General features: G+C 59.6%; 40 protein-coding genes, 2 tRNA genes and 1 rRNA gene (1 of these 43 running past the window's edge). 22 read left to right on the top strand and 21 right to left on the bottom strand.

The genetic code is table 11. The features are described from left to right. From PLH32_07755 to PLH32_07700, 12 genes are all read left to right on the top strand, one after another. Nucleotides 1-388, top strand: the end of a protein-coding gene (locus PLH32_07755; GenBank protein ID HQJ64490.1) for a BatD family protein. It extends 1,454 nt beyond the left edge of the window; only the last 388 of its 1,842 coding nucleotides appear in the window; its start codon lies off the left edge, out of view; it ends in the stop codon at nucleotides 386-388. A 3-nt stretch (nucleotides 389-391) separates the two neighbouring features. Further along, nucleotides 392-1,144 (top strand): tetratricopeptide repeat protein, encoded by a 753-nt coding sequence (locus PLH32_07750; GenBank protein HQJ64489.1) that lies wholly within the window; start codon nucleotides 392-394, stop codon nucleotides 1,142-1,144. 247 nt (nucleotides 1,145-1,391) lie between these two features. Continuing rightward, on the top strand, nucleotides 1,392-2,768 hold the full coding sequence (locus tag PLH32_07745) for a hypothetical protein (GenBank protein HQJ64488.1): 1,377 nt from the start codon (nucleotides 1,392-1,394) through the stop codon (nucleotides 2,766-2,768). Nucleotides 2,769-2,826: 58 nt separating this feature from the next. Next, nucleotides 2,827-4,173 carry a hypothetical protein gene (locus PLH32_07740; protein ID HQJ64487.1) on the top strand — a complete coding sequence of 449 codons (1,347 nt, stop codon included), beginning with the start codon at nucleotides 2,827-2,829 and terminating at the stop codon, nucleotides 4,171-4,173. 143 nt (nucleotides 4,174-4,316) lie between these two features. After that, the gene (locus tag PLH32_07735) at nucleotides 4,317-5,117 is read left to right on the top strand and encodes an energy transducer TonB (protein HQJ64486.1); all 801 of its coding nucleotides are present in this window, start codon (nucleotides 4,317-4,319) and stop codon (nucleotides 5,115-5,117) included. A 61-nt stretch (nucleotides 5,118-5,178) separates the two neighbouring features. Further along, complete coding sequence (locus PLH32_07730) at nucleotides 5,179-5,766, top strand: hypothetical protein (GenBank protein HQJ64485.1); 588 nt, start codon at nucleotides 5,179-5,181, stop codon at nucleotides 5,764-5,766. A gap of 81 nt (nucleotides 5,767-5,847) precedes the next feature. Continuing rightward, entirely contained in the window at nucleotides 5,848-6,789 is a 942-nt protein-coding gene (locus tag PLH32_07725) for a hypothetical protein (GenBank protein ID HQJ64484.1), read from the top strand. 50 nt (nucleotides 6,790-6,839) lie between these two features. Beyond that, a complete protein-coding gene (locus PLH32_07720; protein HQJ64483.1) occupies nucleotides 6,840-7,373 on the top strand; it encodes a hypothetical protein in 534 nt (177 codons plus the stop codon). Between the two features lie 76 nt (nucleotides 7,374-7,449). Further along, nucleotides 7,450-9,918 carry a penicillin acylase family protein gene (locus PLH32_07715; GenBank protein ID HQJ64482.1) on the top strand — a complete coding sequence of 823 codons (2,469 nt, stop codon included), beginning with the start codon at nucleotides 7,450-7,452 and terminating at the stop codon, nucleotides 9,916-9,918. Nucleotides 9,919-9,941: 23 nt separating this feature from the next. Then, the gene (locus tag PLH32_07710; protein HQJ64481.1) at nucleotides 9,942-10,943 is read left to right on the top strand and encodes a hypothetical protein; all 1,002 of its coding nucleotides are present in this window, start codon (nucleotides 9,942-9,944) and stop codon (nucleotides 10,941-10,943) included. Continuing rightward, the gene (locus tag PLH32_07705) at nucleotides 10,936-13,245 is read left to right on the top strand and encodes a TonB-dependent receptor (protein HQJ64480.1); all 2,310 of its coding nucleotides are present in this window, start codon (nucleotides 10,936-10,938) and stop codon (nucleotides 13,243-13,245) included. Before PLH32_07710 ends, PLH32_07705 begins: the two co-directional genes overlap by 8 nt. 11 nt (nucleotides 13,246-13,256) lie before the next feature. Then, nucleotides 13,257-13,655, top strand: a complete 399-nt coding sequence (locus PLH32_07700) for a thioesterase family protein (GenBank protein ID HQJ64479.1) — start codon at nucleotides 13,257-13,259, stop codon at nucleotides 13,653-13,655. Nucleotides 13,656-13,713: 58 nt separating this feature from the next. On the opposite strand, the gene PLH32_07695 is transcribed toward PLH32_07700, so the two are convergent. From PLH32_07695 to PLH32_07680, 4 genes are all read right to left on the bottom strand, one after another. Next, complete coding sequence (locus PLH32_07695; GenBank protein HQJ64478.1) at nucleotides 13,714-15,834, bottom strand: cellulase family glycosylhydrolase; 2,121 nt, start codon at nucleotides 15,832-15,834, stop codon at nucleotides 13,714-13,716. A gap of 53 nt (nucleotides 15,835-15,887) precedes the next feature. After that, nucleotides 15,888-18,218, bottom strand: coding sequence for a DUF3160 domain-containing protein (locus PLH32_07690; protein ID HQJ64477.1), 2,331 nt, complete (start codon nucleotides 18,216-18,218; stop codon nucleotides 15,888-15,890). A gap of 441 nt (nucleotides 18,219-18,659) precedes the next feature. After that, nucleotides 18,660-18,732: transfer RNA gene (locus tag PLH32_07685), tRNA-Asn, on the bottom strand. 135 nt (nucleotides 18,733-18,867) lie between these two features. After that, nucleotides 18,868-20,175: a thymidine phosphorylase gene (locus PLH32_07680; GenBank protein ID HQJ64476.1), complete on the bottom strand. Its 1,308-nt coding sequence runs from the start codon at nucleotides 20,173-20,175 to the stop codon at nucleotides 18,868-18,870. A 218-nt stretch (nucleotides 20,176-20,393) separates the two neighbouring features. Here PLH32_07680 and PLH32_07675 point away from each other — a divergent pair, with 218 nt between their 5' ends. Then, nucleotides 20,394-22,778, top strand: coding sequence for a YCF48-related protein (locus tag PLH32_07675; GenBank protein ID HQJ64475.1), 2,385 nt, complete (start codon nucleotides 20,394-20,396; stop codon nucleotides 22,776-22,778). Beyond that, nucleotides 22,775-23,572 (top strand): monofunctional biosynthetic peptidoglycan transglycosylase, encoded by a 798-nt coding sequence (mtgA, locus tag PLH32_07670; protein ID HQJ64474.1) that lies wholly within the window; start codon nucleotides 22,775-22,777, stop codon nucleotides 23,570-23,572. The genes PLH32_07675 and mtgA overlap by 4 nt, the downstream gene beginning before the upstream one ends. Before the next feature lie 81 nt (nucleotides 23,573-23,653). Here the strand turns inward: mtgA and PLH32_07665 are convergent, their stop codons facing one another. The 8 genes from PLH32_07665 to PLH32_07630 form a co-directional block, all read right to left on the bottom strand. Continuing rightward, nucleotides 23,654-27,085: a FlgD immunoglobulin-like domain containing protein gene (locus PLH32_07665; GenBank protein HQJ64473.1), complete on the bottom strand. Its 3,432-nt coding sequence runs from the start codon at nucleotides 27,083-27,085 to the stop codon at nucleotides 23,654-23,656. A gap of 475 nt (nucleotides 27,086-27,560) precedes the next feature. Continuing rightward, nucleotides 27,561-28,613 carry a C40 family peptidase gene (locus tag PLH32_07660; GenBank protein HQJ64472.1) on the bottom strand — a complete coding sequence of 351 codons (1,053 nt, stop codon included), beginning with the start codon at nucleotides 28,611-28,613 and terminating at the stop codon, nucleotides 27,561-27,563. 91 nt (nucleotides 28,614-28,704) lie between these two features. After that, nucleotides 28,705-29,316, bottom strand: coding sequence for an L-threonylcarbamoyladenylate synthase (locus PLH32_07655; protein ID HQJ64471.1), 612 nt, complete (start codon nucleotides 29,314-29,316; stop codon nucleotides 28,705-28,707). 27 nt (nucleotides 29,317-29,343) lie between these two features. Then, nucleotides 29,344-30,771: an L-seryl-tRNA(Sec) selenium transferase gene (selA, locus tag PLH32_07650; GenBank protein HQJ64470.1), complete on the bottom strand. Its 1,428-nt coding sequence runs from the start codon at nucleotides 30,769-30,771 to the stop codon at nucleotides 29,344-29,346. A 1-nt stretch (nucleotide 30,772) separates the two neighbouring features. After that, a complete protein-coding gene (locus tag PLH32_07645) occupies nucleotides 30,773-31,975 on the bottom strand; it encodes an MFS transporter (protein HQJ64469.1) in 1,203 nt (400 codons plus the stop codon). Between the two features lie 16 nt (nucleotides 31,976-31,991). Next, nucleotides 31,992-32,477: a hypothetical protein gene (locus PLH32_07640; GenBank protein HQJ64468.1), complete on the bottom strand. Its 486-nt coding sequence runs from the start codon at nucleotides 32,475-32,477 to the stop codon at nucleotides 31,992-31,994. Nucleotides 32,478-32,667: 190 nt separating this feature from the next. Next, nucleotides 32,668-35,157, bottom strand: coding sequence for a carboxypeptidase regulatory-like domain-containing protein (locus PLH32_07635; protein ID HQJ64467.1), 2,490 nt, complete (start codon nucleotides 35,155-35,157; stop codon nucleotides 32,668-32,670). Nucleotides 35,158-35,261: 104 nt separating this feature from the next. After that, nucleotides 35,262-36,254 carry a hypothetical protein gene (locus tag PLH32_07630; protein ID HQJ64466.1) on the bottom strand — a complete coding sequence of 331 codons (993 nt, stop codon included), beginning with the start codon at nucleotides 36,252-36,254 and terminating at the stop codon, nucleotides 35,262-35,264. A gap of 315 nt (nucleotides 36,255-36,569) precedes the next feature. On the opposite strand from PLH32_07630, the gene PLH32_07625 reads away from it, so the two are divergent. Further along, nucleotides 36,570-38,102: an aldehyde dehydrogenase family protein gene (locus PLH32_07625; protein ID HQJ64465.1), complete on the top strand. Its 1,533-nt coding sequence runs from the start codon at nucleotides 36,570-36,572 to the stop codon at nucleotides 38,100-38,102. Nucleotides 38,103-38,178: 76 nt separating this feature from the next. Here the strand turns inward: PLH32_07625 and PLH32_07620 are convergent, their stop codons facing one another. Then, nucleotides 38,179-38,787 carry a glutathione peroxidase gene (locus PLH32_07620; GenBank protein HQJ64464.1) on the bottom strand — a complete coding sequence of 203 codons (609 nt, stop codon included), beginning with the start codon at nucleotides 38,785-38,787 and terminating at the stop codon, nucleotides 38,179-38,181. Between the two features lie 248 nt (nucleotides 38,788-39,035). On the opposite strand from PLH32_07620, the gene PLH32_07615 reads away from it, so the two are divergent. Then, nucleotides 39,036-39,773, top strand: coding sequence for a thioesterase (locus PLH32_07615; GenBank protein ID HQJ64463.1), 738 nt, complete (start codon nucleotides 39,036-39,038; stop codon nucleotides 39,771-39,773). Nucleotides 39,774-39,867: 94 nt separating this feature from the next. Here PLH32_07615 and PLH32_07610 read toward each other — a convergent pair whose 3' ends face one another. The 8 genes from PLH32_07610 to PLH32_07575 form a co-directional block, all read right to left on the bottom strand. Continuing rightward, complete coding sequence (locus tag PLH32_07610; protein HQJ64462.1) at nucleotides 39,868-41,658, bottom strand: MFS transporter; 1,791 nt, start codon at nucleotides 41,656-41,658, stop codon at nucleotides 39,868-39,870. A gap of 27 nt (nucleotides 41,659-41,685) precedes the next feature. After that, entirely contained in the window at nucleotides 41,686-42,810 is a 1,125-nt protein-coding gene (locus tag PLH32_07605) for an aminoglycoside phosphotransferase family protein (GenBank protein ID HQJ64461.1), read from the bottom strand. A gap of 174 nt (nucleotides 42,811-42,984) precedes the next feature. Next, entirely contained in the window at nucleotides 42,985-43,971 is a 987-nt protein-coding gene (gene mgrA, locus PLH32_07600; protein HQJ64460.1) for an L-glyceraldehyde 3-phosphate reductase, read from the bottom strand. Between the two features lie 24 nt (nucleotides 43,972-43,995). Then, the gene (locus PLH32_07595) at nucleotides 43,996-44,391 is read right to left on the bottom strand and encodes a hypothetical protein (GenBank protein HQJ64459.1); all 396 of its coding nucleotides are present in this window, start codon (nucleotides 44,389-44,391) and stop codon (nucleotides 43,996-43,998) included. A 7-nt stretch (nucleotides 44,392-44,398) separates the two neighbouring features. Next, entirely contained in the window at nucleotides 44,399-46,885 is a 2,487-nt protein-coding gene (locus PLH32_07590) for an ATP-dependent helicase (protein HQJ64458.1), read from the bottom strand. After that, nucleotides 46,861-47,586, bottom strand: a complete 726-nt coding sequence (locus PLH32_07585; protein ID HQJ64457.1) for a hypothetical protein — start codon at nucleotides 47,584-47,586, stop codon at nucleotides 46,861-46,863. The genes PLH32_07590 and PLH32_07585 overlap by 25 nt, the downstream gene beginning before the upstream one ends. 15 nt (nucleotides 47,587-47,601) lie before the next feature. Then, on the bottom strand, nucleotides 47,602-49,302 hold the full coding sequence (locus tag PLH32_07580; protein ID HQJ64456.1) for an MFS transporter: 1,701 nt from the start codon (nucleotides 49,300-49,302) through the stop codon (nucleotides 47,602-47,604). Between the two features lie 134 nt (nucleotides 49,303-49,436). Further along, a tRNA-Leu gene (locus PLH32_07575) sits at nucleotides 49,437-49,520 on the bottom strand. A 212-nt stretch (nucleotides 49,521-49,732) separates the two neighbouring features. Between PLH32_07575 and PLH32_07570 the strand changes: the two genes are divergently transcribed. From PLH32_07570 to PLH32_07545, 6 genes are all read left to right on the top strand, one after another. Further along, a complete protein-coding gene (locus PLH32_07570) occupies nucleotides 49,733-50,602 on the top strand; it encodes a FlgD immunoglobulin-like domain containing protein (GenBank protein HQJ64455.1) in 870 nt (289 codons plus the stop codon). Nucleotides 50,603-50,665: 63 nt separating this feature from the next. Next, entirely contained in the window at nucleotides 50,666-52,093 is a 1,428-nt protein-coding gene (locus PLH32_07565) for a hypothetical protein (GenBank protein ID HQJ64454.1), read from the top strand. Nucleotides 52,094-52,108: 15 nt separating this feature from the next. After that, nucleotides 52,109-54,370 carry a C25 family cysteine peptidase gene (locus PLH32_07560; protein HQJ64453.1) on the top strand — a complete coding sequence of 754 codons (2,262 nt, stop codon included), beginning with the start codon at nucleotides 52,109-52,111 and terminating at the stop codon, nucleotides 54,368-54,370. A gap of 290 nt (nucleotides 54,371-54,660) precedes the next feature. Further along, a complete protein-coding gene (gene smpB, locus PLH32_07555) occupies nucleotides 54,661-55,131 on the top strand; it encodes an SsrA-binding protein SmpB (protein ID HQJ64452.1) in 471 nt (156 codons plus the stop codon). A gap of 19 nt (nucleotides 55,132-55,150) precedes the next feature. Next, entirely contained in the window at nucleotides 55,151-56,437 is a 1,287-nt protein-coding gene (tyrS, locus tag PLH32_07550; protein HQJ64451.1) for a tyrosine--tRNA ligase, read from the top strand. 325 nt (nucleotides 56,438-56,762) lie between these two features. Further along, nucleotides 56,763-57,671 (top strand): 16S ribosomal RNA (locus PLH32_07545); the annotation flags it as partial.

The following is a 57,671-nucleotide window of genomic DNA, read 5'->3' as shown; positions in this document are numbered from 1 at the left end:
CTGGCGCCGTCATCTCGACAAGCTCAGCGGCAACGTCGCCTATGCCCGCAGTCGCCGCGCCAATCGCATGGCCATGAAGCGGCTGAGCCGGGCCGAAGGGCTGCTGCAAGTGGAGAAGCAGAAGGAGTACTTTGCCGAGATCGCGCGGGCGCTGCTGGGTTTTGCCGCAGACAAACTCGATCTCTCCGAAGCCGGGATGGTCACCAGCGAGCTCGAGAGCCGGCTGAAACAGCGCAATGTGCCCGAGGCGACCATCCAGCAGTATCTGCAGTTGCTCAAGGTCTGCGATTATCAGCGTTTCGCCCCGTCTGATGTCACGATGACGCAGATGCAGGGGATTTACCGCGAGGCGAAAGAGGCCATTATCAATCTGGAAAAGGCGATCTAGCCCATGTACAAGCACATCATGATATTCCTGCTGCTGGCCGGAGCGGCTCTTGCCAATCCTATTGCCCTGCAGTATTACCAGCAGGGAAATGCGGCTATGCAAAAGAGCGCCTATGACGAGGCGATCAAAGCCTACGAGGCCGCCCTGGGAACCGGCTACGAGTGCGCCGAGCTCTACTACAACCTCGGCAATGCGTTTTTCCGCCGCCAGGAGCTCGGCAAGGCCATTTTGAACTATGAGCGCGCCCGGGCCCTCAAGCCGGCTGATCCGGATATCGCCTTTAACCTCGATCTGGCGCAGCTACGGGTCGTGGATAAGATCGCCGCGCCGCCGCCCTTTTTTGCCGGCAAGCTGTGGTCGGGGATCAAGCACCTGCTGAGTGTCGGGCAGTGGGGCGTGCTGGCGGTTGTAGTATTCAATCTGCTGCTCGCGACTGTGATCATCCGGCTGCTCGTTGGGCAGGGTGGAGTGCGCACAGCGGCCGGATACCTGTTTCTCCCCCTGCTGGTGTTCTTTTTGCTAGCCGGCTCACTTTTCTGGGCCACCTCCAGCGAGGCCCGGAACCTGCGCTACGGCATCATCATGCTTCCGAAGGTAAGTGTCCTCAGTGCCCCTGCCAGCGATGCCACCCAGGTCTTCGATTTGCATGAAGGGACCAAGGTGCGGGTGGCGGACCGTTCCGGGGCCTATGTCAAGGTCATCCTGCTGGACGGCAAGGTCGGCTGGTTGACGCGGGATGGGGTGGAGGAGATATAGACTCCGGCACTGGTCCAGTCTTGGCTTTCCGAACTTGTGAACGATGAGATTGATGTTAAGAATTCTCGTCTTTACCGCTCCTGCTGATTCCTCTTCCTAAAGGGAACATTTTAATAAAAAATCCGTTACATACTATGCAATGAATGTGAAGGCCAGAAGTGAAGAAAACTCTTTGCATTTGGCTCTTTGTAGTGTTACATTACCATGCAAAATGATTCATCCCAGTGCCTTGTTGTCAGGAGGGCCTATGAAAAGTGTTCTTATGAAAATGGTATTTGCCGGCATCTTCATCCTTGCTTTGGGGCTGGCGTTGCCCGGCTGTTACACCCAACTGGCCCGGGCACCGGAGCGTGCAGTCAACGATGATGAAGGCTACCAGACCGAGGAGCCGCAAGAGTCGGATTATGCCTACGATGATGAGTCCAACTATGACGAGGATCGGCCGGATACCACCATCATCATCCACCGCGGCGGAGACCGTAATGTCTATGTCAGAGATTGGGTGCCGACGGTATACATTGATGCGTGGTGGTACCAACCTTACTGGTATTACCACAGCTCCAGCTGGTGGCGCTGGCACCATCGCTGGGACCCCTGGTATGGCTACTACGATTACTGGGGTGACCCCTGGTACTGGCCTTCGTTCAGCTTTTATGGCGGCTGGGGATTTTATGACCCCTGGTACAGCTACGGATGGGGGTACTACGACAGACCCTGGTATGGCGGCTATCATGGCTACTGGGGCTGGAACGGTCATTATTGGGGGGACGACCATCAATACCGCAATTGGGAACGCCGGCCTTTTGGTATCGGCAATCGCCCGGGCGGGAGCTACAGCCGCGTTCCCGTGAATACGGGCGACCAGGGAGCCAACCATGACATGCGCCGTCCTCCGAGCACCGAGCGGACGCGACGCACCGGAGAATCAGGCGGCTCCAGCCGGGGCGGTGTTACCGAGGAGTGGAACAAACCCGATACGCGCCGCGAGCCGGTCCGCCGCGACGGCAGCGCCGGCACCGTAACCCGCCCCACGGCGGGCAGCGATCAATCGACCCCCTCCGGCGAGATCCGGCGTAAACCGGCCGACCGCTCGGAAGGCAGCACAAAGGAAAGTGGCAGCCAGAGCGGCACGGTGGAGAGAAGAACACCGGCACGGCGGTCGAGCGGCGACAGCTCCTCGCAACCCGAGGTGAAGCGCACGCCCTCCCGGCCGGAGCAGTCCCCCCCCATCGAACGGCGCGGATCGGAGCAGAAATCGACCACGCGCAAGCGGAATACGGCCAGCAGCTATGACGGGCGGCTCTACCAGCGCAGCGGCGAATCCCGCCGTTCCTCTGAGGGCATGGTTTCCCGCCGCGAAACCGGCGGCTCCGAACGCAGCATCTATACGCGCCGCAGCAGTTCTTCGAGCGAACGCCGTTCGGAAAGCCGTTCCTCTTCCAGATCGAGCAGCGGCTATTCCCGCAGCAGCAGCGGCAGCTATTCAGCACCGGCCTCCCGCAGTTCCAGCAGCGGCAGCTATTCGGCTCCTGCGCCCCGCAGTTCCAGCAGCAGCGGCAGCTCTTCGCGAAGCAGCTCTTCCGGCAGCAGTTCCTCCAGGGGCAGCTCTTCGCACCGGCGCTGATCGGTCCAGCGTGCCAAGGCCCTGAATTCGGATTAATGAACCCATTTGGAGATCTGTCATGAGGAAATACAGTCAAGGCGTGATGAGAACGGTATTGTTGGCGGGTTTGCTCCTGACAGCCGCTGCCTGGGCCCAGGACAGGGTGCTTACGGAGGATTTTTTCGGTATGGGTAATGAACTGGGCGTCGGCGCCCGCGCCATAGGCCTGGGCGGCGCTTACATCGGTGTTGCCGATGATTATTCCGGCATGTACTGGAATCCTGCAGGTATCGGCCAGATGAAACGCAGGGAGTTCAATATCGGTTTCTCGCAGAATAATGTCAAATCGGCGGCCGATTTTCTCGCCGCCAGCAACGAAACCGACAACAGTTTCACCCGACTCAATTCTGTCGGGCTGGTTTTCCCGGTGCCCACCGCGCGCGGCAGTCTGGTCTTCGGCCTCGGATTCGACAAGACCCGTGATCATGACGGCATGGTCGATATCGGGGCGCTGTCGCCGGATTCTCTTTTCGAATCCAATTCCATTCTCGACGAAGGCAGCCGCAGCCAGTTCACCCTTTCGGGATCGGTTGAAGCGGGTCCCAACCTCTTCGTCGGCGCCAGCATCAATTTCATCGACGGCAAACGGGATCACTCTGCTGAGTTCAAGCAGGAGGATATCTACGACCTATATTACCTGCCCGGAGATAGCGCCGATCCGACCGATAATGCCGACTGGACCTCTTACAGCACGGTCAACGGGCTGACCAGTGAACTCGACGCCACCAACATCAAGCTCGCCATGCTCTACCGTTCGGAGAAGGTCTGGCGGCTGGGCGCGACCTTGACATTGCCCACGACCTACAAAATCCGAGAAAACTGGCAGTCGAGCGAGGAGGAGTACTACGACGCCCAGCACGATCGCTACTTGTACAACGACGAGGGCACCTATGAATACCGCTACACTGAACCCTATGCGGTTGCCCTGGGTTTTTCCGCCAAGGTCTTCGACCTGGCCCTGCTGTCCGCCGATGCCGAATTCAAGGATTGGACGCAGGCCAAGTTTGAAGACGATCCGCCGATTTCGGGGATGACCCAGTCCGGCGCCAACCGTGCCATCAAACGCGAGATGGAGGCCACGACCCGGCTGCATGGCGGGGCTGAAATCAACCTGCCGGGAACCAATCTGCGCCTGCGCGGCGGCGTTTTCAGTGATCCCTCCCCCTACAAGGACAAGTCCATCCGCCCTGACCGCACCTTTTATTCCGGCGGAATCAGCTTCATGATGGACCGCCAGGCGATGCTCGACCTCACCTATGTGCGCGGCAACTGGCAGGAGAAGAATTACAATACCGGCGCTGCAGGGCCGATCGCACTCGATCGCACCCTGAACAAGGTGGTCGCCACGCTCTCGCTGCGTTTCTAAGCTGCAGATCGCATCGGGGTCCAAATGGCAGGCCTGAAGATGACCAGTGCGATACACCCCGAAGCCGGGATGTCTCGTGCCCGGATCGTCAATCAAGGGGAGTGAACCATTCACTCCCCTTTTTTTAATGCAGAGGAGCGCCTATGAAAGTGATCAGAACGATCGGATGGCTGGTTATCCTGGCGTCTCTGGGGGCCGGCTGCGCCTCCCATGGACGCCTCAAACCGCCGCGCGTAGCCTCGGAAATCCCTCTGGATTATCCCCTCTCCGCACAACTGCAGCGTCTCGAGGGCGAAGTCAGCCTCACTGTTTTCGTCAACCCTGCCGGCAAACCGGAAGAAGTCTCCCTGAGCGAATCCTCGGGGTATGATATCCTTGACGAGGCGGCGCTCAAGTTTGTGGAAAAACTCACCTTCAATCCAGGCACCCTCGATGATAAGCCGGTCGGGGCCTGGACCCGGCTGGTGCTGCGCTACAAGCTGACGGAAATGGCCTTCGAGAAGGATCGTTGGATAGCCGATGTGCTGACGCTCCAGAAGGATATCGCCAAGGAGTCGAAGCCTGAAGAGCGCGAGGCCCTGCTGCGCCGGCTTTATACCCTCTACGTCGGCTGCATGACGTATGTGGAGAGCAATGAGGATCCGGCGATCAATTCCATCATCCGCCTGGCGGTGGACCGGCAGCGTGAGGAGCACTGGCAACCCTTTTGGGACCACTATGCCGCGCCATTTGTGCTCTTCGACGATTTTCTGCAACGCTATCCCGACTCGGAAGTCGCCGAACAGGGACGCCAGGATCTCATCCGGTACATCATGGATATGGAGACGAAAATCCGCATGAAGTCGCTCAAATCGCGGCGGATTTCTTCCTCGGCGGCGCAATTGCTGAACCTCCTCGAGGTCCGGCTCAAGTCTCTGCAACCGGAGATTCAGACCAAACCCTGATCCGTCCCACCGCGGTGCCGGGGGCTTAGTCAGTTATTCAGCAACCAGAATGGGAGGTCTTGTGAGACGTGTGGCTGCGGTTGTCTTCTTGTTGCTCTGCGCCTTTCCCCTGCAAGCGCAGAAGCGTGGCGCAGTGGAGATCGGCGGCAGTTTTTCATTCCATACCGCCACGGATGCCGCCGAGCGCAATTTCAGCGAACTGGGACTCGACGGACTGGCATGTTACTACCTTGGCAAGTCCACTGCCATCGATATCGAGCCGGGCATCCGCCTCGAACTGAATCCCGACTCCACCAGCATCTCGACCCTTTTTCTCGGCAGCTTCCGCACGAAGCTGTGGGACCTCTCGCCCTCGGGGTATCGCAAGAACGATATCTACCGGCTGGATCTGGGGATCAGCTCTTCGATCTATGCCAATCTCGGCGCCGGTTTTTGGACGGAGGGCTATTCGCTGACGCAAAAGCCCGGCGAGACCTATGCGGGGCCGGCCCTGATGGCCGGAGTCGGTTCCTTCTCCCGCTTCGGCCGATTCTCTACCCTGCGCATCAAATTTGAGTTCATCGAACTCTTGCCCAGCGGGCCGATCTTCACCAAGCGGCGGACAATTGTGCAGGTCGGTGCGGGCTTCGGCCTTTTCATCCGGACCTGAACCGCCCGGGTTTTGTGGTTGACTTTGTTGGCCCTTTTCCTTATATTTCATAAACCTGGAAACGGCTTAAGGGGCTTCCCCATGCGCAACACTCTCCTTCTGCTTCTGGCCATTGCCCTGTTGACGGCGCCAGCGCAAGCCCAACTGAGAAAACGCGAGGTCAACAGCAATCAGAGAGCGGATGGCCGGCAAGGCCAACTGAAAGATAATTTCATCACTTCACCCCAGCTCATCGACCTCCCGACCGCCAACGTGCTGCTGGGGGGTGATTTCAGCGGCGGCATCCTGCTCTTCGAAGAAGGGGGGATGGTGGCCCGCCTCTCCGCCGGTATTTCCAGGCGCATGATGTTTGGCATCTCGTATGGTGGCGACCACCTCATCGGCAACCAGGTGATCAAATGGAATGACGGCCCAAGTGTCCACCTCGCCCTGCGCATGATCGATGAATCGCCCAAGTTTCCAAAGCTTACCATCGGAATCGATACCCAGGGTTATGGAAAATATTGGCGTGATTCCGATTATCCCGGCATCGATCCCAAGACTATCGATCCGACTAAAAGTCCTTATAAACGCTTCACCTACAAGTCGCGTGGCTTTTATGCGGTCACGTCAAAAAACTACCAAGCTTTCTGGACGGTCGGCTTGCATGTCGGCGTCAATTACAGCCTGGAGACCAGCGACAAGGACAAAACACCCGACCTTTTTTGCGGTATGAACTGGCAGCTGGGCCGCGATGTCTCAATTGTGGGCGAGTACGACTTTGCCTGGAATAACGACAGGATCGACTCCCTCAACGGCGGCAGGGGCTTTCTCAACTGTTCCTTGCGCTGGGCCTTCCAGCCCAACATCTATATCGAACTCGCGGCGAAGAACTTGCTGGCCGGCTCCCGGGGCGATCGTGATTATCTACGCTGCCTTAAGATCGTCTATTTTACACGTACAGTACCGCCTCCGCAGCGGCGCACTTTTCTTCAGAAATTCAAGGACCTGTTCAGCAGCCGAAATCCGGAAGAGCCGCGTTGAGAAGACGGACGTTCCGCTGCAGGTCGGTTTTTTGGGATAACAGGAGCAGTATGAACCGGTATAAAATGTTGGTGCTGCTGGTCGCGATGATCAGCGTCGGCGTTTCGGGGTGTTACACGATTGTGCGTTTGCCGCACCAGACCGCGGAGGGGGAGCAGGAGGAGGTCGCCTGGAAGTCCGCTCCTCTCAATCCCTCGGTACCGGGCGTTCATGCCGGAGATGCCGACTGGCTCTTTTATTATCAGCTGCCCTGGTGGTATGATGAGAGCGAACTGGATTATGACCGCCCGGCCGGCCAGCCGTATGTCCCCGAGGAGTTCCGTCAGCGCTACCCCGAAGCAAGCAGCTATTCCGGCAGCTACTCGGGCAGCCCGGCACCGTCCGTGACCTCCTCTTTAGGCAAACAGCCGGCGGACAGCAGCCAGAAATCGCCGGAGAGCGGCAGCCAGGACAACCGCCGCGATTTCGGCCAGGGATCGACCCCTGCGTCTGCTGCCAGCAGCCCAGCGCCGCAGCCCGAACGCCGCGACACCGGCACCTCCTCCGGTACCTCCACGGAACGGCCACAGCCCAAACGCCGCTGATCCCGTCCGCCGGTAGTCGATTCATCCTGCAGGCAAGTGCCATCGGCTCTTGCCTTTTTCATTAACGGATCGAGGCATGACAACCTTTAATCGCCGCCTGCTTTTCATTCTCATCATCATCCTTCTCTGTGTCGCCGCGTTCCTGATCTTCGGCTATGTATCGCTGCGCCGTTCTGTGCCGCCCGAAAGCGGCCGTTTCAACGTGGTCGGCCTGCAGCGGCCGGTCGAGATCGGGCGCGATGAATGGGGGGTACCGCATGTGCTCGCCGAGGATGAGGCCGGTCTCTACTTCGCCGCCGGGTTCAGCTGCGCACAGGACCGTCTCTGGGAGATGGATCTGTTGCGCCGGGCCGCCCTCGGCCGCTTGGCGGAGATTTTCGGCCCCGAGCTGGTTCCGGTGGACCAGCTCGCGCGAACCATTGGTTTCGGCCGTCTCGGCACCCATCTCTGGCCAACGCTGCCTGAAAAAACGGCGGCGAACCTGGGTGCATATACCGCCGGTGTCAATGCCTATATCGCTGGCACGAAGCAGCTGCCCCTCGAGTTCGGCGTCCTCCGCTACCAGCCCGCGCCCTGGAGAGCCGAGGAGAGCCTGGCCATCATGCGGCTTATCGGCTGGCTGCTCAGCATGGGCTGGCACGCCGATCCGGTTTATACCGAAATCGCCGCCCAGGTGGATTCGCTCAAATTCAGCGGACTCAGACCGGAAGCCGTTCCCGGGAGCCCGCGTTTCACCGTTCCGCCGGCCGCCGCCGTTTCCACCGACGCCTTGAAGACCCTGAGCGCGGAGATGCGTCAGGGTGAAACGCAGCTGCGCGCCTTTTTCGGCATTCCCGCCGGCGGGGTGGGCAGCAACGCCTGGGTGATCAATGGCCGCCTGACTCGCAGGGGAGAGGCTCTGCTGGCGAACGACACCCATCTCTTCTTCACAGTCCCATCCCTTTATTACCTTATGCATTTGCAGTCACCCGAGATTAATGCGGTAGGTGCCGCGTTTCCCGGGCTGCCTGGGCTGGTCGTCGGGCGCAATGAACAGATCGCCTGGGGCATCACCAACGGCATGATTGACGATGTCGATTTCTTCCCGCTCGAGCCGGACAGCACCGATGCGCAGCACTACCGGTTCGGCCGCCAGCGCTATGCCTGGCGTTACTATGATGAGACCATCGCGGTTCGTGGCGGCAGCGACCGCAAAGTCCGCGTGACCTGTAGCCATATCGGCCCTTTAGTCACCGCCGAGACCCCTATGCTCAACTATCGCGGCCGGACGCCGCTGGTCCTGCGCTGGACCGGCTTCGAGGAGGACGACCCCTTGACTGCCTTCCAGTCGCTGCTCAAGGCCCGGGATTGGGGCGACTTTCTCGCGGCGCTGGAGAGCTGCAAAAATCCCGGCGAAAATTTCTTTTATGCCGACCGCGCCGGACAGGTCGGCTGGAAGCTGGCTGCCGCCGTCCCCCGGCGCACCTATAATGATGCCCTGCTGCCGCCGCCCGCAGCCGATTCCCTGGGTGTGGCCGACAGCTTGGCGGCGCGCGGGCCGGATCCGGAGTGGCGCGGTTTTGTGCCCTATGCCCAACTGCCTCAAAGCTTTCAGCCGGCTTGCGGCTGGATCGCCAACGCCAATAACTGCCTCGCCGATACCAGCAGCGCATTCTACCTCTCCGCCTACTGGGAGCCCGATTACCGCTGGCAGCGGATCAAGGCGGCCTTCGATACGACCGGCCGCTGGGATGTGGAACGCTGCAAAGCCCTGCAGGCCGATCTCTATTGCGGCCATGCGGCTTTTTTGGTTCCCCGCCTCCTGAAAGCCCTCCGTCGCCTCCCGTTGCCCGCCGGCCAGCCCGCCGATCTCGGCCGGGAGTTGCTCGCTGTCTGGGACTATCAGGAGACGCCCTCCAGCGTGGCCGCTACGCTCTATGAGACCACCCTAGTGGAATTGATGCGCCTGACCTTTGCCGACGAGATGGGGGAGGATCTCTACCGCCGGTTCCTGAACCTCTCCCATGTCAATATCCGTTCGCTGGACCGACTGATCGCCGCCAACGACTCGCTCTGGTTCGATAACCTCCGCACCCCGTTCCGCGAAACGCTTGATGATCAGCTGGCAGCGGCCTATCTGGCGGCCATCGACACCCTCACCGCCCGCTATGGCGATACGCCGGGGATGTGGAGTTGGGGCCTGGTCCATACCCTGACCCAGCCCCATCCCTTCGGCCTTCACGGCCCCTTCCGTCGCTATTTCACCATCGGTCCTACCCCCTCGGCGGGAGGCAATTTCACCCTCAACAACAGCACCTTCAGCCTGGACAAACCGTTTGATACCATTGTCGGCCCCTGCATTCGCCAGATCTCGGACATGTCCACCAGCGATTGGCAGGTGATTTTACCCGCGGGGCAGAGCGGACACCCCTTCAGCCGCCATTTCCGCGACCAGCAACCTCTGTGGCAGGAAGGACGGCTGATCACCCTGCATCTGCGCGGCGTGTCGCACACCCATCCATCCTGGAAATGGCAAAGCCTGCGCCCGGTTTCCGCGATTCCCTGAACCTGACGCTACTATTGAATACTATGCCCCTGCATCTGATGAACATAGCAGCTGATGGGAACCGGACGGGCCTGAAATCGGCCCTTTCAGCCCGCCGGGGAGGTATTTTTTACCCGGGAGTGCTCCTGCTCCCCCTTGCCGCTCTGCTCCTCGCCTGCACCACGACCTCCACCATCGAATATGAGTCGGCCCTTCCCGCCCAAAAGCGGCTGGTGCATAGCGCAGGGTGGGACAACACCCATCCCGCCTGGCACCCCGGCGGTCAGAGCCTCCTGTTCTGCGCCCGGGCGGTGGACGGCAGCGGCCCGGTCTATTTGCGCGAGGTCCGGGTGGCCGACTCCTCCGTGCGGACCCTGACAGCCGATTCCACCGGACTCTGGTTTCCCTCCTGGAGCCCGGTCGACAGCACAATCCTCTGTACCTCGGGACGCGCCGGAAGCCAGGACCTCTGGCTCTACATGCCCGCGGTGAACACTTGGCGCCGGCTCACCTCCCTGGCGGGAAATGAATCCTTTCCCTGTTGGAATCCCGATGGCAGCCGGATCGCTTTTCTCACTCTGGGCCGGATCGCCCTCCTCGAGCCGGCTACCGCTGTGGTCACCTATCTTAACACCCCGTTCCTCATTGCGCTCTCCCTCTCCTGGAGCCCGGATGGCGCGAGCCTGCTCTTCTCGGCCGACAACGCGAGCGGGGAGTACCTCTACCGCTATCAACTTGCCGACAACCGTGCCGAGGAGCTTTTAATGTCCGCCACGGCGGGCAGCTGGCCGGTGGCTGTCCGGGTTGTCGCGGACGGCGGCGCGGAGCACCTCGCCTGGCGCGCCATGACGTCTTATGGTTCGACGGGGATCTTTTTCGACCGGCCGGGCGCCGAAACGCCCAGTCTGATCGTACTCAAGGGTGCCATGCCCGCCTGGTCGCCCGACGGCACGGCGCTGGTCCACGTCGAAGACCTACAGGAAACCCCCGTGGAGACCGGACTGGATCTGGTCTGGGACAAGATCTGGATCAGGACCGATGAATAGACGGATAGCCCTTCTCCTTCTCTTGGTGCTGTTGCAGCGCAGCGGCAGCGCCGCAACCCCGGCTGCCGTCAAACCGCATGGCCGCGTGGCGGGATTTGTCCTCGACGCCGCCAGCAAAACCCCGATCCCCCAGGCCAATGTGGTGCTGGAGGGTACCGCCTTGGGAGCGGTCAGCGGCAAGAACGGCGCGTTTTATATTGAACGGGTGCCGCCGGGAACCTATCAGTTGGCTGTAACCATGCTCGGCTATCGCAAGATGGTGGTCAAGAATCTCGTGGTCCAGGCCAATCAGGTGCGCGCCCTCCGGGTGAGCCTTAATCGCCAGGCCATCGACATGGGCAAGGTTCAGGTGCAGGCCAAGCGCGAAGCGCATGCCTTTGACTATGAAAAATCGATCGCCGGCCACGAGATCATTTCGCCCCGCTTCATCACCCGGCGTCCCGGCGCACTCGAGGATGCCTACCGGGCGCTCAACATCCTCCCGGGCGTGACCGCCCGCAGCGACCTCAACACCCAGCTCTACATCCGCGGCGGCAGTCCGGATCAGAATCTCATCCTTTATGACGGTATCGAGATCACCACACCCGGCCGGCTCTTCATCATTATGGGCGGCGGCATCAGCCTGGTCAATCCCGATATCATTCAGGCCATCGATCTGGAGCCGGGGGGGTTCGATGCCAGCCATGGCGGCAAGACATCGGCGCTGCTGCAGCTTGCCAACCGGGACGGACGCCGGGACAAGAGCACCTTCAGCACCAGTCTGGCCATGGTCACCGCCCGGGCTGTCGCCGAAGGCCCGATCCTCAAAGGCCGCGGCTCGTGGCTGGTCGCCGGGCGGCGCAGCTTTTACGATCTCCTCGCCAACCGCCTCTACGAGAAGGACTATATTTTCCCCTATTACTACGATCTTCATGCCAAGGCGGCCCTTGATGTAGCCCAGGACATCCGTCTCACCGCCTTCTATACCCATCTCGGCGAGGGCGCCAAGATGATGAACGTCGAGAGCGAACAGCTTGATCTGCTGAATGCCGGCAAAGGACATATCACCGGCGTGCGCTGCACCAGCTTGCTCACCCCGACCCTGTTGGCCCATCTCCTCCTCGGCTATTACCGGGACAACAATGATGTCCAGATGTTCGATACCTACAATGCCCGCTACCACGTCAATCTGAACTACGGGATCGAGCGGCGCACCGCTCGGAGCGAGCTGACCTGGAATCCCCGCGCCTGGTTCGGAGTGAAAAGCGGTGCCCAGATCGACAACCATACCACCGATCTCGACTGGCGGCTGAAATGGCGCAACAGCCTCAACCTCCCCGATTCGATCCGCTTCACGATTCGCTCCAGGGATAGCGGCGCTTTCGCTCAGGCGCGCCTTCGGCCCTGGCGGTGGCTGGAATGGAATGCGGGCCTCCGCTACGAGTATTCCTCTCATTATGATGAATATCATTGGCATCCGCGGCTCAAGGCGCTCTTTTTCCCCCAGCAGCGGGTCAATTTCTGGCTGAGCTATGGGAGTTATTCCCAGTATCCCGATTTTATGACGGTCATCGGCCGCGGTGAACCGCTCGATATCACCCGCAATGCCGAAAACATTGGCGCGGAGCAGGCCGTGCACTGGATTCTCGGCCTGCAATGGGCACCGAATCCTGCGAGCCAGATCAAGGTGGAGCTGTACCGCAAGCAGATGAGCGATCTGCTCGTCAATCCCGGCGTCCAGCTCTTCATCCCCGAAAATTCGGGCTCCGGACTGGCCAACGGGGTGGAACTCTCCTTTCAACGCTCGCGCCGGACGGATGAGCGCTTCGGCTGGTGGGCCAATATGGCGCTTACCGAAGCCAGATACAGACGCTCTTCGACCGATCCCTGGCGCTATTTCGATTATGACCAGCGCATCCAGGTCAGCGCTGGAGCGGAGCTGCGCCTGAGCAAGCGCTGGCAGTGCAGCTTTCTCGGCCATTACAGCAGCGGTTTTCCCTACACCCCGATTCTCGCTATTCAGCGAGACGTCGAAGCTCCGCGTGATCCGCTCTTCCACTATACGCTGGTCAATGCCGGCGAAAATTCGGCGCGCTATCCCTATTATCTGCGCTGCGATTTGCGCCTGAGCTATCTGCGCCAGACGCCAGGGCATACCTTTTCAGCGTATCTCGATCTAATCAATATCTTGAACCGCAAGAACACCTACATGTATGACTGGCGTTACGAAAAGAGCAGCGATCAGAGCGACGGCTATGTACGCCGCAGCGTCATCTATATGATGCCTTTTCTGCCCTCGTTCGGTATCAGTCTGGCCTTTTGACAGGAGATTCCATGGCGACCCATTTTGTCACCAGCGTGCGTGTGCGCAGTTACGAGCTGGATTCCTTCGGGCACGTCAACAATGCCATCTATTTGCAGTATCTCGAATATGCCCGCAGCGAATATCTCCTCCAGGTGGGGATCTCCTTCAGCGATTTTCAGCGCTGGAACGCCTTTCCCTACGTTGTACGCGCGGAGATCGATTACAAGGCCTCCTCGCGTTATGATGATGAACTGAAGATCACCGGTTGGGTGAGCGCCTGGGGCAAGAGCAGCTTTGTGTTGAGTTACGAGGTATTCAATAAAAGCGCGGGCAGGATGGGGGCGTTGGCGGAGATCAAGTTCGCCTGGGTAGACCGGGATGAGAAGATCATCCGCATTCCGCCGATCTTCCGGGAGCGAATGACCTGAAAGAAGAAAGCCGGCCCCCCAGGAGGAGGCCGGCTTTTTTTATGCAGTAACCGGATTTTCAGTAGCGCTGCAGCAACTCGAGCATTTTGCGGTCCAGTTTGTGGCCTTGATAGGTTTCATAGACCACATCCTTGCGGTCGCTGTCCAGGATACCGAAACTGCCGCGGAAATTCCAGAGCGCCCAGCCGAGCCCTGCCGATTGCATCGCCAGCAGGCGATTCTCCATGAAAGCCAGGGTGACTGCATGCGGCGTCTTGTTATAGACGCCCCATTCCCCAACGTGAACCGCCACCCCGCTGTTTTTCAGGTCGATCCACTGCTGCAGAAATCCGTTGACGCGGAATTGTTGCTCAAATCCGGCAGGCGCCCTGGTGAGCAGGAGTGAACCATCCGGCTGCAGGAGGTAGGAGGCCTGAGGCAGCCCCCAATCGGCAAGGCCGGGCTGGATCACGGTATGCGTTATGGTTGATCCCACGGGCGGAGTAAAGGAGAGCATGCTCCAGGTCATCCAGTCTCCCGAGAGCACACGGAACGAGATCTCGGATGCATCGCGGGCGAGCGTGAACGCGTAGTCCCGGTCGTAGATGTTTTGATAGATATTCCATTCCGGCCGGTAGATCACCTCTTTCCATTCGCCGCTGCCGGCGCCAGGCCGGAAGTCGTGCTTGTAAAGCAGCTGGGTGCCGGCGAAGACGCGCAGATCGGCGCTTGCGGAAACCTGGGTGACGTGCAGGGTCACGGTGGTGCCGGCCGGGAAGAGACCGGCGATCGTCAGGGGGGTATTCCACGGGCTTTTGCCGGCGCCGTAGAAATAGGCGGAGACCATAGCCGGCGGCCACACCGGCACAGGCCAGGCGTCCGAGCCGCTCACCCATTCGGCCTGATAATGGGTCAGGGTGACCGGATTATAAAAATGAGGCGAGATGACGATGTTTTGCCCCAAAAGGGCGTCGATGCGGCTATTGCCATACTCTACCGCATCGGAGATGATAATACGCTGTGGAGAAACCGCGCGGATCGCATCGATTGCGGGCTGGACCGCCTGGACATAGGCCTCGCCGCTGACGTTTCCCGGCTCGTTGATGAGGTTGAAACTGAGGGCGCTGGCCGGGATGGCTTGGTAGCGTTGTGCGAACATCCGCCAATGAGCGGCGAATGCCGCTTGCGCCGCCGCGTTGTCCCAGAGGCTGACATCCTGACCGGCGGGCAAGGGGGTGGAAGACGGATTGACGCAGTAGCCCGGAGCGCGGTGGAGGTTGATGCAGATATGGAGGCCATATTTTTGCCCCCAGGCCACCGCCAGATCGATCTGCGCCAATCTCGCTTCCAGGAAGGTGGACCAATCGCCGCTTGCGGTGTAAATGCGGTAGTCGATCGGCAGGCGGACGAAATTGAAACCGAGCTCGGCGATCATGCGGAAATCGTCCTCGAGGTAGCCGGCGTGGTCCCATTCGAGAGTGAACATCCCCATGAGATTGAATCCGCGCCAATGGGAGGTGAAATCATCCGGCGGTTTGGGGGGCAACATCTGGAAGCGGAGCTGCTGGGACGCCGTCACCTCTCGTTCGAGGGTGGCGGCAGCAAAGCCGGCGGCGAAAGCCGTGAAGCGGAAGCGGTCGGCGTTGCTCGGGCGGGTGAGGCGGGCGCCGGACAGAGGAGTACCGCCGCCGAGAGCAACGATCCGAACCACTTCGGGGAGCGCCGGCCCGACCTTGACCACCTTGATCACTTCCGCGGCCCCGGCCCCGGTGGCCCGCAGGAAATAGAGTCCGCTGGCCAGGGCGCCGCTGTGGAGCGTAAAATGGTGCCAGCCCGCCGACAGGATAAACTCCTGCTTTGCGACCGTTTGTCCGAGAATGTTGAACACCGCAAGGGTGATCGCGCCGGTATGCGGAACCGCCAGGCTGAAGGTGGTCGTTCTGGAAAAGCTGTTGGGATAGTTGCGTGTCAGCAGGAAGCGGGCGGGCAGAGAGGCCTTTTCGGCAACACCTGTCCAACTCTCAAGCTCGAAGGCAACCGGGTTCGTCAGGGTGGTATCACGCCCGAGGGTGAGATTCTCGATGCGCACGCTGTCGAGGCCGACCGCCTCATAGGTGACCGGATTAACGGCCGAGAAGGTGACGGTGGTACCCGCCTGGAGTGCGGCGGGGAGGAGCAGGAGTATCCAGGGGACTTTCATCGCGGCCCTCATGCAAAGAAAGCGGCCCCCCAATCGCACCGTTTCGTTCAGGGTCATCGGATCAGGCTCATTTTTCCCTCAGCAACCCGGTCGCCCTGGGTGAAGCGGTAGAAATAGAGGCCACTCGGCTCGGGCCGGCCCTGCTCGTCGCAGCCATCCCAACGTGCGATGTAGTGGCCGGGTGCCGCGGTTCCGTCGAAGAGCAGGCGCACCAGCCGGCCGCGGCTGTCGTAGATCGCCAGCTTCGCCGGGGCGGTTGGGCTGCCCGCCGGCAGGCTGATGCGGATCAGGGTGGAGGCGTTGAAGGGATTAGGCCAGTTCGCTGCCAGAAGGGGGGAGGCCGGCTGCCGGGCCGCGGCCGGCGCGGTTCCGGTGGAGGTCAGCAGCATCGCTCCACCGCTGCGCTGACTGCCTTCACCGTCCGCCAGCCAGGCATTGACGAAACCGGGACGCAGGGAGGGGGCCTGGGCGTAACACTCGGCCCATTCCTCGTCGGTCAGTCGCTTGAAATTGACGGCGAGATGCTCATAATAACTCAACATCGGTGCGGCGAAGGCGGTGTTATGCCCCTCGAGCGGCAGAACAATGACGCCCAGATTGACCGGACCGGTGCCGACGTGTTGGACCCATCCCACCAGATTGCCAAAGGCATCGGTAGGGGCGGTATGAATGTCGGCAACCAGCAAGTCCGCATCGATGAGGAGGTTGCTCTCCCAGGATTGGACATATAGCCCCGGATACCAGCCGGTGTAGGGCGGCTCCCCGCAGATCGCGTTCTCACGACGCAGGGTCCGCTGCAGAAAGGCGCTTTCCTCTGCGCTGAGGGCTTGATTGCGGAGCAAAGTGCCGGCGATGGACTCCAGGGTGTCGAAGGTGCAGGCGGAGGTGTTGAAATACGCATAAGCCGAAGGCTGGGTATCCAGCGTGGCAAAGTGCGCGGCTCCGGCGCGGGCCATCCGGGCCAGAGCGGCATAGAACTCGGGCACCGGCTCGATGTAAACCATTGGATAAGAACAGGTCGTCATCCCGGAATAGCTCTGCTTGGCGTAGAGGAGATTGTCATGCCGCAGCTCAGTCCAAGAGGCGAGCTGGGTGTTCATCACCCGCTGCCACCAGGCAGCCGTGCGCATCACCGCAGGCAGGGCATCGCGTTCGGCCGGGGGATTGAGGGCGCGGATCGCCGAAAGCCAGTGGTTGAAAAGCGAGCTGTGCCAGAAGGCGGCATCATATCCATCGATGAGATAGCGCACCGCCGCAAGATTGGGAGCGTAGTGCCAGGTGTCGAGCTCCTCCTGCAGCACCTGCCCCGCGGCATCATTGCCCAGTCCGAAGAGGACATCGAGCGTCGAGGGCAGCATGCGCGTTACCTTGCGGCCTTCATGGCTGATTTTGTCGTAGACCACCTGTCCGGTGATGTAGGAATCGATGATGAATCTCTGGCCTAAAAGAAGGAAGGCTGAAGCGGAGCGAAGGGTGTCCGGTTTCATGGGGTCAGAGAGGAGCATCTGCGAATTGATGCGCTGCCAAGCAAAGGACTGCGCCGCCAGCGTTTCTTGAAAGTGGACGGTCTGGAGACTGTCGAGCAGCTGCGCCGGACTGGCAAGGCCCAGGAGGCGGTTCAGATCGGATAGCTGGTCCGGAGTGACATTATCGCATTCGCCGACGAAAAAGGCCAGGGTTTGATCGATTTCCGAGAAAGAGGCCCGGGATGCAGTGGAGTCCAGCAGCTCGCACAGCAGCAGGGCGTCGATGATCTGGCGCTGCACATCCGCAAAGGTGGGTGGCACATCATCCTCTCGCGGGGCAACGAGATAGATCTCGGTACGTCCCAGCCACATCATCGCCCGGAAATAGCGCGCCAGTTCGGGATGCCATTCATTGTTGTAATGGCCACGCACCTGGAACTGGCTGAAATCGATCTTGCGGGGCGTGCCGCCGAAAAGCGCGAAGGAAGCCGGCTTTTCATCCGCTATCAGCGTGAGGAGTTGTGTAAAGGCAACGTTGTTCTCCTTGTAGAGCGGCCTGGTCTTGCCGTCGAGGAGGTTGCGCGCCACTGCGAGATAGAGGTCGACATCCAGGAGCATCGGTTTCAGCCCCGGCTGTGCCGGATAGCCGGCGGCCAGCGCGGGGAGACCGTTATGCAGGGATTCGAGAAGCGTTGTCAAACGGGGCATCAGCTGCTGTACCTCGACGCGCATGAGGATCTCATCGTAAGAGGCATGCACGGCGTGGAGGATGGCATCAGCGCTGACGAAAATAGGCAGATCTTTGGCGTACACATCGGCAAAGGCCTGTATGAAGGTTGTATAGGAGAGACGCTCGCTGACCATAAAGCCGTTGCCTTGTAACAGGTTTTTTTCGCCCCGAGTCAGCTGATATTTCACGGTGATGCTGTCGGCGTAACGGGCGCTGCGCCAGTCGATGGGGGCGCCGGCTTCGAAGCGGCCGGCGGGATAACGCAGGAGCAGCTGGACGGTGGTCAAGCCGCGGGTATCGGCGAGGAACCGCCGGTAGGCTGCGGGATCAAAGCTCACGGACTGGGCCGCGGCGATCGCGCAGACGAACAGCACACAGAATGTAACCACCCTCTTTTTCATAAGGTAACTCCTTGAAACGGACATCCTTCCGGAGGTCCGGCGCCGTGAACAGACAGGCACAAGGCCGTCACTGCAGTTTACACAAATTTGCCGCGCAAGGCAAGAAAATTTTACAGGGAGGAGCCACCAGGGATAAGGTTGGTTCGTTTGGGGAATTCTCTCGGCGGGAGGAACAGCGGGATGCACCGGAGTAAAAAATGAAAGCTTCCTTCCGGAAGCCTTCGTTTGCTCAGGTGGTAGGACTCGAACCTACAACCTAGTGGTTAACAGCCACCCGCTCTGCCGATTGAGCTACACCTGAATTATTTATCGGGTTGTATAATATAGAAAAGAATGGCATAAAAGTCAAGATTTTATTCGCCGCTTTACGGGTAAAAACGGGGCTGGATGGCAAAGCCGGGTGGCGCGAGAGGTTGCGGTGCGGGGCTGCGGCGGCTCATGCCCGAATGATCTTGAGGATGGTCCGGCTCCTGGGCACGGGTTGATCGGCGATGACGAAGGCCTTGCGGACCATCTCTAGGGCTTCGCGGGCGGACTCCGTCTGGTTGGCGTGAATGACCGCCAGCACCTCCCCCGTACGCACCTTTTCGCCGCATTTTCTTCCGAGGACGACCCCCGTGGCCGGATCGATCCGGTCCGTCTGGGTCAGTCTTCCGCCGCCGAGACGGATGATCGCCTCGCCGATCTGCAGGGCGTCGATCTTCGTCACCACACCGGAGCGTGGTGCGCGCAGATGCTGCTGGAGGCGGGTACCCGCATAGCTGCCGGGATCGCGCAGAAACCGCACATCGCCGCCCTGGGCGGCCGTCATCCGCTCGAAGCGCTGCAGAGCGGCGCCGCTGGTGATGGCCCGGCGCAGGTGGCTGATGGCCTGATGGAGTGTTCCCTTGAATCCGGCCATGAAAAGCATTTGTGCGCCGAGGGCATAGGTGACCTGCATCAGGTCCTCCGGGCCATGGCCCTGCAAGGCCTGCAGCACCTCGCGTACCTCCAGCCAGTTGCCTGCGGCGTAACCGAGGGGCTGGTTCATGTCGGTGATCACAGCCACGGTCGGCAGGTGATGCAGAGCGGCGGTGCGGATCAGGCTTTGCGCCAGGGCTTCTGCTTGGCCGAGGGTGCGCATGAAGGCGCCGGCGCCGCATTTGATGTCCATCACCAGGCCGTCAAGGTCTTCGGCCAGTTTTTTGCTGAGGATGCTGGCTGTGATCAGTGGAATGGAGCCGATGGTCGCAGTGCTGTCGCGCAAGGCGTAGATCTTGCGGTCGGCCGGCACGAGGGTGTCGCTTTGGCCGATCAGGGCGACGCCGAGATCGCGCACCTGATCGTGAAAGGCTTGCGGCGAGAGATCCGTCCGGAATCCCGGGATGGCCTCGAGCTTGTCGAGGGTACCGCCGGTATGGCCGAGGCTGCGGCCCGAGATCATCGGCACCAGAACCCCGGCGGCAGCCAGGAGCGGAGCCAGAATGAGGGAGACCTTATCGCCGACGCCGCCTGTGCTGTGTTTGTCGATTTTGCGGCCGGGGATATCGCTGAGGTCCATCCGCTCGCCGGAATCGAGCAGGGCTTGGGTCAGTGCGGCCGTCTCCTGGGCGTCCATGCCGCGCAGATAGACCGCCATCAGCCAGGCTGACATCTGATAGTCTGGTATGGCGCCACCGACGAAGGAGGAGACAAAAAAACGGATTTCTTCAGGAGTCAGGACGGATCCGTCGCGTTTTTTGGCAATGATGGCGTTGGCGGTCATGGGGTGCTCTTCCGGCGGTTGGCTCTCTTTCCTTTCAACTTAACCAATTAATCTCTTGTTTTCAATAAAAATTGACAGGAAACAAACTTTTTATTTGAAATTTTGTGTAACCTTTGCATATTTCATCAGTGAGACCGGTTGCGACGGCCATCCGCACACCCCCCGGCCGTTGCTGATCTCCGCTGGCAGCATCGAAGGCCGGAGCGAAGGAGCAATGTATGAAATATCGTCTCTTGTTCATGGCACTGGGAGTGACGATGCCGGTCCTTGCACAGACCGGTTGGTACTGGCAGAATCCCCTTCCACAGGGCAATACGCTGAACGCCATCCAGAGGGCGGGAAGCAGCAGGATCTTTGCGGCAGGCCGGCAGGGGATGGTAGTGCGCAGTGAGGACCAGGGCGCCTCATGGCAAGCGCTCGCCAGCGGCGTCACAGCCGAACTCCATGCCCTGGCCTTTTTCAATGCGGACACCGGCATCATCGTCGGCGCCCGGGGGACGATCTTGCGGACCCGTGACGGTGGCGAGTCTTTCCAGCTGCTCCCCTCGCCTGATACAACCAGCTACTACGCCATCTTCGGTTTTGACCACAACACCCTGCTCCTCGCCGGTGCGGGCGGTGCCATCAGGCAATCCTATGACGGCGGTGACAGCTGGGAGGTGCGCGTCAGCCCTACCACTTCCACCCTCTATGCCATTGCCTCCAACGGCATCGATTATACCTACGCAGCCGGCGCCGGCGGTGCCCTGGTGCGCAGCCTCGATGGAGGCAGCACCTGGGCGAACTGGTCCTGGGCAGCCAGTGGCACAACCATCCGGGCGCTTGCCTTTCCCGGCGAGAATATCGGAATCGCGGTCGGCGACCTGGGCCGTGTCTTCCGCAGCCAGACTAAGGGCGAATTCTGGAGCCTACAGGCCGCCCTGAATGGCAATCCCACCCTGCGCGCCCTTTATTTTGCCGATGCCGCAAACGGCTACGTCTGCGGCAGCGCTGGCAGCCTCTATGCGACCACCAATGCTGGAGTCACCTGGAACGCCCTTAGCAGCGGAACCAGTTTGAACCTGACCGGGATCACCTTCAGCAGCATCGCCAAGGGCGTGATCAGCGGGGAGAATGGGACCCTGCTGGCCACCACCAATGCCGGCCTCACCTGGAGCAACGCGTTGCAGAGCTTCAGCACCGCCAAAATGCGCGGGATATGTCTGGCCGACGAGAATCTTTGCATCGCGGTGGGCGATTCCTCCGGCAAGGGGATGATCTTTCGCAGCAGCGATGGTGGTGTGACCTGGGCGGTCAAACTTCGCCGCGTCGGTGTACTTCTGGAGGATTGCTGCTTCATCACCCCTGACAGCGGCTTCGCCGTTGGAGGGAGTAGTGCCTTGCTGCGCACCAGCAACGGCGGCCAATCGTGGAGCACGGTCACCGGGTTGCCCGTCTCCAGCGGGTTTGCCGCCATCCATTTTGTCACCCACCGGATCGGTACCATTGTTGGGACCGGCGGGGCGATTCTGCGCACAGGCGATGGCGGCATGACCTGGGGCAATCAGACCAATTCCGCCTATGGACTGGCCTTACAGGACGTACATTTCGCCTCGCCCGATACCGGGCTGGCGGTGGGACAGCTGGGCACGGTACTGCGCACCGTCAACGGCGGCGCCCTCTGGAGCAAGATTAATACGGGCATTGCCCAAAGTTTCAACGGCGTCGCCTTCGCGGACGCCCGTCATGCGGTCATCGTCGGCAGCAATGCCACTCTGTTGCGCAGCAGTGATTATGGCGCTACCTGGAGTGCCATCCCCCTGGCCGGTGTCCCGGCTGCAGCCGCGCTGGAACAGGTGGTCTTTCCCTCCCCCCAGGTGGGATTCATCTCCGGTGCGGGTGGTTTGATCCTGCGCACTGAGGATGGCGGAGCCAGCTGGCGCCTGCTCGCCTCTCCCACGACCCAGTCGCTGAATGCGATCTTTTTTCTTGACCTGCACACCGGTGTTGCCGCGGGCGACAACGGTACCGTGTTGCGCACCCGCGATGGCGGCCTCCCCGTCGAACTGGCGGCCTTTACCGCCCGTTACGCACCGCGGGAAGGCGTGGTCTATCTCGCCTGGCGGACGGTCACGGAGAGCAACAATTACGGATTTTATCTCGAACGTCGCCGCAGTGGGACTTGGGAGACGATCGCCTTCGTGGCCGGCCACGGCACGACCGTCGTGCCGGCGGCGTATGCCTGGATCGATCGGCCTGGGGCGACCTCCGGTGCGGTTCAGTACCGGTTGCGTCAGGTCGATCTGGATGGCAGGAGCCGGTTGCTGCGCACCCTTCAGGTGGCGGTCGCCACGGCGGTGCAGCAGCTGACCTTGTATCAAAACTACCCCAATCCCTTCAACACGGCGACCCGGTTCACCTTTTATCTGCCGGAAGCGGGACCGGTGCAACTGCTGCTCTATGATGCAGCGGGACGTGAGGCCGCCCGCATCGTCGATGCGGCGCTGCCCGCCGGCGTGCACAGCCTTCTCTGGAACGGCGGAACGCTGCCCAGCGGTCTCTACCTCTACTGCCTCAACGCTGCCGGCGGGCAGCGCTCGGGCAAGCTGGTTTTGTTGAAATGAACGAGAGCCCGAGCCAAAATCCACCTGCCGAGGCTGCCGTCGTTCCCGCCAAAAGGCGATGGCTGCTATGGATACCGGCCGCCCTACTGCTCGGCACGCTGCTCTTCCTTCTCATCACCTGGCTGACCCTGCCCGATGTGACCGCGCTGAATGCTGCGCCCCCCAAAGCGACCGCGATGATGGCCTACCGCGAGAAACAGGCCGGCAATAAGGGCGTCAAGCTGCGCCGCGCTTACATCTGGATTCCGGGCCGGCAGATTTCCGGCTATCTCCGCGACGCAGTGCTGATCGCCGAAGATGACAAATTCTTCCAGCACCAGGGGTTTGACTGGGAGGAGATGCGTCAGGCCATGGAAAAAAACCGCGAAAAAGGCAAGGTGGTGCGCGGTGGATCGACCATCACCCAGCAACTGGCCAAAAATCTCTATCTCAATCCCTCGCGCACACCCTGGCGTAAGGTGCGCGAGGCCCTGATTGCGCGCGAGATGGAGAAAAAACTCAGTAAATGGCGCATCCTCGAACTTTATCTCAACGTGATCGAATGGGGCGACGGTGTTTATGGCGCCGAGGCCGCGGCGCGCGCCTGGTTTCATAAATCGGCGGCAGAGCTGACTCCCGCTGAAGCCATCCGCCTCGCCTCGGTCATCATCAATCCCCGCCGCTACTCGCCGCTGAACAATACCAACCAGCGCATGCGCAACCGCAGGCTGATGCTGGCTGAACGGATGTACCAGCGCAACCTCTTCGATGCCGCTGTCTATGAAGCGCTGCGCCTCGAGTTTGCGGGGTCATAAAGTCCGTCTTGCTTGTGCCATAATAAAAAAGGCGGCCCGTCCTTGGACGGGCCGCCTTTTTTAATGTGATGGGTGATCGGGCTACTTGAGCATGATCATCCGTTTGGTCTCGACAAAGCTGCCGGCGTGCAGACGGAAGAAATAGACGCCCGAAGAAGCCGTCAGTCCGTCGTCATTGGCACCGTCCCAGTGGACCTGATGCTGTCCCGGCTGGGCGGGACCATTGACCAGCGTGCGGATTGTCCGTCCTTGGAGATCGAAGATATCCAGCCGGACCTGGATCTGCTCATTGCTCAAAGTCGGCACCTCATAGGTGATGGTTGTGCCGGCGTTGAAGGGATTCGGATAGTTCTGTAGCAGCGCGAACTGCTCCGGAACGACCATCAACTCAGCCTCTTCCTCAGCCAGGAGGGCGGCCACAGGCAGCGCCGCCAGGCTGGCGAGCGCGGTCGGCCGGTCGCTGAGCACAAAGGTCGGATCCGACTCATCGACTTCCGCCAGTTTGCCCATACGGCCGTCGTTGTTGTTCGGGGTGAGATCATAGACGACCTGACCGGAGCCCTCGTTGAAGGGATAATAGGCCGCCAGACCCGCCTCAGTGCCGCTGAGGTTCGAGAACATCGTCGCCTTGATTTCGGTTTCGCTGCGAGCGATGTTCCAGAGCTGGAGATCATCGAGGACGCCGCGGAAGTGATATTCGTAGATATCGCCATGCTTGGCGGCGCCGATGATCAGGTCACTCAGCAGATTGCGCGGCGCGGCGGTGCCGGTCCGGGTCGACTGCAGCACGCCGTTGATGTACATCTTGGCTGTGGTGCCGTCGAAGGTGCCGGCCACGTGCAGCCAGGTATTGCTGGTCACCAGGGCCGTGGACGGGCCGAGGAGGTTGGTCATGCGCGTGCCGCCCGGGATCGAGGTGCGTACCGCTCCGCACATCCGGTTGGTGGCTCCATAGAAGGAGATATAATATTCATCATAGGAGCCTTTTTCGAGGATACGCCGCCAGCTCTGCGCGGGCTGATCGGTCTTCATCCAGAATTCAATGGTGAAGGCGCCGCTGATGTTGAGCGAGGGCGCATTCGGGACCGTCACCAGGTCATTGATGCCGTCGAAGGAGAGGGCATAGTTGGCCGCCGGAACGATCGATCCGGCCGCGACGATCGAGAAGACCTTGTCGCTCAGGTCGACCGGGGTGCCGGTGGTGGCTTCGGCGACCTTGATCAGGCACTGCGTTGAGAGGGTGTTGGGCACAGTCCACTCGTATACGCCCAGCGCGGCGATGTTGTTGGCCAGGGTCGACCAGTTTGCGCCGTTGTCAATGGAGAGCAGAATGTTCACTGGACTGTCGAAATTCTCGACCGTCCAAGTGATCGCATGCGTGCTGCCGACTTCCCACTGCTCGCCGCCATTGGGCTCGCTGACGGTGATGCCGCCCGGCAGAGGATGGCTCTTCTTGATGGTGAAAACCTTGTCGCTGACGTCCACCGGGATTCCGGTGGCCTTGTCCACCACCTTCACCAGGCAGGAGTCGGAATCGACCTGGGGAAGGGTCCATTCATAGGTGCCGGTATTGGTGAGGTTGGATGCGAGGCCGACCCAGGCTTTGCCGTTGTCGATGCTGTAAAGCACATTCACCGCGCCGGAATAGTTCTTGTTGATCCAGGTAATATTGGTCTTGTCGCCGAAGTAGAAGGTCTCCCCGCCGTTCGGCTTGGTGACGAGAATTTCAGGCGGCGGGTTGATGATGCGCACGGTTTCCCAGGTCTGGTCCACCGGGCATTCGCCATCCTCCTCCGAGATGCGGATGTGGGCCTTGTCGAGGAGTTCATCCGGAGCCGTCCAGATATACGAGCCGTCATTCGGGGTATTCTTGGCGATCAGAATCCAGTCGGTGTCGGTGTCATGCTTCTGGAACTCGATGGTCACCTTGCTCGAGATATTGGAAGAAATCCATTTGATCTCATACGGGGTATTGCGCACGATATCGGCATGGCTCTCTTCGGGAGGTGCTGTGATGTGGATCATTTTTGTGGGATCGCCGCCCCACCAGTCCGGCGTGAGATTATTGGTCACCACAAAGCGGTCCAGACGCGTGTAGTGTTCCTTGCCGCGGAACTGGATGGTGTGGTTCCCAGCGGTGAGATAGAAGTAGACCGGGTCCAACTGCGCCGAAACATTCGGGACACCGGTGGTGCCGCGGTCGCTGATACGGTCCCAGGTCCATTTATAACCCTTGTTGGTGTCCCAGACGTACTCGCTGCCGCCGTCGACCTTCACTAGCCAGGAATTACGGGTGCTGCCGGCGCCGAGCGCGCGCGCCCAGATCACATAGAGACCAGGGTTCGCCACCGTAAAGTTGATGGTGCCGATGCCCGGCTTGCTGCTGACATCGCGGGAGGAGAAGATGAACTTGCAGCCGAAGGCGCGGCCGTCGACGCCGACGTACATATTACTGGCGAGGGTCGCCTCTTCACCCTCCTTGGTGATCGAGCTGGGGACAAATCCCGTCATGTCGACGGTGATATTGGCGTCGCTGTCGTCATAAAGGGTGCCGTCGAGCGGGCTCGAAACGCGATAGCGCAGTTGGGTGGTTGGATAGCCGGGGACCACCGTGGCATAGGTGCCGTTGTTCGGCACGTTGGCGGCCAGCAAATACCATTTTACGCCGCCATCAAAGCTGAAGAGGATGTGCACCGTGGGCAGCTCGGGATTGACCGCCCAGGTGACATTAAGCGGTGTGCCGGCGGCCAGGGTGCCGCTGTTGGGAGCCAGCAGGTTCATACCGATGGGAGCAGTCGAAGCCGCCCAGACGGGATCGTTGACATCGGCAAGCAAGGGATCGGAGCCGAGGCCGGCATCCAGGTTGTTGACGGTTGCATCGCCCGCGGTCTGGCCGGCGCCTTCATCCAGCTTGTAATAGGCCAGCAAGCCGGCTTCCGCACCGGTCAGGGGCAGCGCACGGCTGCTCTTGATTTCGGCATCGGTACGCGCGACCGACCAGATACGGATTTCATCGAGCGAGCCATTGAGCGGACGATCAAAGCCGGTGCGGTTGCCGATATAGACCGGCTGGGAGCTGGCCGGCAGTAGCAGGCTGGGGTGATTGAGCGTGGCGACCGGATTGCCGTCGAAGAAAAGAGTACCAACATAGTTGACGCCAACAGTCTGGACGCGCACGGCCACGTGGTGCCAGCCGGCGGTCACGGTGTTGTTGGGTGAAGCCAGTTCGGGACTACTCGGGCGGAGAAACTGGATGGTATTGTTCGGGCCGAGCGCCAACGCGAAAACACCATTGCGATCGAGAATCCGGTCGTTGTTCGTATAGCCGGTCGCCTTGAACCAGGCCTCGATGGTATAATTGCCGGTCAGGTTGTCCAGCAGGGGATTGTCAACCACAAGCCCGGCGTCATTGGTGCCATCAAAGATGAGCATCGAGCCTGCCTGTCCGGCGGCGAGCAACGCGACCGGGACCAGGAGCATGACGCCCAAGAGGTACCATAACGATTTTTTCATGTGATTCTCCTAAGAAAAAGATGATTCATCATGCCGCCCAGCGAGAGCAGGTTTTTCGGATCGCTGCCACGGCATGAATCGACTTGGAACAGAATCAGTGCAGCATTTCGGGCTTTTTTTCACCTCCTTTGTCGAGTTTGCAGTGGACAGGAGTTCTAAAAATGTTCTACCCTAAAGTACGATAAACCTCTATGCTTGCGGAATAAATTCAAATGAAATAAAAATAATACCCAAATAAATTACGAAATACAGCCAAAAATATCGTGATATGCATCACAGTTGGTCAAGTGTGCTGGAAGAACAGAGTGCCGGGCAAGGATGCTGGGAGATTGATCCGATGCGTCGTTGGGGGCGTGCCGGATTACAGGTGGTCGCGATGCAGAGTGTTATTACTGATGGTTTTCCGCCAAAAAGGCCGGACTATGGTTCAATTTAATGTATTTATCCCGAAAAAGCAAGCGATAGTGTAATTTTTTTACAGTATTCGGCGGACAGCACGCAGGTCCTGGGCACGCCGCGGACTGAAACCGGGGTCCCCGGGATTCAGGCTGTTGATCAAAACCAGGTCGCCGGCGTGGATGAATTTGCCGTTTCCGAGGTACATGCCCACGTGGGAGATGTGTTTGATGCTGCGGCCAAAAAAGAGCAGGTCTCCCGGCTGCAATGCGGCGTAGGTCGAATCCCAGAGCACCTCCCGGCCGGCGTGAACCTGCATGTTGGCGTCGCGCGGAAGCGAAATGCCGTGCAGCTTGTAGACCGTCCCAGTCAGGCCGGAACAGTCGAAGCCTTTGGTGGAACGGCCGCCCCAGAGGTAGGGATAGCCCGTGAATTGGCGGGCGGTCTCGACCAATTCCTCGGGTTTGGGTTTGGGCTGGTGGTTGAAGCGTTCGGCTGAAATGACCTCGTCGCGATGCAGATAGCCCTCGCGGCCGTCCGGGAGCACAACCCGTAGCCATTTGCCCTCTTTCCGGACCAGGGCGACGCTGGTGCCGAGCACGATATCGGAAACTGGGAAACTGGCTGCCCGTTTTTCGCTGTGGATTTCGCCCCATTTTTTCCAGTAGATGACCTTGGGCCGCTCTTGCCAGGCGGCCAACTCCTGCCGGGTCATTGCCGCCACCGAGCCGCCGTCCATGTAGCCGATATAGCCGTCGGCAAGCTGGACCAGATCGAAATAGTTGGTATCCTTGAGGATAGTGAGGGGTTCACCCAAAAGCCCCTGATCGATGATCTCTTCCTTTTCCGACGGGCCGCGCCGCAGCAGTGCGGTGCTGACGGTGATGACGCCGGTACAGCGGCTCTCCGGTCCGGCCTGAGGCAGCAGCGTCACGCTGCAGCGCTGCGGGGTGAAGCCGCTGCGTCCGAGTGCTGCCTGCAGTGAATCGCGCGCGGCTGCGACGCTGGTCTCCCCGCAGACGACCAGGGTATCGCCGTGCATCTCGGCGGTAACACTATAAATCGCCAGCCGGGCATCCGGCGCCAACCTCTCGCCGGTCCGGGTGATTAGATTCTGGATCTCAGCGGGCACGGGCCCGGGTTCCTGGGCCGAAACGGAAAGGGCAATAAGAGAGGCGAGTACAATGAGAGGAGATTTCATTTTTTCACCGGTTAAGAGGTCATCAGGTGAAGAGGGAGAGGTCACCCTTGCCGGCACGAACCACCACCGGGTGTTCGCCGCTCAGGTCTATGATACTTGAAGGCTCGGATGATCCTGGACCACTGTCAATCAAAACATCAACATAATGCTGAAATATTTCACTGATTTCATCGATATCCGTCAGATAAGGCTGACCCGGCAGCGTCGCACTCGTGGAGATGATCGGGGCGCCGAGCCCTTGCAGCAACCGCTGGCTGATGGGGTGATCCGGGACGCGGATGCCTACGGTTTTACGCCGTTCCAGCAGGATTTTAGGCACAAGGCGGCTTGCCTCGAGCAAAAAGGTGTAGGGCCCGGGCGTAAGGCGCTTCATGATCTTGTAGGCGGGTGTGGAGACCAGGGCGTACTGGGCGATCTCTTTCAGGTCCGGGCAGATGAAACTGAGCAGCTTGCGCTTGTCGTTACCCTTGAGTTGGTAAATCCGCTCCACGCCCTTTTTATTGAGCAGATTGCAGCCGAGGCCATAGACCGTATCGGTCGGATAGATGACCAGCTCGCCGTCGCGGAGCGCGGCGATGGCCTGCTGTATCCGCCGCTCGGAGGGATAGTCGGGGGAGATTTCCAGTCGCAACATGGGCGTTCTCGCTTATCAAAAGTGACCTCATCCGGCCTGCTGCCCGCTGCGGGGGAGTCCGGCCAGGGCGTTTAGGGCGGCGGCCAGTGCTGCCGTTTCGCTCTCGCGGATGGTGCGCAGGTCGAGCCAGATCGCCTCGTCCTGAATGTAGCCGACCACGGCGGGATCGCCGGTGCGCAGACGCGCCGCCCAGTGGTCGACCCGGCCATCGTGGGGCTTCAGCACCAGGGCCTGGCTTGGGATCTTTTCCAGCGGGAGCGTGCCGCTGCCCGCCTGGGCGAGGCTTGGCTGTAAGGTGATGGTGAAGAGCGTCTCCAGTTCCCTGCTCACGGCCTGGCGCAACCCATCCGCACGCAGCCGGACAGACGCTTCGGGTTCGCACAACATCGCCAGTGTGGGGTGGTTATGAAGGAGACTGCTCTCCTCGAAGTAGAGTCGCAGGGTCGCCTCGAGGGCGGCAAACACCATCTTGTCGCAACGCAGGGCGCGCATCAGGGGATTGTCGTGGATGCGCTGGATGTACCCGGCTTTGCCGGCGATCAGGCCGGACTGCGGTCCCCCCAGCACCTTGTCGCCGCTGAAGGTGACCACATCGACGCCGGCCGCCAGGCTCTCGGGCACCAGGGGTTCATAGGGCAGGCCGAAGAGGCGTAAATCCACCAGCACGCCGCCGCCGAGGTCGTGGATCACCGGTACAGCGTGGCGGTGGGCGAGGTCGACGATCTCGGCCAGCTCCGGTTCCGCGGTGAAGCCGACCACCCGGTAGTTGGAGGTGTGGGCGATGACGATGGCGCCGGTCGCCTCGCTGATGGCGTGCTCATAATCCTGCAGCCGGGTCCGGTTGGTCGTGCCAATCTCCCGCATCCGGGCACCGCTTTTTTCCATCACATCCGGCAGACGGAAGCTCCCGCCGATCTCGATGAGCTGGCCGCGCGAGATGATCGCTTCCCGCCCCTGGCAGAGGGTATTCAAGGCCAAAAGAACCGCTGCAGCATTGTTGTTGGCGACCACAGCCGCTTCCGCGCCACAGAGGGCGCAAAGCAGGCCGCTGACGATCGTGTTGCGCTCACCGCGCCGGCCGCTCTCCAGTTCGAGTTCCAGACTGCAATAGCCGGCCGTTACACGGGCGATGGCTTCGCGCGCGGCCGCGGCGAGGGGCGCCCGGCCGAGTCCGGTGTGCAGCACGATACCGGTGGCGTTGAGGACCGGCCGCAGCGGGCTGGCAAAGAGCAGGGCGATACGCTTCCGGGTGCGGTTCACTAACTCTTCCAACAGTGCCTCGCGTTCCGGGCTCTCCGCCGTTTCTCCGGCAAGGCGCTGACGCATCCCCTCCAGTTCGTGGCGCAGCACGTCCCGGATCAGGGGAGCGGAATAGCGCCGGATGAGGGAGAGGATTTCCGGATGGTTGGATGCCGTCTCCACGGAGGGCAGTCGGCGCAAAAGGGCATGGCTCAATTCAGGCCTCCTGTTGCTTTACCGTGGGTTGGCCTGGCCGGATGAGAAGCGCCGCCAGAAGCCCGGCCAGGGTAACAAAAATCAGAGCGTTGAGGGCGGCGCCGACACCGTATCGCTCCGCCATGGCGCCCAGAGGGGTGACGGCGAGACCACCGAGTCCCCACCCCATCCCCATCATCAGGGACGAGATGGCTCCAGCCTGCCGGGGAAAGAGCGCCTGACCCATGACAATATTGACTGAAATTGAGGAATAGATAAAAAATCCAGCCAGGGCGAGCATCACCGGCGCGATGAGGCTGCCGCCGTGCAGAAAGAGCCAGAAGGCGGGAAACGCTCCGGCCATCGAAAGGACAATCACTTCCTTGCGGCCGATACGGTCAGAAAGGGCTCCGCCGAGAATGCTTCCGAACGCACCGCTGATCTCAAAGAGGGTATTGGCGCCGCCAGCCGTCAGAATCGAATAGCCTTTGCTGGTCAGATAGATCGGACAGAAGGTCATGAAGCCGCTGACGATGAAGGAACGCAAGACCACAACCAGCCAGATCAGCACCAGGCTGCCCAGCCGGCGCCGTTCCTCCCTGGACCAGGGCACGGGATTGCGGCCTTCTGCCGCTCCCGGATCGATGTGCGGTGGCAGCTGCTTCCAGAGCAGGAAAGCGACGGCGACGCCGAGCACGGCGGTGACCATGCTGGAATGCAGCCCCCAGAGAGAGACGACGCTGAGGATGATCAGTGGGCCCAAGGCATGGCCGGCGTTGCCGCCGGTGACGAAAAGCGACATGGCCAGGCCGCTGCGTCTCTGCCCCGCCTTGCCCGAGAGCGCTGCAGCCTGGGGATGAAAGGCGGCGCTCCCGAGCCCGCCGATCAGAATGATTGCAGCCAGGGCATACCAGCTGTGCCACCAGCCGATTGTGCCGAAAAGGAGGGCGGTGACCAGTGGTCCGCCGATTACCAGCCACGGGCGGCGCATCCGGTCCGACCAGAGTCCGAAAAAAGGCTGCATGATCGATCCGGAGATCGAGGCGATCGAGGTCAGCACCCCCGCCAGGGTCAGGCCGTAATGGGCCTGCTGCATCAGCAGCGGCTGCAGAGGTGCAAGGAAACCCGGGTAGGCGTCGTTGGCGAAGTGACCCAGGGAGAGGAGAAGAATGGTACGCCGGTTTTGCGGCGTCCCGGCGCGATCTATCGGCTTGGTATCGGTCACAGCAGCGGTATCCGGATCAGTGCTTATTGAGCAGCAGCCAGACGCCGCCCAACAGCAAAAACAACGCAGCCAGAAGCAGTGGATCCATGAAGTGCAATGTTTTGAGATACTGAAACAGGGCCAGGCCGGCGCAAAGAAAACCACCCTGCCGTGCCCAGCGCGTGTTCCTGGTGAAGGGACGGTATTGATCGTAGAGAAAGAGCGTCAAAGCGATGCCGCACAGGAAAACGACCCAGAAGAGGCCCGGTTTCAACAAGGAAAAAGGCTGAAGCGCCGAAATCAGCGCCACGGTGAAGCAGAGCCCGGCTGGCAGCACCAGCCACCAGTTTTCCTCGCGCGTAAAGGATCGGATGGCAAAATAGGCCGCTACAAGCAGGAAGAAGAGGGCGCCAAGGAGAGCGCGAAAGAGCGAACCATGCCCCGACTTGACGATCAACGCGGTGATTCCGATGAAGAGCAGAATAAGTCCGACGCCCGGAGAGATGCGCGGCTGTTTGGCCATAGTGTCACCTCGAAATAAACAGGGTGTAAGGGATCCGTTATCTTGTAAATGTACAACATTTAATCGTCAATTCCAAACGGGATTGCAGGGTTTGCGTTTTGGGCCGGGCCGGCCACCGCGGGACATAAAAAAAGAGGTGCGGCAGCCATTCCGCACCTCTCTGGTGAGAAATAGGAAGAAATCCCGGGACCTATTTGATCAACACCATCCGGCGCATCTGGTTGAAGGTTTCGGCAGCACCCTCTACCTCGAGACGATAGAAATAGATACCGGAGGCCATCTTGACTCCGTTCCGGCCGGTGCCATCCCAGAGGATCTGGTGGCTGCCAGCAGACAGCGTGCCGTCGACGAGCCGTTTGACCTCACGCCCGAGCATGTCATAGAGGGTCAGGCGCACCCTGCCGCCCCGGGCGAGCGTGAAATCGATGCGGGTGGAGGGATTGAAGGGATTGGGGTAATTCTGTCCCAGGGAGGTTGTAACCGGCAGTGCCGGATTTTCCTGCACACCGGTGGTCTGGCTCGAGACCAGCAGGTTAAGGTTGTAGATATTGATCTTGCCCCCCACAGCGAGCGGCTGGGAGGCGGGGGTGGAATCCACGTAACCAGCCGCTGAGGCCACCAGGGCATAGCTGTCTGCCGGCACATTGTCGAAGCTGTAATCACCCTCTTCGGCGGTCACTGTGCTGGCGGTCACACCCTCAGCAGCGGAGAGGGTGACCAGCGCCCCCTCAACCGGCGCGCCGGCGTTATCGATCACCTTGCCGGCAACCTGATAGGCGCCCGGCTCCTGCGGGCAGAGTCCAATATCGATTCCGGTCAATTCCTTGCCCTCGACCACCTCCAGCAGCGTGGCGTCCTTCCACGAGCGCACGTCATTGTAGAACTCGCCCCGGTAGCCGCGGGCTTCGATCAGCAGCACGTATGGGCCTGCAGCGAGTCCGGAGAGGAGGTAGGTGCCGTCTTCCGCGGAAAGGGCTTTGCGCAGCCGACCGAAAGCGCGCATCGGCACGGCCATGATCATGGCGTTTGCGACCGGCAATCCGGTGCTGTCGTCCACGACCAGGCCGGAGAGGCTGCGCGGGAGCGGCGGCACCTTGCCCAGCACAAAGTCAATGTCAGTCAGCGACTGGGTGGGGAGCAGCGGAAGCGGCGTAGCCTCCTTGCGGGTGAAGACGCTGTCGTACCATTGTGTGACGTAGCCGGCATGTGCAGCGCTGACCAGATAGGTGCCGCGTTGCAGCCCACCGATCTCGTAGTGGCCTGAGGCATCGCTGCGTCCGGTTATTTTGATCCGGCCGTTCAGGGAAGAGACTTCGATCCGCGCATCGGCGACCGGCTGACCGGCTTCAGTAACCTGTCCGGCGATGGTTCCGCCGGTGCTTAGGGTAAAATCGATTCCGGTGAGGCTGATGCCGTCCTCCATGGTGACGATGGTGGCGTTGCGCAGTGAATCGGCCTCTTGCCAGTATTCCCTGAGGTAGCCCTGGGCCCTGGCGGTGATGATATAACGGCCCGTGGGCAGTCCGGAAAAGGTGTAGGTTCCGTCTTCCTTGCTGATGCTCTCATAGGCGCGTTTGGCGCCCAGGCCCTTTTCCTCATTGAAAGCCTGGATGGCGGCGCCGGCTAATGGCATTCCGGTACGGACGTCGGTCACTTTGCCGGAGAGGCCGCCCCAGCTTTTCAGGGCAAAATCGGCCCGGCTGTGGGCGCCGTTAAGGACCTCGACCGGAGTCGCCTGGTCGGCGGAGGCGACATGGTCGAACCATTGGGCGGCATACCCGGTGGCCTCTGCGGTGACGAGATAGTTTCCTGGCTTGACAGCGAGGATATAGCGTCCGGCGTCATCGCTGCGGGCTCTGCCGGCCGGCATCACCTGGCGGCCGCCGAAGGTCAGCTGGCTGTAAGCGACGATCCAGGCTCTTGCGATCGGAGCGCCGCCGCTTTCGGCGGTGATGAGGCCGGTGAGGGCGCTGGTCTGATCGAGCGTGAAGGAGATGCCGGAGGTTTCTTCGGGAGCGGTCACGGTGACGGTATCGGCGCCGGAGCGCTTGCCAGCCTCACGGTAGTATTCCTCGAGGTACCCCTCGTGGGTGGCTTTGACCAGATAGGCACCGGTCGGTAGTCCGCCGATGCGGTAACGGCCGTCGGCGCCGGAAACCGCCGTGGCAAGGACGCCCTGGTCACGCAGATCGCGCAGCTTCAGGACCGCTACCTTCGTCCCGGCAAGCGGGGTCGTCCCATCGGCGAGATAGATGGTCCCGGAAAGGATCGCACCGGGGCTCAGATTAAAGGTCAAATCGCGAAGGGTGTCCTGCCGGGAGAGGGAGACCGGCTTGGCTTTGAGCAGGCTCTCGCTGTGGTCGTAATACTGGGCCAGATAGTCCTCTTTGACCGCCTGGATGATATACCAACCGGGCATCAACCCGCCGACAAACCACGCGCCTGCGGTGTCACTGGTGTCGGATTTTGAGAAGACGGGCAGGCCGACATGGTTGACGGTGACTACGGCACCGGCGAGCGGCTGGAAGGCCGTATCGAGGACGGAGCCCTTGAGGGCCGAGCGGGTATCGTAGTATTTACCCCAATCGCGGTCATGATCGCCGGGCTGGTCGGCGAACGCCATTCCGATCAGGAGAGCAAGAAGGGGTAATATCGATATCCAGAAGGTTTTTCTTTGCATACGATGCTCCTTTTAACGAATGTTGCAGAAATGTTCGCTAGATTCTTTTGGGCCGTGCGCCAGGCTGTGGGGCACGGCCTGCACATGCGGCGTTACACCTCCTTTCATTCATCCAGTTCTGCCATCAGATCGCGGGCGAGCGTCAGGTATTCGCGGGTCAGCTCGGGCTGCTGATGGTCCAAGGCTTGCTGCGCTTTGTCGCAGGCCCGTCGGCACCACCGGAGATCATCCTGCTGATCGGGATCATCGTTCTGTTCCGCTTCGAGCGCTTCGAGTTTTTCGTCGAGCATAGTGACTTGTGCTTGCAGTGCAGAGAATGAGGCGCCGGCCTCCAGCGATTGGGCCGCCGTAGCAAGGGCGATGAAGCGTCGTCCCGCGGCGAGGGCGGCCATCGCTGGACGGACCCGCCGGCGGTCGAGAAAGTACCCGGCGTCAGCAGCCTCATTTTCCGCCGCAGCCAGCAAGGCATCGCGGCGTGGAGAAGACCCGGCGCCGGAGCGGCGCACCCTGTCCATCTCCGTCCGGAACGCCTGCAAATCACGGCGGGCCTCCTCCACGCCAGGCCCCGGATGCATGAGCCGATTGAGGAGAATACGGGTCAATTCCATTTTACGCCGGGCGATGCCCGTCTGGCCGGCATCGAGGGCCTGCCGGGTTTGTCGGTCAAGGGCGTCGATTTTGCCGAGGATCGGACGTTGAAGGGGGCTGGGACGGTTTCGCGTCGTCTCGCGGGCCGCAGCGATCTCTTCGCGCAGTCGGTGATACTCCTGGCCTGCTTCCACGTCCTCGGCGGAATGCCGACCCGCTGAGCAAAGATCGAGGGCGCGCAGCAGAAGACGGGTCGCGTCCGCATATAGAGTGAGCGCCTCTTGCCGCTCTCCGCGCCGCCGTATCGGCCGGATCGCAGCAGCCTTCTCCTCCGCTTGACGCAACAGCCGCCGCGCATCGGGATTATCGCAGTCCGCTACCGTTGTGCGCGTGCGTTGCAGCAGGTCGAGAAAACGGCTGCGCTCCTCTTGCCGTGCCATATCCGGGCGGGGTTGTCCGTAGAGGGTGGCGCCGAGGAGAAGGAGGAGAAGCAGGAGACTCTTTTTCATAGGCTCTTTCATGGCTGAACCGGTTGACGTCGGATAGGAACCATGTTGCAACCGGAATGCCAAGGATGCCGAGCTAGCTCTATTTGTTAATAAAAACAGGGAGATAGACTTTTTTATATGTATCCCTCTCACGAGGAACTGTACCTGCAGGTACACCGTATCGGCGGGCAAGTACGAAATTGTACAATGGGGACGGCGCCATTTGGCCGCTATGACGCGTGAAACCATTTGCTTTTTTCGAAAAAATGTGCAAATTGTGAGGTTGAAACCTACGGCCCTGCGGCTAATGGATGATCTCTTTTAGAGGAGAAGGCTATGGATTTTTTAAAAACTCTGGGAATCGATCAAGTCAATTTTGGCGCCTGCACCGGGCGGAAATGGCTGGAAAGCCGCGATCAGGGGTTGCTGGAGGTCTTTTCGCCGGCGGATGGCCGCAAGATCGCCGCGGTCTACCGGGCTTCGGCGGCCGACTATGAGGTCCTGATGGCACAAGCCGTTGAGGCCTTCAAGGTTTGGCGCATGGTCCCGGCGCCCAAACGGGGCGAGATCGTGCGGCAGATCGGAGTTCGGCTGCGTGACTTTAAAAAACCTCTGGGCGAGCTGGTCACCTACGAGATGGGCAAATCACTGCAGGAGGGATGGGGCGAGGTTCAGGAGATGATCGACATCTGCGATTTCGCCCTCGGCCAATCACGGCAACTTTACGGCTTTACCATGCATTCAGAGCGCAGCCGCCACCGCATGTACGACCAGTACCATCCCCTCGGCGTGGTCGGTGTCGTCACCGCTTTTAATTTCCCGGTCGCGGTCTGGGCCTGGAATGCCATGCTGGCAGCGGTTTGCGGTGATGTCATCGTCTGGAAACCCTCCTCCAAAACGCCGCTGACCGCCATCGCCGTCCAGAAGGCGATCCATGATGTCCTGCGGGATAACGATCTGCCGGAGGGCATATTTAACCTGATCATCGGCAGCGGCGCAGCGGTCGGCGAGCGCATGCTCCAGGATCCGCGGGTGCCGTTGGTCTCGCTCACTGGATCGACAAAAGTCGGCAGGCACGCCGCCGAGGTGGTCGGCAAGCGCCTCGGGCGCACCATCCTCGAACTCGGCGGTAATAACGCCATCCTCATCACACCGGACGCCGACCTCAAGCTGACGATCCCCGCGGTCGTCTTCGGCTCGGTGGGCACCGCCGGACAGCGTTGCACCACGACCCGCCGTTTGATCATCCATGAATCGGTCTATCCCAAGGTCAAGGAGAGCCTGGTCAAGGCGTATGCCGGCCTGCGCATCGGTGACCCGCGGGATGAGAAGAATCATATGGGACCGCTGGTGGACCAGGAGGCGGTGGAGATCTTTCTTGCCGCGCTTGAACAGATCAAGAAGCAGGGCGGCACCATCCTGTGCGGTGGTGAGGTGTTCAAGGGCGCCGGTTATGAATCGGGCTGCTACGTCACTCCGGTGATCGCCGAGGTCGAGAACCACTGGCCGATCGTTCAGGAAGAGACCTTTGCTCCGATTCTCTACCTCATACGCTACAGCGGCGGGGTCGAAAATGCGATCGCCCTGCACAACGCCGTCCCGCAGGGCCTCTCGTCGGCCATCTTCAGCAACAACCTGCGCGAGACCGAACTCTTCCTTTCGCACGAGGGGTCAGACTGTGGCATTGCCAATGTCAACATCGGTACCTCGGGCGCGGAGATCGGCGGCGCCTTCGGCGGCGAGAAGGAGACCGGCGGTGGTCGCGAGTCGGGCTCGGATGCCTGGAAAGGGTATATGCGGCGCCAGACCAATACCATCAACTGGAGCACTGCACTGCCACTGGCCCAGGGCATCAAGTTCGATATCTAGAGAGAGCCAATGGAAACCCAACAAAAAGGCCTTCCGATCGGGAGGCCTTTTTGTTTACAGGAGGTGCGGTTCCGGTCTACTGCGGAAGGATTTCGCTGAGGGCCTTGTTAATGGCGCTCACCAATTCCGGATCCTCGGGCTTGGTGCGGCTGCCAAAGCGGGCGATGATGTGTCCTTCGCGGTTGACAAGGAATTTATTAAAATTCCAGGAAATATCACCGGCGAAATCAGGATTGCTCTCCTTGCCGGTAAGCCAGGCATAAAGGGGATGCTGGTCCGCACCCTTGACCGAAATCTTGCTGAACATCGGGAAGGTAACCCCATACGTCAGGCTGCAGAAGGACTTGATTTCATCATTGCTGCCGGGCTCCTGGCGCATGAAATTATTGGCCGGGAAACCGAGTACGACCAGTCCCGCATCCTTGTAGGTCGTGTAGAGCTTTTCCAGCCCTTCGTACTGTGGGGTGAAGCCGCATTTGCTGGCCACGTTGACGATGAGCAGCACCTTGCCGCGGTATTGCTCCAGTTTGACCGGCGCTCCGTCAATATCGTTCATGGTGAATTCATACACCGACGTGGCATGGACCGCCGACGGGGCCTTGCCAGCCTTTTTACCCGCAGCCAAAGCGGAGAATGCTGCAACGAGGAGGACGGCGCCGATCAGGAGAAACAGGATGAATTTCATAGATACGCTCCCAAGAATTGTCCGTTATTTGCACATCCTCTTACACCGGCCGGCTCTGTTTTATTCCGCAACCGGCTGAAACCGCTATCGGCCGCCGAGGTCCGGTCCAGCTGGCCCCGGAGGCGTACTGCGGGAATTTTGTTTGGAATTCGCCGGGCAAATGGTTAATTTTTTGGTCGTAAAGCTGGCGGCGGGTCTTGGTATCTCGGTGACATCCCGCAAGCCGGCTCCTATCAAGGGAGTGGCGTATGTACAGCAGGGACTATCTTGTTCATGTTTACGAAACCGGCCTCGATGGCCGTCTCAGTCCGGCCGGGCTGCTCGATTATCTGCAGGATATCGCCTCGGTGCATGCGGTACAGCTGGGGTTCGGCCGGGAGGATCTCAATAAATCAAACCGGATGTGGGTGCTCTCACGCCTCTATGCGGTCATCACGGAGTGGCCTGCCTGGGAAGAGCAGCTGACGGTCCATTCCTGGCACAAGGGGACCGACAAGCTCTTCTCGCTGCGGGATTATCGCGTCACCACGACTGCCGGCCGGTCGGTCGCTGCGGCTACCTCTTCATGGCTGACCATCGATCAGACCACCCGGCGCATCCAGCGCCCCGACGGCCTGCTGGCGCAAAACAGCACCGGTGGGCCGTTCGAGAATGCCCTGCCGCGCAACGCAGAAAAGCTCGAGCCGGCCGGCGCGGAAGGCCGCATCACGCCGGCCTTCCCGGTGCGCATCAGCGATCTGGACCTCAATCTTCATACCAACAACGTCCGTTATCTCAAGTGGGTGATTGACAGCTATGATCTCGACTTTGTGATGCACCACGCTCTGCGCTCGGTTGAGATCAATTACCTGGCGGAGTCACGCTGCGGGCAGGAGATTGTCATTCGATCATCGGTCGGGCGCGATGCGTTCTGGGCACATTCCATTCTGCGGGTAGCAGATGGCTGCGAACTTTGCCGGATCCGGCTGCAGTGGCGGGAGCGCTGAGCGCCATCTCGCCCGGGTATAAAAAGGGCGGACGCGAGATTTCTCGCGCCCGCTCTTTGCGTTTTCTGCTTGCAGTGGAATGCCGCTGCTGTGTTCAGATTTTGGTTTTGCTGAAATGCGCCTCGATCTCCTCCAGAGTCTTGCCCTTGGTCTCCGGCATGAAAAAGGCAACGGTGATAAAATAGATTACCGTGCAGCCGGCAAAGATGAAGAACATCGTCGCATAGCCATACTTGCCCACCGTCGGCAGAAAGATAGCGGCGATGGTGGTCGAGACCGCCTGATTGATCAGCAGGGCGATGCTCATCCCGTTGGAGCGGATGCGTGTCGGCATCAGTTCCGAAAGCGCCAGCCAGACGCAGATTCCCGGCCCCACCCCGAAAAAGGCGATGAAAATGAAGAGCAGGATGGCGATGATCCAGCCGCGCTGCGGCGAGGGCATCGGCGTGATCAAGGCGTTTTCGATCTTGAGCGGTGCGCTCTGGGCCGCTTTGAGGTCGGCGAAGGGATTGCTGAAGAAGGCGACGGTGCGATTGGCGGGGAGGCTCGAGGCGCGGCCGATGGTGATCGGTTTGGCCAGGGTATCGGTCGAACGGACGACCTTGGTGGCGTTGCGGAAATCGCCATAGGAGTAGATGACGATCAGGCTGCTGGGATGACCGGCGATGGCCTGGCCGGCCTCCCCCCGAGCTGCCAGCAACTGCGAGGCGACCTCGGGCGTGTAGCTCATCTGCAGCGACTGGTCCGCCGCCACCTGCTGTTGCACCAGATCGCGGCAGTCGACACGCTGGCGCTCGACGCCGTTGAAGAGCAACGCCACGGCGATCAGCGAGAGGATAATGCCGGCCGTGCCGATCGAAAGCAGGAATTTGCGTCCCTTTTTATCGACCAGCATGACCCCGACGATGGTGATGAGAAAATTGACGGCAGTGAGGATGACGTAACCCCAATGCGCGGCGACATCGGAGAGGCCGGCCTGAATGAGGATGGTCGCATTGTAGCCGATGATCGAATTGATCCCCGTCGCTTGATTGCAGGCGAGGATGATGCAGGCGAGCAGGAAGGGGATGACATATTTGCGCTTGAGCAGCGATTCCTTGACCGCCGCGCCATTGAGGCTGCGTGATTTCTGCTCGGCGGCATGACTCTCCTCCATCTCTCGCAGCTCAACCTCCGCCTGCGCCGCGTTGCGCGAGCGCAACAGCGCGGCATGCGCAGCCGCCTTTTTGCCCCGGTTGAAAAGCCAGCGCGGCGATTCGGCAACGATGAAACTGCCGATCACAAAGAGGACGCCGGGCAGCAGCGAGACCCAGAAGATGCTGCGCCAGGCGGCGTCCTTGGCGGCAAAAAGCCGGGCAGCATCGCCGAGAGCGGCGATCTTGTCGAGGCGGATGCTGTAGATCATGGCGATGAGGGCGGCGGTGACGATGCCCAGCGTCAGCAGCCACTGGAAGATGCCCGTCCCCTTGCCGCGGCTCGAGGCGCTCAAACACTCTGCCAGATAGAGGGGAACCACCACCCCGATCAGCCCGGCACTGATCCCCTGCAGCAACCGTCCCAACACCAGCGGGCCGTAACCGTGCGCCAGCGCGATCGAGGGGATGCTGATGACAAAAAGGATGCCGCTGAGGATCATCAGCTTCTTGCGCCCCATCCAGTCGGCCAGCATGCCAGCGAAGAGGGTGGAAATGACGCTGCCGAGCAGCACCGCGGCGACGATGAAGGAGAGCTGGCCGGCGTTCAATCCGGAGGTCGCTTCGAGGTAGGGCAGAGCGCCGGCGATGATCCCGACATCCACGCCGTAAAGCAGTCCACCCAGTCCGGCGACCAGCAGTAAAAAGCGATTGTACCCCTTCTTTTCCGAGCCGATGGCTGTTTCCGCCATGGTTTACCCTTTCCTTTTGATATGGTTTTAAGCCGTGTCTACAATTTCCCGGACTAAAACGGTCATCTCCGCCTCATGTTCCTCGATGGAGGCCACCAGGGTGAACTGATTGCGGGCGCGGACCAGGTTATGCTCCGGATACTGGATCTTGTAATAGGTGTCGCCGTTGATATAATCTCCGAGAAAACGGATGCCCTGCTCGAAGGTGATCAGCTTGCCGCTGAGGACCAGATGATCGATCTCGACGGGATTGAGAAAATTCCGTCCCACCGAGAGGTAGCCGCGCAGCAGCGCGGCAAACATCTCGAGATCGATGCGCACCCGCGCGAGATCCGCTTCGTCTTCAGCCGCCGTGCAGGAGGAACTGCGCACCATGTCGCCGAAATCGTAGAGGGCGCTGCCCGGCATGACGGTGTCGAGATCGATAACGCAGAGGGCTTCGCCGCTGGCGTCGTCGAGGAGAATGTTGTTGAGTTTGGTGTCGTTGTGGGTGATGCGTTCGGGGATCCGTCCCTGCTGCATGAGGTTGACCAGAACGGGAGCGAGGTCGCGGCGGGCCAGGGCGAACTCGATTTCTGCGGCGACGGCAGCGGCCCGGCCGGCACGGTTTTCTGCCACCGCCTGCATGAAATCGGCAAAACGGGAAGTGGTGTTGTGAAAGTTGGGGATGATCTCATGGAGGCGGCCGCCGGGGAGGTCGACCAGTCCCGCCTGAAAGCCGGCGAAAGCGGCGGCGGTGAGGAAGGCCTGATCCACCGACTCGATGACATCGCAGGTGTGGGTGCGCTCGACGAGCTGACAGAGGCGCCAGCAGCCGCCGTCGGGTGCGGTGGTGGTATAACCGCCACCGCGGGCTGGTTCGAAGTTCAGGACCCGGCGCTCCAGGTCTGTTACGCCGGCCGCCTCGAGTTTGCGGCGCTGATGCCCGGTAACCCGCAAGATGTTTTCCATAAGCTGGCCCGGATGTCTGAAGATGGCGGTGTTGATACGCTGCAGCACGTAGCAGCGCCGGTTGCTCCCCTGGAGATAATCGAGGCGGTAGGTATCGTTGATGTGACCGGAGCCGAAGGGATAGCCGCTAGAGAATTCACCTGGCAAGTCGAAGGCTGCGGCGATCTCCTGGAGTTGATTCTGTGTGAGTTCTTGGCGCATGACAGAGAGGTTCCTTCTGTTGACAGGGCAATATAGCGATTCAATATCATTCAAATCAATCAAAATCTCGGCCCGGCTGGTAGCGCGGGTGGGCGCCGGACGGTTTGCCCGGACCCGCAGGTCAGGGTAGGCGCCAGAAGGCCGGGCCCTGGCGAGAGGGGGCTCGCGCGCGGCTTAGAGGATCTCGCCGATCTCGCGCAGTTCCTCCTCGCTGAAAGCCAGGTGATTCAACGCCCCCAAGCTGTCCTCGAGCTGGGCCACGCTGCTGGCACCGATCAGGGCCGAGGTCATTTGCGGCAGACGCAGCACCCAGGCGATCGCCATCTGGGCAAGCGATTGGCCGCGGCGCTGCGCCAACTCGTTGAGCCGGCGCACCTTGCCCAGGCTCTCCTCGGTGATCTGCTCCGGCCGCAGGAAGCCGTGCGGCTTGCTGGCCCGTGATCCAGCGGGGACGCCCTGAAGGTACCGGTTAGTCAGCAGCCCCTGCGCCAGGGGGGAGAAGGCGATGCAGCCGATGCCCTCCCGTTCGAGCACGTCGGTCAGCCCCTCCTCTATCCAGCGGGTGAAGAGGTTGTATTTGGGCTGGTGGATGAGGCAGGGCGTTCCGAGATCGCGGAGGATGGCGGCCGCCCGCGCGGTCATCTCCGCAGAATAGTTGGAAATGCCGGCATAGAGCGCCCGGCCGCTGCGCACAGCCTGGTCGAGCGCGCCCATCGTCTCCTCCAACGGGGTATCCGGATCGGGGCGATGCGAATAAAAGATATCGACATAGTCGAGCCCCAATCGTTTGAGACTCTGATCAAGGCTGGCAAGGAGATTCTTGCGCGAGCCCCATTCGCCGTAGGGACCGTTCCACATCCAGTAGCCCGCCTTGGTGGAGATGACCAGCTCATCGCGCCAGGGGTGGAGGTCCTGGGCGAGGATTTTGCCGAAATTCTCCTCAGCCGATCCGGGCGGCGGCCCGTAGTTGTTGGCGAGATCGAAGTGGGTGATGCCCAGATCGAAGGCGCGGCGGACAATGGCGCGGCCGTTTTCAAATACGTCGACACCGCCGAAGTTGTGCCAGAGCCCCAGCGAAATCGCCGGCAGCTTGAGTCCGCGGCGGCCGCAGCGACGGTAAAGGTCTCTGTCGTAGCGTTTTTCATCTGCTTGATAGGGCATGGGTGCTCCTCCTGGTTTGGATCCTCATCGGGGTATGAATTTAGTCGTCATTTCGATCTGCATAGCCTCGCCTTGCCGCTTCAGCTGGTAATCGACGATCAGGAAGCGGTTGTCGGCGAACTCCGCCTCCTTGCGCTGCAACAGGAACCGCATCAGCGCTGCGATCTGGTCCACCTGGTCCGGAGCGAGGCGCGAGAGCATGTCGGCCAACTGGCGCTCCCGCTCACTATCTGTCTCCAGAGAGAGGTTCCAGGCGAAGATGGCATAGCTGATCGCCTCTTCGCGTGCGGTATAATTCTCGCAATACGCAAGCATCGGCTCGGCGAAACGGATAATGACCCGCGCCAGGTCCGATTCCGCCACACCATAGCGGGCGAATTTTTCCTGCGGAGTGGGTTCCCTTTCATCGGATTCGCGCATCAGCACCTCATGGTTTGGACCATCCCAGGGACCTACGCAGGGCGAGCTCTGATTCCATCGCCTGCAGCATCCCTTCCGTCCCCGTTTTACGTCTCTTGTTGCGGCTGAGATCGAGGCGGAGACGCTCGATATCCCGAGCCAGGCTGCGGTTGGAGTGTTTGGCCAGCAGCGGGTTAAAGGCCAGTTCGCTGAGAAAGCTTGCGGGGGAAGCGGCGGGGCCGAGGACGAGCAGCGCCTCGCCGGCCCGGGTCGCGGCGACGTAGGCCACCCGCCGTTCTTCCTCAATCTCCTCTTCGGGGCAGGACCCCGGTCCGTTAAAATTATAAAGGATCACATTCCGGAACTCTCTTCCCTTGGCTGCATGGATGGTCGAGAGGGTGACGCCGGCAAAACTGGCATCAGGAGACACGGGGGGCTCGGGATTGGCCACAGCGCGGTCGAGTGCATCGTAGAATTCGCGGATCGAGGTAAAAGAGGAGGCGACACTGATCAGCACCTCGAGAAGCACCTCGAGGCCCGCCTCGTCCAGGGCCATGAAGGGCCGTTTCTGCTGCTGATAAAAATCTTGCAATCCGATGATCATGCTCATGTGGGCCAGGTAGGCGTCCGGCTTTTGCTTATGCGTGATCAGCTCGCGCAAATACTGCAGATCGCCCAGATAGGTCTGGAGCGCCTGGCGCAGCCAATCCTCCACCTCCTCCGATTCGGCCGCATAAGCCAGATCCTCCTGTGTTGTGATCCCGTTGATGAAATGGTTGGGAAAGAACCGATTTGGTCGCTTGAGCGTCCGTTTCAGCGCCTCGACAGGCGCCGTCTCGCCCTTGAGGATCACAGCGAGCCAGGCGTGGAGGTCACGGCCGGCCGCCGTCTGCGCCAAGCTGCTGCCGTCGACTGGGGTGTGCGGCACGCCGGCGGCATCGAGGAGGATGGCGGCGATGTACTTATAGGCATGATAGCGGAAGAGGATGGCAAAATCGCGCCATTCTCCGCCGCCGGCCGCCTGGCGCGTGCTGATCCATCCGGCCGCCTGTTTGGCCTGTTCCCAGAGCGAGCCGCAGCTCCTGAACTCGACGCATCCCGGGGCGGCCGCAGGAGGTGTGCCCATCGGCTTGGCGACGCGGTGGCGGTTGTGGCTGATCAGCCAGCTGGCATGGCGCACAATCGCCCGCGCCGAACGATAGTTGGTGGTCAGCGTGCAATCGACTGCCCCGCCGTAGCGCTGGGTGAAATCGAGAATATGACGCACCTCTGCACCGCGCCAGCCGTAAATCATCTGATCGTCGTCGCCGACGACAAAGAGATTGTTCTGCGGCAGGGCGAGGAGGTTCATCAGCAGGATTTGCGCGGCGTTGAGATCCTGGAATTCGTCCACCAGAACAAACTGGAAACGCTCCTGCAGTTCCTGGCGCAGCTCCGAACGTTCGAGCAGCAGCACCAGGGGGAGGTAGATCATATCATCGAAATTGCAGAAGTGACTCTTCTTTTGCAGCTTGACGAACTCGGCGAAGATCGGAGCGAACGGGACGCTGCCCTCCTCGGTCTCGGCGGTCATCTTTTCTTCGAGCAGCAGGTCCATTTTGGCGCGGTTGAGGGCGGCCAGAAAGGGCTCGAGAGCATCCTGATTGCGCCGCTGCGTCAGCTGGTGATGGGGGGCGACCGCCTGCTGCATCAGCTGACGCAGCTTTTCCTGCTCGTTGCGGCCGTCGTAGCTCCAGCCCAGGGCGCGGCGGATGATCTCGTAGCCGAATCCGTGAAACGTGCGCACCACTACGCCAGGCTGGTGCAGGCGCCGGGCTATGGCGATGCCGCGGTTCTGCAGCCGGCCGACCATCTCATCGGCGGCTTTTTTGTTGAAGGCGAGGGCTATAATCTGCCCCGGCTCAATCCCCTGGTTGAGCAGGTGGATGATCCGGTTGATGAGGGTCCGGGTCTTGCCCGAGCCCGCCGGCGCCAGCACCCGGATCGGGCCGAAGAGGTGGGCGGCCGCGGTGCGTTGGCTCGGGTCGAGATTCTCATCGAGGGCGTAGAGCGGCGCCGGATCGGAAGGTATTGTAGCCGGAGCCTTCCAGAAGCTGCACAGCTGTTCAAAATAGAGGGCCTGCCGGAGGCGCTCCGGATCGGTGTGCAGCGCCGCGCTGCGCACCGGCAACGCATAGGCCTCGCGTGTGGGCCCGGAGAGCCAGAGCAGCGGCCGCCATGCTAGGCGCGCCGGCAGGAGAATGCGATTCAGCAGGAGTTCGAGACGGCCGGCCAACTCGGCGATGGTCAGATCCTGCCACAACAACAGAGCACCGGTTCCGGCGCTCGCGGCGGCTGCCTGGCTGGCGCGCACGGCCTCGTAGCGCAGACCGCGCTCCTCCAGGGCGGCGCAAAGGCGGCGGAAATCGGTTTGCTCGAGACCGAAAGCGGCGAAAGGATCCGGCTGCCCCGGCCCTGAAGGCAGGGCGGCGATATACTCCGGCAGATCCATTATTTGCGGGAGTAGAGGCTCCATAGCTTTGCCAGCGCGGCCTCCAGGGCCGGGGCCAGTTTGGCAAAATCGTTGGTCAGTTCCGGCTCATTTTTCAGCACCACTATGGGAACGCGGTGCCCCTGGATGGGCAGATACTCGCTATGGCCGGCGGTCACCTCTTCCCAGTCCACCTTTTTGTAGAGCCGCTCGAGTTTGTGATCCGGCAAACCGTGTTCGAGGATGCTGTCGGGGCGCTCGGGATTGAAGCGGCGGCGATTCTTGCGCAGTGACTCTTCATAGCTGACATCGACATAAAGTATGGCGGCACGCTCGAGCACCTCCGTGGAGAGATGCTGAAAGGCGGAGGCATAACCGCCATGCTCGCTGCCGCGCGAGAATTCGATCAGGGTTGTATGCTCGGCATGATAGTCGGTATAATCGCGCTGGTGTTTCTTGTACTCCATGCAAATCCGTTCGATCAGCAGATCCCACTGGTACTGGTGGAGAAAGTAGCCTTCCTTGTCGCTCTGCACCCGTGGCTTGTTCATGATCTTCTCGAGGATGGCATCCTCCTCGAACCAGGTCCAGAGCATCGGGAAATCATCGATCATGTCGATCAGGCCGACGTGAAAGCGCTCAGTCCGCTCGATCGGGCCGGTTTTGTTGAGAAAATCCATGATCTCGGACTTGCCCGAGGCGGGCCGGCCGAGGAGGATGAGAATATCAAAATGGTTGCGGGGCATACGAACTCCTGTTCGTTAATGGGCTTTGCGTTTGGCGTCGGGAAAGGCGTGCCAGATGCGAATCGCCAGCACCAGGCCTATCAGGGCGAAAGGCACCAGAAAGGGGGGCCAGTAGTTCCAGCTGTGGCTGGTGAGAAAACCGAGGGAGAGGGACTGGACACCGGTGCCGAGATAGACAAAACCGTCGATCAAACCGGTTGCGGTCGCCGCACCCCGGGTGCCGCCGAAATCCATGGTCGAGGTGCCGGAGAGCATGCCATGGACGCCGATGACCGCCAGAGACATCAGGACGACGATGAAGCCGAGCGCGTAAGCGCGGGTGTCGACCGGAGCCCCCTGGACGGTGCCGATCTCTTTGACTTGGATCCTCATGGTTTCGTTCTTGTTCTTGTACTTGTTGAAGCGCTGGTATTCGGCGAGCGGGATGTCGGCGATCCGCGAGGCGGTCAGACTGCTCTTGTCGGCGGCATGAATCTTCCAGATGAGGCTATCGACTTTTTCCAGGGTGTAACGCGCCGCTACCTTCTCCTCGATTTGGCCGAGGGAGAGGGGCAGCACCGCGGCGTATTTGGCAATCTGCTTCGGCTGGATGGTCAACTGCAGAGTATCGGCTACACCGTTGTTCGTGCGGGTGACGAAAGGCCACATCGCCAGGGTGCTGAGGAGCAAAACACCATAGAGCAGGGCGGCGACCGGGCCGCGGCGTGAGCCGAAGACCTTGTCGGAGATCCAGCCAGCGAGGATGCCGCCAAAGACGCCGGCGATCATCAGCAAAAATCCCCAATTCGCCGTAATATAAAAGTCCTTGGCATAGCCCATATCCGCGGTGAAGATCAGATACCAGTGCATGATGCCGTTGCGCATCACCCCGGAGCAGAACTCGATACAGGCGATGGTGATCAGGATCGGATTGGTCAGGACCTTGATAATGATTTGCCAGGTGGAGTAGTGGCGGTCGCCCTCACCGCTGGTGGCATCACCGGTGTTGAAATCGGCAAAGCCGGCGCCTGAGGGTTTTTCGCGCAGGATGAGGAGGTCGAGAAGGAAAAAGATCCCAAGGACGATGGCCGGAACGAAAAAGAGCCACCACGTCTGGTCAATGCCGCTCGAGCCGTCAACGGCCAGGAGGCTGCGGAGCCCGCGCTGCAGGAAGCTGAGCTTTTGCGGATTGGCGACGGTGGCGTTGACGATGAACTGGCCCCAATCGAAGGCGAAATAGAGGCCGAGGGAGATGAGGATACCAAAGATGCCGCCGAAGGTGCCGCGCTCGCGGATATGGAACCAGTTGGAGTTGGTCTTGACGATGGCGACGGCGCCGAAGCTCTGGAAATACATATTGGCGGCATAGAGGAGCGAAAACCAGAGGACCATGTTGAACTGCACTCCGCCGGTGAGGAGAAGCCAGGTGAGTATGCCCATGGCGACGTTCATCAGCGCCGCCCCGGCGGAGCCGATGAGCATGGCGCGCTTGCCGCCGATGCGATCGGTGAGGGGGCCATTGAGGAGAAAGGAGAAGGCGTAGGTCAGGGTTCCGGCTCCGAAGATGGTGCCGAAGTCAGCTTTGGTCATCAGCTCGCCCAGGGCATTTTTGGAGACGGTGAGGTTGTAGCGCCCCATGTAGAGAAAGGCGTAGGTGAGGCCGAGGGGGAACCAGTTCAGAAAGCGGCGCCAGCGGAAGGCGCGGCTGTGAAGGGGTTTGCCGTCAACAAGTTCCATGGTATCCGTCCTTACAGAGAAGGGTGTTTTATGAAGGAGTTGGATAATATACGCAGCCGGGGGGTAAAGGTCAAGGCCAATGCGCGGATGGGGCTAAATAAAAAAGCCGCGAATCTCTTCGCGGCTTTTACGGGTGCCGAAGGTGGGAGTTGAACCCACACGGGCGTATGCCCACACGGCCCTGAACCGTGCGCGTCTGCCAGTTTCACCACTTCGGCATTATGCCGGACTAAAATATACACATTTTTCGGCTGATTGTCAAGGCCTTTTGTCCGGGCATCGCCTAAAAACCGGCTCACCAAACTCATTGTTATGAATGGCATGCGCTCCCGGATTGAAAATCGGTATCGGTTTCGACTATTTGCTTGACTGAATGAGTCCAATTCGGTATACTAAATATATCGTTATTCGTTAAGATGCCCTGAACTTCTTGAAATCATTCCTTGCTCCCCTTCTCTTCCCATCCTCCAATACCCATCCTGATGGGCTTTCTGGGCATTATGGCGAGCCAGGCAGGACCGGTATCCTGACAGTGCTTGCTGAAAAAGGAGAGGAAATGGTACTGCCACGTCTCATCGGACCTGCAAATCCCGATTGCTTCATCCCTATCAAATACTGCTTTACGCAAATGGATCCTATTGGAGGGGCAAATTCTATGAGTGAAAAAATCCGTTATCTGATTCAAATCGCTCTGTTGTCCGCATCGGCCCTTTATCTGACTGCTTCTTTGGCCTCAGGCTATTTGGATACGGCCTTTTCCTTCCCTGGCGAACAGTCTGCTCCCGCCACTTTCCTGCTGCGCCGTTTCGTGATGGGGAGCGGCGGACTCACCTCAAGTAATGAGACATTCCTCCTCCATTCGACTTCAGGAGAAGGATGGATTAGCACCTCCTCAGGACTTAACTACCGCATGCAGGCAGGATACTGGAATTCGCTCTCGACGGCTGAAGCGGTCTCTGTACCCATAAGTGAGATCGAGGAAAATCCCCTGATCTTCCGTCTCTATCAGAATTATCCCAATCCCTTCAATCCCCAGACAACTTTTATGTATGATCTTGGAAAAGAGACCCTGGTTTGCGCTGAAATCGTTAATTCCGTCGGGCAGACGGTTCGACATTTTAATGCTGAAATGAGACAAGCTGGGCATTATCAGATGGTCTGGGATGCCAAGGACGATGCCGGACACCCAATGGGCTCGGGTGTTTATCTGTTTATTCTTCGGGCAGAAGAGACCCGAAGTGCTGACGGTGGTCCGGTAAAAGTAATCGAAAAGAGTATCAAGATCCTCCTTATAAAATAAATGACACTTGTGTGAGTTGAGTGTCCTAGCTGCGTCTGGCATTTGTAATGCATGGAGGCTTTCATGAAAAACATGCGGACGAACTGGATTGTGTTGGCCTTGATTTTCCTGGCATTCGCGGGAGTTGCCCAGGTACCGAGGATTCTGAACTATCAAGGTCTTTTAACAGGGAATGATGGAAAGCCCGTTCCGGAGGGTACCTATAGCCTGAGTTTTACCCTTTATGACGCCAACGGCACATCACTTTGGAGCGAGGTGCAACCTCAAGTCATTATCAGTGGGGGGCTCTTGCAGGTTGCACTGGGTACGATAGTCCCTTTAAACCTGCCGTTTGACAAACCGTATTGGCTTGGCATCAAAGTCGGAAATGATGCCGAACTGAGCCCACGCATGCCGTTGCAGAGTTCGGCCTACAGCTTGAGAGCGGATGATGCCGATCGGTTGTCAGGTGTTGAGGTGAGCACAAGACCGGCTGCGGGCAAATTGCTGCCATTGGACCGATATGGCAAGTTCCCATCCAGCGTACTGACCGGCAGCGCTGGGTCAGGCAACTACCTTTTAAAGGATAAAGCGGATACTTCAAGTATTCAAAGCAGCGATCCCGTTATGCTCCTCGAGAATAAGGGGGATGGTAATGCACTGTACTGTCTGGCTGCGGATGGTCGTGGTATTATGAGTGTCAGCACTAATCATGATGGCGTCAGCGGCTTGACCAGTGCGGCTAACAGAAGCGGGATCTATGGCCAAACCGATAACAGCGAGGCTTTTGGTGTTTTTGGCCGCAACAAGAGCACGACCAGTTATGGGTATTTAGGGGGGATGCACGGTGTGTTCGGCTGGAGCAAAGCGGTTTTTCATGCAGGACATTTCGAGGCGACAGGTGGATTAAATTATGGGGTGTATGCCACATCATCCGGGGATTTCTCGTTCGCCGGAAGCTTTGTCGCCTCGGGGAATTACTCTTATGGATTGTATGCCGAAGGGCCGACTTCGGATAAGGTCGGCGCCGCCGCCCTCTTCAAGGGCAATGTGGAGATTAAAAGCCGTGACAGTGATGAGACTGTACTGGAATTGGGAGAAGGATTGGATTATGCCGAGGGATTCGAGGTCACCGGGAAAGAGGCGGCTCTTCCTGGCACTGTTCTAGTGATCGATCCGGAGCACCCAGGCACGCTTCGAATTAGCGACAGGGCTTATGACAGCAGAGTGGCGGGTATCGTGCCCGGAGCAAATGGGCTGGGTTCCGGCGTTCGTCTCGGCAAAGGGCAACACGGAAGGGATGTCGCCTTGGCTGGCCGGGTCTACTGCAATGTGGATGCGACTTTTGGCGCGGTGGCACCCGGCGATCTCCTCACAACCTCGCCGACGCCCGGCTTTGCCATGGTGGTTAGAGATTATGAAAAAGCACACGGCACCATTCTCGGCAAGGCGATGCAGAATCTAGCTGCCGGACACAAGGGGCAAATCCTTGTTCTGGTCACTTTGCAGTGAGAAGGGAGGCCTCACATGAGATCTCTATTACTGTTGATTCCGCTGCTCATAGGCCAGATCACTATTAATGCAGCCATTGCACAGGATGCATGCTTGATTCTGGCGCCAGATGACTATCTGGCCGCGCTTTATCCGCTTGCACGCTTTAAAGCGTGCAGCAATCGGCCGACTTATCTGGTTGGTTTGAGCGAGATCTATTATACCTTCAGTGGCGTAGATAATCCAGAACAAATCAAACGCTGTATCGAGCACTACCAAAAAGCCAAAGGAGTCACCTCGGTTCTGCTCGTCGGTGATGTGAACAAGTTTCCCGTGCGCTGGCGTTGGTGGGGGCGCTGGATGCCTCGCGATCCTTATTTTACTGGCAAGTGGTCTGTCATTAACGGAAGTTATCACCAGACTGAGGCCAATAAGGAACTGCCCTACGCCGCCTGGTTGGATATAGGTACGCACCAAGCCTATACGATGGAGGTGGACTGTACACCCGTTAGCAGCGATTCCGTTGACTGGGAGGTACGCATTCTTTATGCCGATGCCGATCGAGCCGACAATTCGCACCGCATCGATATCATGCGCAACACGCTGCGGCTAAATGCCTGCAGCAGCAAATCGGTCAATTACAAGTTTACTCTGAGCCAGAGTTATCACCTCAAAGCGGAAGTGAAAGAAGACAGTATCGTGGTTTCCATTAATAATACCCCGCAGATCAGAGCGGCACTAGATAAACTGAACCTGGGCGGGCGGGGAAAAATCGGCTTCGGATCGTATTGTTGCCACTGTTCCTTCGATAATCTAAAGGTGACCCATGATAACAACACGCTATGGGACGAAAATTTCAATGATGGGGTCGCTAACGGCTTCATTGATGCACCTACCATGAACGAACGCAACTGGTCGGTGAGTGACCTCTATTATGCTGATCTTTATACCAGCAGCGGCGCCTTTGATGATTGGAATTGGAATAAAACAGGTTTGAATAAAAATCTCTTTGGCGAAATCGAATTTAAGCTGGCGCAATATCCTGGTGCAGTCCTTAATAATGATCACATTGATTTTTTACCGGATATTGCGGTTGGCCGCCTTCCCGCCTACGACGTAAGTCAGGTTGAAGCCTACGTGAAAAAAGTCATTTGGTACGAGACCGCCACTCAACAGACGGACAACTGGTTCAGAACCGTCGATCTCTATGAAGGTACGACTGGAGGCGCGGGATATCAGTCTAATATCGAGAATTTTTTCAAGGGATTGCCCGATCAGTTCACCGTGCATAATCGTACCTGGAATGGGACCTTTAAAAACCTGAACGATACCCAGAGGCGGGCGGTGGTGGTCAATGATATTAACCAAGGGGCCGGATTTATCAATTATCTCGGACATGGCAACACCGGCTCCTGGGCTTGCATCAGCTTTACGGATTCTGAAGTCAAGACCAAATTGACCAATTCCAGGATGTTGCCCATCATTGTCGCAGGCGCCTGCTTCACCAGCCAGTTTGCACCCATTCCGCCAGGTGAAGCCTATACCGATATTAATGATACCTTTCATACCGGTGTTAATTCGGATTGTCAACGCTTCCCCGGACCTCCGGAATATCCGGATTATGCGTATCCGCGGGCGTTGCAGGCTTCAGGGAGTCCCGGCTGCATCGGGGAGGATTTCATGTTTCTCTCCGGTTCCTCCGGCAGTAACGGCGCCATCGCCTATCTGGGTGAGAGATCCGCCGGGCGGGACTGGGGTAATCAGTTGACGGAGTATTTTTTTAAAAACTATCTTGCTGGCACGACTCTGGGCAAGATGTGGCAGGGAATGATCAAGGATTACTATTGGGCGCATCAGCTGAACGCCAGTTCTACATGGAATTATGGCCCAGAGAAATGGGATGAAGGCCACAAGTTCGATGAGCCGCAAAAATTTGTGCTTTTCGGTGATCCTTCCTTGCGTGTGGGCGGTGCCTATAATCATATCGTGGCCACTGCAGCCTATGATGGAAGCGGCGGCCCCCTGACGGGATCCAAGCGTTACCGGATTTCCAGTGATGTGATCGTACCTGGCGGCCGGACCTTGACTGTGAATACTTCGGCTTCGGTTCTATTCGATCCCGGGAGAACCTTGAGTACAAGCAAAACCTCCGGTCAACTGCGAATCGATCCGGCTAATGGGGAAGAGGTCTGTTTGATTGGGAGGCCGGGCACTGCGGAATCGAGGTACAAGGTTCGCGGGATGCGTATCGCGGGGCAATTGCGGGCCCGCAATGGTGGGGGCATTTTAGTCCATTGAGTGGCCTGAAAATAGGCGATACCGGCAGAAATCCCATCGAATCGTGGAAATAGGTCGCAAAAAACAAGGATTAATCCTTGAACTTTTTAGCTTACCCCCAGAGTGAGTCATACTCGGATATAGATAACTTACAATGAAAGGGCTGCGGGCGAGAAAAACTGGTAATAAAGGTTGTTTCGGGTGGGCGCGAGATTTTGGGGATTGCCCGGATGGGAACGAGATTCGGGGAGGTATCTTGAAGGGCTTTTTGTTGCTTGTTTTTATGGCCAGAAATTTTTATCTTATTATCTATGGCCAAAAAAGAAAAAAGTGTCTTTCAACTGCTCAACCGCAAGGCATACCACGACTACGAGATCATCGAGAAATTCGAGGCCGGGATCGCCCTGCAGGGGACCGAGGTCAAGTCGGTGCGCGCCGGCAAGGTGAGCTTCAAGGACAGTTACGCCCGGGTCATCGATGGCGAGCTATGGGTGGTCAATCTGCACATCAACGAATACGACCACGGCACGGTCTGGAACCACGATCCTGCGCGCAACCGCAAGCTGCTGCTCCATCGCCGCGAGATCAAACGCCTGACCGGAAAGACCGAGGAGCAGGGCATGACCCTGGTCCCCCTCAGCCTCTATTTCAAGAACGGCAAGGTCAAAGTGGAGCTGGGCCTCGGACGCGGACGCAAGAGCTACGACAAACGCGCCGAGATCGCCAAACGCGACGTGAACCGGGACATCGAGCGCGAACTGAAAGAACGGCAGCGGAACTGAACCAGAGGGAGTAATTGCGGTGAAAAAGCGCGTCTATGAGGAATTGAGCCGGCGGGGATTCATTCAGCAGGTGACCGAGCCCGAGCCGTTGCAGGCGCTGCTCGAACGGGAGCCGGTGACCTTTTATGTGGGATTCGATCCCACCGCCGACAGCCTGCATGTGGGCCATTTGATGGCCATCATGGGCATGTCGCAGCTGCAGCGTTTCGGCCATCGCCCCATTGCCATCATCGGCGGCGGCACCGCCATGGTCGGCGATCCGAGCGGCAAAACCGAGATGCGCAAGATGCTCACGCGTGAGCAGATCGTCGCCAACGGCGAACGCTTCAGGGCCCAGCTTAGCCGCTATCTCGATTTTGGCCCTGGTCAGGCGCTGATGGTTGATAATTACGACTGGCTTGGGGAACTGAAGTATATCGAATTCCTGCGCGATATCGGCCGCCACTTCAGCGTCAATCGCATGCTGACCTACGAAACCTACAAGATCCGCATGGAGAAGGGGCTCTCCTTTCTCGAGTTCAATTACCAGCTGCTGCAGGCCTATGACTTTCTCATGCTCTACAAGAACCACGGCTGCCGGTTGCAGCTGGGTGGCGACGACCAATGGGCCAATATCCTGGCCGGCGCCGACCTGATCCGGCGCGTCGAAGAGAGCGACGCCTACGGTCTCACCTTTCCCCTGCTGGCCACCGCGGCGGGCAAGAAAATGGGCAAGACCGAGTCGGGCGCGGTCTGGCTCGACCCGGAAAAGACGACCCCGTACGAGTATTACCAGTATTGGTACAACAGCGACGACCGCGATGTCGCCCGCTTTCTCGCTTTTTTCACCTTTCTTCCGATGTCGGAGATTGAACCGGTGCGGACGCTGGAAGGTGCTGAGCTCAATATGGCCAAGACCATCCTCGCCTTCGAGACCACGCGCATCACCCACGGCGAGGAGGCGGCGCACCAGGCCTTGCGCGCTGCAGCGGCTGCCTTTGGCGGACGGGAGATCCCTGCCAGCCTGCTCCCCTCCAGCACCGTGCCGCGCGGATCCGTGTCCGCCGCGCAGGGCGCCATGCCGGGAAGTGTCCTGTTCGCATCCCGGCTGGCGGCGGGGCCGCGTCTGGCCGACCTGCTGGTGGAACTCGGCCTGGTGGCGTCGAAAGGGGAGGCCAAGCGACTGATTCAGGGGGGCGGGGTGACGGTCAATGAGCAGCGGGTCGAGGATATCCTCTTTGCCCTGACGCCAGCCCTGGCCGCAGAAGGGCGGATCGTGCTGCGGCTGGGAAAGAAGCGGTATCATCAGCTGGTGATTGCAGATTGAGGGGCGCAGGGGAGGGGCCGGCCCGTGCGAGAAATTCAAAAAAAGCGGGTGCGACGCAAAAAAGTCCTTGCTTTTTCCCAGGAAAGTCTTATATTATGTGCCATTTTGCGCGGCAATCTGCTACGGCGGATCAAGCGCTGAAAAAGTTCTGAAAAATACAAAAAAGTGCTTGACTCGAATCATAAAGTTTTGTACTTTATATGGCTGAAAACGAAACATCAAAGTTTCGGCCAGTAATCGGCAAGTGTTCTTTGAAAATAGCGTGCAAGGCTCTATCGTCAATTCAAGGCCAGATTCATCTCGTTAATTGAAAATGAACTATATTACAATGAAGAGTTTGATCCTGGCTCAGGACGAACGCTGGCGGCGTGCCTAACACATGCAAGTCGAGCGGAGATAAGCGGATGGTAACTGAAGCTTATCTTAGCGGCGGACGGGTGAGTAACACGTGGGCAACCTGCCTTGAAGTGGGGGATAACACCGGGAAATCGGTGCTAATACCGCATAACATACACAAACTGCATGGTGAGTGTATCAAAGGAGCAATCCGCTTTAAGATGGGCCCGCGGCTGATTAGCTAGTTGGTAAGGTAACGGCTTACCAAGGCGACGATCAGTAGCCGACCTGAGAGGGTGACCGGCCACACTGGAACTGAGACACGGTCCAGACTCCTACGGGAGGCAGCAGTGGGGAATATTGCGCAATGGGGGGAACCCTGACGCAGCAACGCCGCGTGGAGGAAGAAGGTCTTCGGATTGTAAACTCCTGTCTTCTGGGACGAATAATGACGGTACCAGAGGAGGAAGCCACGGCTAACTACGTGCCAGCAGCCGCGGTAATACGTAGGTGGCGAGCGTTGTCCGGAATTACTGGGCGTAAAGGGCGCGTAGGCGGCTTTTTAAGTTAGATGTGAAAACCCGGGGCTTAACTCCGGGCGTGCATTTAAAACTGGAGAGCTTGAGTGCAGGAGAGGTAAGTGGAATTCCTAGTGTAGCGGTGAAATGCGTAGATATTAGGAGGAACACCAGTGGCGAAGGCGGCTTTCTGGACTGTAACTGACACTGAGGCACGAAAGCGTGGGGAGCAAACAGGATTAGATACCCTGGTAGTCCACGCCCTAAACGATGATCACTCGCTGTTGGCGATATATTGTCAGTGGCTAAGCAAAAGTGATAAGTGATCCACCTGGGGAGTACGACCGCAAGGTTGAAACTCAAAGGAATTGACGGGGGCC

The organism is bacterium, assembly GCA_035419245.1.
GTDB lineage: Bacteria > Zhuqueibacterota > Zhuqueibacteria > Residuimicrobiales > Residuimicrobiaceae > JAKPUX01.
The sequence above is the reverse complement of the archived record's forward strand: the minus strand, read 5'-3'. Positions and strand labels throughout refer to the sequence as shown.

Coding starts and splice junctions, on each gene's coding strand:
- PLH32_07750 (HQJ64489.1), top strand. CDS start 392: ATGTACAAGCACATCATGATATTCCTGCTGCTGGCCGGAGCGGCTCTT.
- PLH32_07745 (HQJ64488.1), top strand. CDS start 1,392: ATGAAAAGTGTTCTTATGAAAATGGTATTTGCCGGCATCTTCATCCTT.
- PLH32_07740 (HQJ64487.1), top strand. CDS start 2,827: ATGAGGAAATACAGTCAAGGCGTGATGAGAACGGTATTGTTGGCGGGT.
- PLH32_07735 (HQJ64486.1), top strand. CDS start 4,317: ATGAAAGTGATCAGAACGATCGGATGGCTGGTTATCCTGGCGTCTCTG.
- PLH32_07725 (HQJ64484.1), top strand. CDS start 5,848: ATGCGCAACACTCTCCTTCTGCTTCTGGCCATTGCCCTGTTGACGGCG.
- PLH32_07720 (HQJ64483.1), top strand. CDS start 6,840: ATGAACCGGTATAAAATGTTGGTGCTGCTGGTCGCGATGATCAGCGTC.
- PLH32_07715 (HQJ64482.1), top strand. CDS start 7,450: ATGACAACCTTTAATCGCCGCCTGCTTTTCATTCTCATCATCATCCTT.
- PLH32_07710 (HQJ64481.1), top strand. CDS start 9,942: ATGCCCCTGCATCTGATGAACATAGCAGCTGATGGGAACCGGACGGGC.
- PLH32_07705 (HQJ64480.1), top strand. CDS start 10,936: ATGAATAGACGGATAGCCCTTCTCCTTCTCTTGGTGCTGTTGCAGCGC.
- PLH32_07700 (HQJ64479.1), top strand. CDS start 13,257: ATGGCGACCCATTTTGTCACCAGCGTGCGTGTGCGCAGTTACGAGCTG.
- PLH32_07695 (HQJ64478.1), bottom strand. CDS start 15,834: ATGAAAGTCCCCTGGATACTCCTGCTCCTCCCCGCCGCACTCCAGGCG.
- PLH32_07680 (HQJ64476.1), bottom strand. CDS start 20,175: ATGACCGCCAACGCCATCATTGCCAAAAAACGCGACGGATCCGTCCTG.
- PLH32_07675 (HQJ64475.1), top strand. CDS start 20,394: ATGAAATATCGTCTCTTGTTCATGGCACTGGGAGTGACGATGCCGGTC.
- mtgA (HQJ64474.1), top strand. CDS start 22,775: ATGAACGAGAGCCCGAGCCAAAATCCACCTGCCGAGGCTGCCGTCGTT.
- PLH32_07665 (HQJ64473.1), bottom strand. CDS start 27,085: ATGAAAAAATCGTTATGGTACCTCTTGGGCGTCATGCTCCTGGTCCCG.
- PLH32_07655 (HQJ64471.1), bottom strand. CDS start 29,316: ATGTTGCGACTGGAAATCTCCCCCGACTATCCCTCCGAGCGGCGGATA.
- PLH32_07640 (HQJ64468.1), bottom strand. CDS start 32,477: ATGGCCAAACAGCCGCGCATCTCTCCGGGCGTCGGACTTATTCTGCTC.
- PLH32_07635 (HQJ64467.1), bottom strand. CDS start 35,157: ATGCAAAGAAAAACCTTCTGGATATCGATATTACCCCTTCTTGCTCTC.
- PLH32_07630 (HQJ64466.1), bottom strand. CDS start 36,254: ATGAAAAAGAGTCTCCTGCTTCTCCTCCTTCTCCTCGGCGCCACCCTC.
- PLH32_07625 (HQJ64465.1), top strand. CDS start 36,570: ATGGATTTTTTAAAAACTCTGGGAATCGATCAAGTCAATTTTGGCGCC.
- PLH32_07620 (HQJ64464.1), bottom strand. CDS start 38,787: ATGAAATTCATCCTGTTTCTCCTGATCGGCGCCGTCCTCCTCGTTGCA.
- PLH32_07615 (HQJ64463.1), top strand. CDS start 39,036: ATGTACAGCAGGGACTATCTTGTTCATGTTTACGAAACCGGCCTCGAT.
- PLH32_07610 (HQJ64462.1), bottom strand. CDS start 41,658: ATGGCGGAAACAGCCATCGGCTCGGAAAAGAAGGGGTACAATCGCTTT.
- PLH32_07605 (HQJ64461.1), bottom strand. CDS start 42,810: ATGCGCCAAGAACTCACACAGAATCAACTCCAGGAGATCGCCGCAGCC.
- mgrA (HQJ64460.1), bottom strand. CDS start 43,971: ATGCCCTATCAAGCAGATGAAAAACGCTACGACAGAGACCTTTACCGT.
- PLH32_07595 (HQJ64459.1), bottom strand. CDS start 44,391: ATGCGCGAATCCGATGAAAGGGAACCCACTCCGCAGGAAAAATTCGCC.
- PLH32_07590 (HQJ64458.1), bottom strand. CDS start 46,885: ATGGAGCCTCTACTCCCGCAAATAATGGATCTGCCGGAGTATATCGCC.
- PLH32_07585 (HQJ64457.1), bottom strand. CDS start 47,586: ATGCCCCGCAACCATTTTGATATTCTCATCCTCCTCGGCCGGCCCGCC.
- PLH32_07580 (HQJ64456.1), bottom strand. CDS start 49,302: ATGGAACTTGTTGACGGCAAACCCCTTCACAGCCGCGCCTTCCGCTGG.
- PLH32_07565 (HQJ64454.1), top strand. CDS start 50,666: ATGAAAAACATGCGGACGAACTGGATTGTGTTGGCCTTGATTTTCCTG.
- PLH32_07560 (HQJ64453.1), top strand. CDS start 52,109: ATGAGATCTCTATTACTGTTGATTCCGCTGCTCATAGGCCAGATCACT.
- smpB (HQJ64452.1), top strand. CDS start 54,661: ATGGCCAAAAAAGAAAAAAGTGTCTTTCAACTGCTCAACCGCAAGGCA.